Source organism: Streptomyces sp. WAC04114 (assembly GCF_019733245.1).
Classification (GTDB): domain Bacteria; phylum Actinomycetota; class Actinomycetes; order Streptomycetales; family Streptomycetaceae; genus Streptomyces; species Streptomyces massasporeus_A.
The window spans coordinates 1-57,477 of sequence record NZ_JAIGQA010000015.1 but is presented as its reverse complement, the minus strand read 5'-3'; the positions used below and the strand labels follow the sequence as shown (position 1 = coordinate 57,477).

The 57,477-nt window shown below is 71.9% G+C and carries 48 protein-coding genes (1 of these 48 only partly in view); 23 read left to right on the top strand and 25 right to left on the bottom strand.

Features of this window, described 5'->3' with window-relative positions:
- A protein-coding gene (locus K4G64_RS07140; RefSeq protein ID WP_221755176.1) for a GH92 family glycosyl hydrolase crosses the window boundary here: on the top strand, positions 1–3,064 show its 3' portion. The gene continues 734 nt to the left of window position 1, outside the view; only the last 3,064 of its 3,798 coding nucleotides appear in the window; its start codon lies beyond the left edge, outside the window; the stop codon is at positions 3,062–3,064.
- 20 nt (positions 3,065–3,084) lie between these two features.
- Positions 3,085–3,546: a hypothetical protein gene (locus K4G64_RS07135; protein ID WP_260460112.1), complete on the top strand. Its 462-nt coding sequence runs from the start codon at positions 3,085–3,087 to the stop codon at positions 3,544–3,546.
- 93 nt (positions 3,547–3,639) lie between these two features.
- On the opposite strand, the gene K4G64_RS07130 is transcribed toward K4G64_RS07135, so the two are convergent.
- Both K4G64_RS07130 and K4G64_RS07125 read right to left on the bottom strand, forming a co-directional pair.
- On the bottom strand, positions 3,640–4,050 hold the full coding sequence (locus K4G64_RS07130; protein ID WP_221755175.1) for an MmpS family transport accessory protein: 411 nt from the start codon (positions 4,048–4,050) through the stop codon (positions 3,640–3,642).
- A gap of 113 nt (positions 4,051–4,163) precedes the next feature.
- Entirely contained in the window at positions 4,164–4,568 is a 405-nt protein-coding gene (locus K4G64_RS07125; protein ID WP_260460111.1) for a hypothetical protein, read from the bottom strand.
- Between the two features lie 231 nt (positions 4,569–4,799).
- Between K4G64_RS07125 and K4G64_RS07120 the strand changes: the two genes are divergently transcribed.
- From K4G64_RS07120 to K4G64_RS07095, 6 genes are all read left to right on the top strand, one after another.
- Positions 4,800–5,858 (top strand): lytic polysaccharide monooxygenase, encoded by a 1,059-nt coding sequence (locus K4G64_RS07120; protein WP_221755174.1) that lies wholly within the window; start codon positions 4,800–4,802, stop codon positions 5,856–5,858.
- A 353-nt stretch (positions 5,859–6,211) separates the two neighbouring features.
- Positions 6,212–9,298 carry a SpoIIE family protein phosphatase gene (locus tag K4G64_RS07115; RefSeq protein WP_374206379.1) on the top strand — a complete coding sequence of 1,029 codons (3,087 nt, stop codon included), beginning with the start codon at positions 6,212–6,214 and terminating at the stop codon, positions 9,296–9,298.
- A complete protein-coding gene (locus K4G64_RS07110) occupies positions 9,298–10,380 on the top strand; it encodes a substrate-binding domain-containing protein (protein ID WP_221755173.1) in 1,083 nt (360 codons plus the stop codon). The genes K4G64_RS07115 and K4G64_RS07110 overlap by 1 nt, the downstream gene beginning before the upstream one ends.
- Before the next feature lie 14 nt (positions 10,381–10,394).
- Positions 10,395–11,174, top strand: a complete 780-nt coding sequence (locus K4G64_RS07105) for an ATP-binding cassette domain-containing protein (protein WP_221755172.1) — start codon at positions 10,395–10,397, stop codon at positions 11,172–11,174.
- Positions 11,165–12,469 (top strand): sugar ABC transporter permease, encoded by a 1,305-nt coding sequence (locus K4G64_RS07100; RefSeq protein WP_374206378.1) that lies wholly within the window; start codon positions 11,165–11,167, stop codon positions 12,467–12,469. Before K4G64_RS07105 ends, K4G64_RS07100 begins: the two co-directional genes overlap by 10 nt.
- A gap of 122 nt (positions 12,470–12,591) precedes the next feature.
- Complete coding sequence (locus K4G64_RS07095; RefSeq protein ID WP_221755170.1) at positions 12,592–13,947, top strand: sugar ABC transporter substrate-binding protein; 1,356 nt, start codon at positions 12,592–12,594, stop codon at positions 13,945–13,947.
- A 111-nt stretch (positions 13,948–14,058) separates the two neighbouring features.
- Here K4G64_RS07095 and acnA read toward each other — a convergent pair whose 3' ends face one another.
- Entirely contained in the window at positions 14,059–16,776 is a 2,718-nt protein-coding gene (acnA, locus tag K4G64_RS07090; protein ID WP_308122264.1) for an aconitate hydratase AcnA, read from the bottom strand.
- A 276-nt stretch (positions 16,777–17,052) separates the two neighbouring features.
- Here acnA and K4G64_RS07085 point away from each other — a divergent pair, with 276 nt between their 5' ends.
- Positions 17,053–17,253 (top strand): DUF4236 domain-containing protein, encoded by a 201-nt coding sequence (locus K4G64_RS07085; protein ID WP_221755168.1) that lies wholly within the window; start codon positions 17,053–17,055, stop codon positions 17,251–17,253.
- A gap of 84 nt (positions 17,254–17,337) precedes the next feature.
- Positions 17,338–18,867, top strand: a complete 1,530-nt coding sequence (locus K4G64_RS07080) for a UDP-N-acetylglucosamine 1-carboxyvinyltransferase (protein ID WP_221755167.1) — start codon at positions 17,338–17,340, stop codon at positions 18,865–18,867.
- A 236-nt stretch (positions 18,868–19,103) separates the two neighbouring features.
- On the opposite strand, the gene K4G64_RS07075 is transcribed toward K4G64_RS07080, so the two are convergent.
- The 3 genes from K4G64_RS07075 to K4G64_RS07065 form a co-directional block, all read right to left on the bottom strand.
- The gene (locus K4G64_RS07075; RefSeq protein WP_221755166.1) at positions 19,104–19,820 is read right to left on the bottom strand and encodes a TIGR03943 family protein; all 717 of its coding nucleotides are present in this window, start codon (positions 19,818–19,820) and stop codon (positions 19,104–19,106) included.
- A complete protein-coding gene (locus tag K4G64_RS07070; RefSeq protein ID WP_221755165.1) occupies positions 19,817–20,830 on the bottom strand; it encodes a permease in 1,014 nt (337 codons plus the stop codon). Before K4G64_RS07070 ends, K4G64_RS07075 begins: the two co-directional genes overlap by 4 nt.
- A 160-nt stretch (positions 20,831–20,990) precedes the next feature.
- Complete coding sequence (locus K4G64_RS07065; protein ID WP_221755164.1) at positions 20,991–21,623, bottom strand: hypothetical protein; 633 nt, start codon at positions 21,621–21,623, stop codon at positions 20,991–20,993.
- A 374-nt stretch (positions 21,624–21,997) separates the two neighbouring features.
- Between K4G64_RS07065 and K4G64_RS07060 the strand changes: the two genes are divergently transcribed.
- The 5 genes from K4G64_RS07060 (at position 21,998) to K4G64_RS07040 (ending at position 27,293) form a co-directional block, all read left to right on the top strand.
- On the top strand, positions 21,998–23,464 hold the full coding sequence (locus K4G64_RS07060; protein ID WP_221755163.1) for an alanine racemase: 1,467 nt from the start codon (positions 21,998–22,000) through the stop codon (positions 23,462–23,464).
- The gene (locus K4G64_RS07055; protein ID WP_221755162.1) at positions 23,461–24,780 is read left to right on the top strand and encodes a pyridoxal-phosphate dependent enzyme; all 1,320 of its coding nucleotides are present in this window, start codon (positions 23,461–23,463) and stop codon (positions 24,778–24,780) included. Before K4G64_RS07060 ends, K4G64_RS07055 begins: the two co-directional genes overlap by 4 nt.
- A gap of 5 nt (positions 24,781–24,785) precedes the next feature.
- The gene (locus tag K4G64_RS07050; RefSeq protein WP_221755161.1) at positions 24,786–25,982 is read left to right on the top strand and encodes an aminotransferase class V-fold PLP-dependent enzyme; all 1,197 of its coding nucleotides are present in this window, start codon (positions 24,786–24,788) and stop codon (positions 25,980–25,982) included.
- A 101-nt stretch (positions 25,983–26,083) separates the two neighbouring features.
- The gene (locus tag K4G64_RS07045; protein WP_221755160.1) at positions 26,084–26,848 is read left to right on the top strand and encodes a trans-aconitate 2-methyltransferase; all 765 of its coding nucleotides are present in this window, start codon (positions 26,084–26,086) and stop codon (positions 26,846–26,848) included.
- Positions 26,849–26,993: 145 nt separating this feature from the next.
- The gene (locus K4G64_RS07040; protein WP_221755159.1) at positions 26,994–27,293 is read left to right on the top strand and encodes a hypothetical protein; all 300 of its coding nucleotides are present in this window, start codon (positions 26,994–26,996) and stop codon (positions 27,291–27,293) included.
- A 32-nt stretch (positions 27,294–27,325) separates the two neighbouring features.
- Here the strand turns inward: K4G64_RS07040 and K4G64_RS07035 are convergent, their stop codons facing one another.
- The 6 genes from K4G64_RS07035 to K4G64_RS07010 form a co-directional block, all read right to left on the bottom strand.
- The gene (locus K4G64_RS07035; protein WP_221755158.1) at positions 27,326–27,979 is read right to left on the bottom strand and encodes an ABC transporter ATP-binding protein; all 654 of its coding nucleotides are present in this window, start codon (positions 27,977–27,979) and stop codon (positions 27,326–27,328) included.
- Entirely contained in the window at positions 27,972–28,895 is a 924-nt protein-coding gene (locus K4G64_RS07030) for an ABC transporter ATP-binding protein (RefSeq protein ID WP_221755184.1), read from the bottom strand. Before K4G64_RS07030 ends, K4G64_RS07035 begins: the two co-directional genes overlap by 8 nt.
- A gap of 62 nt (positions 28,896–28,957) precedes the next feature.
- Positions 28,958–29,857 (bottom strand): ABC transporter permease, encoded by a 900-nt coding sequence (locus K4G64_RS07025; RefSeq protein ID WP_221755157.1) that lies wholly within the window; start codon positions 29,855–29,857, stop codon positions 28,958–28,960.
- Positions 29,847–30,815 (bottom strand): ABC transporter permease, encoded by a 969-nt coding sequence (locus K4G64_RS07020; protein ID WP_221755156.1) that lies wholly within the window; start codon positions 30,813–30,815, stop codon positions 29,847–29,849. Before K4G64_RS07020 ends, K4G64_RS07025 begins: the two co-directional genes overlap by 11 nt.
- A 20-nt stretch (positions 30,816–30,835) precedes the next feature.
- Positions 30,836–32,425: an ABC transporter substrate-binding protein gene (locus tag K4G64_RS07015; RefSeq protein WP_221755155.1), complete on the bottom strand. Its 1,590-nt coding sequence runs from the start codon at positions 32,423–32,425 to the stop codon at positions 30,836–30,838.
- 127 nt (positions 32,426–32,552) lie between these two features.
- On the bottom strand, positions 32,553–32,993 hold the full coding sequence (locus K4G64_RS07010) for a DUF6299 family protein (protein WP_221755154.1): 441 nt from the start codon (positions 32,991–32,993) through the stop codon (positions 32,553–32,555).
- A 244-nt stretch (positions 32,994–33,237) separates the two neighbouring features.
- Between K4G64_RS07010 and K4G64_RS07005 the strand changes: the two genes are divergently transcribed.
- On the top strand, positions 33,238–33,432 hold the full coding sequence (locus K4G64_RS07005) for a DUF5999 family protein (protein WP_221755153.1): 195 nt from the start codon (positions 33,238–33,240) through the stop codon (positions 33,430–33,432).
- A 37-nt stretch (positions 33,433–33,469) separates the two neighbouring features.
- On the opposite strand, the gene K4G64_RS07000 is transcribed toward K4G64_RS07005, so the two are convergent.
- Positions 33,470–33,868 carry a RidA family protein gene (locus K4G64_RS07000; RefSeq protein ID WP_221755152.1) on the bottom strand — a complete coding sequence of 133 codons (399 nt, stop codon included), beginning with the start codon at positions 33,866–33,868 and terminating at the stop codon, positions 33,470–33,472.
- Positions 33,865–35,076, bottom strand: a complete 1,212-nt coding sequence (locus tag K4G64_RS06995; RefSeq protein WP_221755151.1) for an acyl-CoA dehydrogenase family protein — start codon at positions 35,074–35,076, stop codon at positions 33,865–33,867. Before K4G64_RS06995 ends, K4G64_RS07000 begins: the two co-directional genes overlap by 4 nt.
- A 127-nt stretch (positions 35,077–35,203) precedes the next feature.
- Between K4G64_RS06995 and K4G64_RS06990 the strand changes: the two genes are divergently transcribed.
- From K4G64_RS06990 to K4G64_RS06965, 6 genes are all read left to right on the top strand, one after another.
- Positions 35,204–36,814, top strand: coding sequence for an AMP-binding protein (locus K4G64_RS06990; protein WP_221755150.1), 1,611 nt, complete (start codon positions 35,204–35,206; stop codon positions 36,812–36,814).
- Positions 36,815–36,829: 15 nt separating this feature from the next.
- On the top strand, positions 36,830–37,642 hold the full coding sequence (locus K4G64_RS06985) for a PaaX family transcriptional regulator C-terminal domain-containing protein (RefSeq protein ID WP_221755149.1): 813 nt from the start codon (positions 36,830–36,832) through the stop codon (positions 37,640–37,642).
- A 183-nt stretch (positions 37,643–37,825) separates the two neighbouring features.
- Positions 37,826–38,596 (top strand): ribonuclease BN, encoded by a 771-nt coding sequence (locus K4G64_RS06980; RefSeq protein WP_221755148.1) that lies wholly within the window; start codon positions 37,826–37,828, stop codon positions 38,594–38,596.
- Between the two features lie 146 nt (positions 38,597–38,742).
- Positions 38,743–39,567, top strand: a complete 825-nt coding sequence (modA, locus tag K4G64_RS06975; RefSeq protein ID WP_221755147.1) for a molybdate ABC transporter substrate-binding protein — start codon at positions 38,743–38,745, stop codon at positions 39,565–39,567.
- Positions 39,564–40,415 carry an ABC transporter permease gene (locus K4G64_RS06970; protein ID WP_221755146.1) on the top strand — a complete coding sequence of 284 codons (852 nt, stop codon included), beginning with the start codon at positions 39,564–39,566 and terminating at the stop codon, positions 40,413–40,415. Before modA ends, K4G64_RS06970 begins: the two co-directional genes overlap by 4 nt.
- Complete coding sequence (locus K4G64_RS06965) at positions 40,412–41,485, top strand: ABC transporter ATP-binding protein (protein WP_221755145.1); 1,074 nt, start codon at positions 40,412–40,414, stop codon at positions 41,483–41,485. Before K4G64_RS06970 ends, K4G64_RS06965 begins: the two co-directional genes overlap by 4 nt.
- A gap of 21 nt (positions 41,486–41,506) precedes the next feature.
- Here K4G64_RS06965 and K4G64_RS06960 read toward each other — a convergent pair whose 3' ends face one another.
- The 4 genes from K4G64_RS06960 to K4G64_RS06945 all read right to left on the bottom strand — a co-directional run bounded on the left by K4G64_RS06960 (position 41,507) and on the right by K4G64_RS06945 (position 46,937).
- Positions 41,507–42,721: an NAD(P)/FAD-dependent oxidoreductase gene (locus K4G64_RS06960; protein ID WP_221755144.1), complete on the bottom strand. Its 1,215-nt coding sequence runs from the start codon at positions 42,719–42,721 to the stop codon at positions 41,507–41,509.
- 115 nt (positions 42,722–42,836) lie between these two features.
- The gene (gene sigJ / locus K4G64_RS06955; protein ID WP_221755143.1) at positions 42,837–43,787 is read right to left on the bottom strand and encodes an RNA polymerase sigma factor SigJ; all 951 of its coding nucleotides are present in this window, start codon (positions 43,785–43,787) and stop codon (positions 42,837–42,839) included.
- Positions 43,788–43,797: 10 nt separating this feature from the next.
- On the bottom strand, positions 43,798–46,113 hold the full coding sequence (locus tag K4G64_RS06950) for a bifunctional salicylyl-CoA 5-hydroxylase/oxidoreductase (protein WP_221755142.1): 2,316 nt from the start codon (positions 46,111–46,113) through the stop codon (positions 43,798–43,800).
- Positions 46,110–46,937, bottom strand: a complete 828-nt coding sequence (locus tag K4G64_RS06945) for an enoyl-CoA hydratase family protein (protein ID WP_221755141.1) — start codon at positions 46,935–46,937, stop codon at positions 46,110–46,112. Before K4G64_RS06945 ends, K4G64_RS06950 begins: the two co-directional genes overlap by 4 nt.
- A gap of 308 nt (positions 46,938–47,245) precedes the next feature.
- Here K4G64_RS06945 and K4G64_RS06940 point away from each other — a divergent pair, with 308 nt between their 5' ends.
- Positions 47,246–47,713, top strand: coding sequence for an ATP-binding protein (locus K4G64_RS06940; protein ID WP_221755140.1), 468 nt, complete (start codon positions 47,246–47,248; stop codon positions 47,711–47,713).
- On the opposite strand, the gene K4G64_RS06935 is transcribed toward K4G64_RS06940, so the two are convergent.
- The 7 genes from K4G64_RS06935 to K4G64_RS06905 form a co-directional block, all read right to left on the bottom strand.
- Entirely contained in the window at positions 47,670–49,106 is a 1,437-nt protein-coding gene (locus tag K4G64_RS06935) for an amino acid permease (RefSeq protein ID WP_221755139.1), read from the bottom strand. The two genes, K4G64_RS06940 and K4G64_RS06935, sit on opposite strands and share 44 nt — an antisense overlap.
- Before the next feature lie 126 nt (positions 49,107–49,232).
- Complete coding sequence (gene argF, locus K4G64_RS06930; protein WP_221755138.1) at positions 49,233–50,240, bottom strand: ornithine carbamoyltransferase; 1,008 nt, start codon at positions 50,238–50,240, stop codon at positions 49,233–49,235.
- A 59-nt stretch (positions 50,241–50,299) separates the two neighbouring features.
- Positions 50,300–51,523 (bottom strand): arginine deiminase, encoded by a 1,224-nt coding sequence (locus tag K4G64_RS06925; RefSeq protein ID WP_221755137.1) that lies wholly within the window; start codon positions 51,521–51,523, stop codon positions 50,300–50,302.
- Between the two features lie 99 nt (positions 51,524–51,622).
- Positions 51,623–52,168 carry a hypothetical protein gene (locus K4G64_RS06920; protein WP_221755136.1) on the bottom strand — a complete coding sequence of 182 codons (546 nt, stop codon included), beginning with the start codon at positions 52,166–52,168 and terminating at the stop codon, positions 51,623–51,625.
- Positions 52,169–52,172: 4 nt separating this feature from the next.
- On the bottom strand, positions 52,173–54,716 hold the full coding sequence (locus K4G64_RS06915) for a polynucleotide kinase-phosphatase (protein WP_221755135.1): 2,544 nt from the start codon (positions 54,714–54,716) through the stop codon (positions 52,173–52,175).
- Positions 54,713–56,176, bottom strand: a complete 1,464-nt coding sequence (locus tag K4G64_RS06910) for a 3' terminal RNA ribose 2'-O-methyltransferase Hen1 (RefSeq protein ID WP_221755134.1) — start codon at positions 56,174–56,176, stop codon at positions 54,713–54,715. The genes K4G64_RS06915 and K4G64_RS06910 overlap by 4 nt, the downstream gene beginning before the upstream one ends.
- Before the next feature lie 156 nt (positions 56,177–56,332).
- Positions 56,333–57,256 carry an LLM class F420-dependent oxidoreductase gene (locus K4G64_RS06905; RefSeq protein WP_221755133.1) on the bottom strand — a complete coding sequence of 308 codons (924 nt, stop codon included), beginning with the start codon at positions 57,254–57,256 and terminating at the stop codon, positions 56,333–56,335.
- Positions 57,257–57,477: the final 221 nt, after the last annotated feature.

Genomic DNA, 57,477 nt, shown 5'->3' with positions numbered 1-57,477 from the left:
GGCGGGCGCCGGGTTCACCGGAAAGCGCGCCCTGCGTTACGCCGGCCGGCACACCACCGAGGGCCGGGCGTACTCGTACAACAAGGTCTTCGACGTGAACGTGGCCGTCGGCCGGAACACGCGGCTGGCCTACCGCATCTTCCCGTCCATGGCGGACGGTGACCTCGACTACGACGCGACGAACGTCTCCGTCGACCTCGCCTTCACCGACGGCACCCACCTGAGCGACCTGCGCGCCACCGACCAGCACGGCTTCCCGCTGACCCCGCAGGGGCAGGGCGCGGCGAAGATCCTCTACGTCAACCAGTGGAACAACGTGCAGGCGCGGATCGGGTCGGTCGCGGCCGGGAAGACCGTGGACCGGATCCTGGTGGCCTACGACTCCCCCAAGGGCCCGGCGAAGTTCCGGGGCTGGCTGGACGACGTGAGCATCGGGTCCGTCGCCCCCGAGCGGCCGAAGGCGCATCTGTCGGACTACGCGGTGACGACCCGTGGCACCAACTCCAGCGGCGGCTTCTCCCGGGGCAACAACTTCCCGGCGACGGCGGTGCCGCACGGCTTCAACTTCTGGACGCCGGTGACCAACGCGGGTTCGCTGAGCTGGCTGTACGACTACGCACGTGCGAACAACGCCGACAACCTGCCGACGATCCAGGCGTTCAGCGCGAGCCACGAGCCCAGCCCCTGGATGGGTGACCGGCAGACCTTCCAGGTGATGCCGTCTGTCGCGTCCGGGACCCCGGACCTGGGCCGGGAGGCCCGTGAGCTGGCCTTCCGGCACGAGAACGAGACCGCCCGGCCGTACTACTACGGGGTGCGGTTCGAGAACGGGCTGAAGGCCGAGATGGCCCCGACGGACCACGCGGCGGCGCTTCGCTTCACCTACCCCGGCGACGACGCGAGTGTCCTCTTCGACAACGTGACCGACCAGGCGGGGCTGACGCTGGACAAGGAGAACGGGGTCGTCACCGGCTACTCGGACGTGAAGTCCGGGCTGTCGACGGGCGCGACCCGGCTGTTCGTCTACGGCGAGTTCGACAAGCCGGTGAGCGAGGGTTCGTCGTCCGGTGTGAAGGGCTATCTGCGCTTCAAGGCCGACGACCGGACCGTCACCCTGCGCCTGGCGACCTCGCTGATCAGCCTCGATCAGGCCAAGGACAACCTCCGCCAGGAGATCCCGGAGGGCAGGTCGTTCGAGGCGGTCAAGAAGAGTGCCCAGCGGCAGTGGGACCGGCTGCTCGGCAAGGTCGAGGTCGAGGACGCGACCCCCGACCAGCTGACGACGCTGTACTCCAGCCTCTATCGGCTGTACCTGTACCCGAACTCCGGTTTCGAGAAGGTCGACGGGAAGCACCAGTACGCCTCGCCCTTCTCCCCCATGCCGAACCCGGACACACCGACGCACACCGGCGCGAAGATCGTCGACGGCAAGGTGTACGTGAACAACGGGTTCTGGGACACCTACCGGACCACCTGGCCGGCGTACTCGTTCCTCACTCCGTCCCGGGCGGGTGAGCTGGTCGACGGGTTCGTGCAGCAGTACAAGGACGGCGGCTGGACCTCGCGCTGGTCCTCCCCCGGCTACGCGGACCTCATGACGGGCACCTCGTCTGACGTGGCGTTCGCGGACGCGTACGTCAAGGGCGTCGACTTCGACGCGAAGGCGGCCTACGAGGCGGCGGTGAAGAACGCCACGGTCGTACCGCCGAACTCGGGCGTCGGCCGCAAGGGCATGGCGACCTCCCCGTTCCTCGGCTACACGAGCACCGAGACCCACGAGGGCCTCTCCTGGGCGCTGGAGGGCTACCTCAACGACTACGGCATCTCCCGCATGGGCCGAAAGCTCTACGAGGAGACCGGCGAGCGGCGCTACAAGGAGGAGTCGGAGTACCTCCTGAACCGTGCCCAGGACTATGTGAACCTCTTCGACACGAAGGCCGGGTTCTTCCAGGGCCGGAACGCCAAGGGCGACTGGCGGGTGGAGTCCTCGCAGTACGACCCGCGCGTGTGGGGCCACGACTACACCGAGACCAACGGGTACGGCTACGCCTTCACCGCCCCGCAGGACAGCCGGGGTCTGGCGAACCTGTACGGCGGGCGCAAGGGCCTCGCCGACAAGCTCGACGACTACTTCTCCACCCCGGAGACCGCCTCCCCTGAGTTCGTCGGCTCCTACGGCGGTGTCATCCACGAGATGACCGAGGCGCGCGATGTCCGGATGGGCATGTACGGGCACTCCAACCAGGTCGCCCACCACGCGATCTACATGTACGACGCGGCCGGGCAGCCCTGGAAGGCGCAGAAGAACGTCCGCGAGGTGCTGTCCCGGCTCTACACGGGCAGCGAGATCGGGCAGGGCTACCACGGTGACGAGGACAACGGCGAGCAGTCGGCCTGGTTCCTGTTCTCCTCGCTCGGCTTCTACCCGCTGGTGATGGGCAGCGGCGAGTACGCCATCGGCTCACCCCTGTTCACCAAGGCGACCATTCATCTGGAGAACGGGCGCGAGCTGGTGGTGAAGGCGCCCAGGAACAGCGCGAAGAACGTCTACGTACAGGGGCTGAAGGTCAACGGCCGGACCTGGACGAAGACCTCGCTGCCCCACTCCCTGATCGCCAAGGGCGGTGTCCTGGAGTTCGACATGGGCTCGCGGCCGTCGTCCTGGGGCACGGGCGAGCACGCCGCGCCCCTGTCGATCACCCGGGACGACGAGGTGCCCACGCCGCGCGCGGACGTGCTGAAGGGCGACGGCGCCCTGTTCGACGACACGTCGGCGACGGACGCCGCGGTGACCTCCGTGGACCTGCCGGTCCAGAAGGGCGCCGAGGCGGCCCAGTACACGCTGACCTCGTCGGCGGACCGGGCGAAGGCACCGGCCGGATGGACGCTCCAGGGCTCCTCCGACGGCACCACCTGGCGGACGCTGGACCGGCGCTCCGGAGAGTCCTTCGCCTGGGAGAGGCAGACCCGCGCGTTCTCGGTGAAGTCACCGGGTACGTACGAGAAGTACCGCCTGGTCCTCGACGGCGAGGCAACCCTGGCGGAGGTCGAACTGCTCTCCTGAGCAGCCGAGTTGGGTGTCCGATGCCGCTTCCCGTGCCCGTCCTGCCCGAGGGTGTCGACCCGGCCTGGCTGCCGCCCGCCGCCTTCCGGGCGGTCGGCAGCCGGCGGACCCTGATCCGGGGATCGGGTCCGCTGGTGGAGACGGTGCACGGGGAGGTGGCCGAGGCCTGCCGGCGGTTCGGGGGCCGGGTCGTACGGGACGCCGTGCCGGACGGCACGTACGACCTGGTCCTCGGTCTCGGCGGCGACGGCCTCGGCGGCGAGGGCCTCGCCGTGGCGCGCGAGGACGGCACGACGACCGTTACCGCCTCTGGTGGGCGCGGGCTGCTGTACGGGCTGTTCCATGTCGTCCGTCGCGGGGAGGCGGCCTTCACCGGCGCGTGGGCACGGGAGATCCACCGCCCCGCCCTCGCCCTCGCCCTCGCCCTGCGCATGCTCGACCAACTGGACGAGCCGTGTGACGCCGGCCGTGGTTCGGGGTAGTGGCCCGGGGCTTGTCGGCCGCCGGGCGAGGCGCCCCGGGCCGCTACGCACTCGGGGCCGCGAGCCGCCCGAGACCGTGAGACGCCCGGGCGATCACTCCGTGATCGGGGACTCCGCGGTGCAGCCGCCGGCGGTCACCAGACCCTCGGCACTCTGCTCCTCGATCACCTTGCCCTTGTAGACGATCTTGCAGGTGACCTGGGACCCCTCGGGGTCCGTGGCGACCGGGATGACCGCCGCGGGCATGATGCCGCGCAGCGTGACCGTCTTCTTCCAGGGCAGTTCGGGCTTCGACACCGACTCGATCTTCGGCTCCATGGCCTTGCCACCGCCGCCGTGGAAGTCGATCGAGTCGATGTTCTTCCCCGTGACCTCGTAGGTGACCTCGTACGTCTCGTTCACCGCCTTGTCGACCTGGTCGACCGCCTCGGAGCAGGAGCTGAGGCCGAGCGCGAGACCGCCGACTGCGACGGAACAGACGGCTGCACGAAGCGTGCGGTTCACGTGGATCCCCCCGGATCATGATGGTCGGATCCGCAGCCAACCGCAAAGGGGAGGTAAAGTCAACTCGCCTTGTCCGGCGGCCTCATGGGCCGGAGGCGGGCGATGGCACCTGCCTACTCCGGCGCCTCTTCCCACATGAGGCATTCGGTGTAGTCGAAGTTCCACTTCAAGCAGAGCTGCATCCTGATCACCGACTTCCGGTCCTTGAATTCGGTGATGATCGTGTCGCCTTCCACCCGGGAGACACCGACCTTCTTGTCGAAGTCGATCGGAATCCGGTTCTCCAGCGCGAGACTGGACAGCGCGTATTTGCCCTGCGCTTCCGGGTATCGGAGGAAGACCTCCTTGATGGCGTTGTGAAACTCGACATCCTCGGTCGGCATGCACGCCATGACCGCCTCCTGCTTTCCGCTTGACGAGCCGTCCACGTACCCGAAGTCTGCGAGCACCTTGACGCACGCGCGCGCTGCCGCCGCCCGAACGGGCGCCGCACCACTCGGCAGGCGGGCCACCGTCACCGGTCGCCGCTTCCCCGGCCCCCGCCCTTTCGCCCGAGCCGTTTACATCTGCGTCGCCGGGCGCTAACTTCCGCAACAGGCGGGATGGGAGCGCTCCCATCATGGTGGACCGGAACCCGCCCCGGAGCCGCTCCCATCCCGCGCAGCCAGACACACACATCCGCAGGCACGACACCCCCACGAACGGATGACGCTGTCATGATCCTGACAAGAGCGCCGGAAGGATCCACGATGCCCCGATCAGCGGTTCCCACCCGGGCCAGAGCCCTCTTCCTCGTGCTGCTCTCCCTCCTCGTCACCGTCCCGGCCCTCGGCCTGGTCATGACGGCCGGCGGGGAGGCGGAAGCGCACGGCACCCCCATGAAGCCCGGCAGCCGCACCTTCCTGTGCTGGCAGGACGGGCTGACCGACACCGGTGAGATCAAGCCGGTCAACCCCGCGTGCCGTGGGGCGCAGCAGGTCAGCGGCACCACGCCGTTCTACAACTGGTTCTCGGTGCTCCGCTCGGACGGCGCCGGCCGCACCCGGGGCTTCGTGCCGGACGGCGAGCTGTGCAGCGGCGGCAACACCAACTTCACCGGGTTCAACACGCCCAGCAAGGACTGGCCGCTGACCCATCTCACCTCGGGGGCGACGGTCGACTTCTCGTACAACGCCTGGGCGGCGCACCCGGGTTGGTTCCACGTCTACATCACCAGGGACGGCTTCGACCCGACCAAGACGCTCACCTGGAACGACATGGAGGCCCAGCCCTTCCTCTCGGTCGACCACCCGCCGCTGAACGGCTCCCCCGGGACGGTCGAGGCCAACTACTCCTGGACCGGCAGGCTCCCGGTGGCCAAGTCGGGCCGGCACATCATCTACATGGTCTGGCAGCGCTCCGACAGCCAGGAGACCTTCTACTCCTGCTCCGACGTCGTCTTCGACGGCGGCAACGGCGAGGTGACCGGCATCAGGGAGCCCGGCAACCCGTCCGAGCCGGTGCCCGGTACCTGCACGGCCACCCGCAGGACGACCGGCACCTGGAACGGCGGCTACCAGTCCGAGGTGACCGTCACCAACACCGGCACCGTCCCGATGCTCGGCTGGATGGTCGACTGGACGCTCCCGGCCGGCCAGAAGGTCGAGAGTCTGTGGAGCGGCAGCGCGACCTACAACGGCCAGGCGGTGATGGTCCACAACGCCGACTGGAACGGCTCCCTGGCCCCGGGCAAGAGCACGACGTTCGGCTACGTCGTCTCCGGTTCGGGGGCTGAAAGCACGAGCAGCCCGCCCTGCCGGGTGGGCTGAACCGCCGTACGGGGCGGGCCCGGTGATCCGAAGTGGGTGATCACCGGGCCCGTCGCGCCGTACGGCCGTATCGACCGTGGGGTGCCGGCCGCTTCCCCCTCCGAGATCTTGAGCCCGAACCTCCCGACCGGACGGCTCCGCACCTCCCGGTGCCGGTCCGGACGCCCCATATGTCGCTGTTATCCAGGTGTGCGATTCTGTTGTGTGGGTGCCCTGCCGCTCACGAGCGGCGTGGATCCGCCATGGGAGGCGCGACCCCGCGCCACCGGTCCCGTGCCCGCGTCGTCGTCGCCTGAGTTCCGGGGACTCCCACCTGCCGGTGGCTGCGGCATGGACGGGAGGTGGATGCGGACATGCCCCATCACGGCGATGCCCGGGCCGCGGTCCCCGGTCTTCGGGCGCCGGGGAACGGGGGCACCGGTCCGCCTCGTCCCGCGCCCGAGACGGCCGCGCGAGCGCGGCTGCTGGCGTTCGCCGGGGTGGCGCTGGCGGCGGTGTACGTGCGCAGTGAGGACGGCAAAGAACTCTGCCTGGTGGAGTCGGCCGGGGCCGAGTCGGAGCAGCGGTACCAGTTGCCGGGGCGGGTGGCTGTCCCGGATTCCGGGGGAGCTGCGGGCGCGGGGACGAGCACGATCGCTTCCCCCGGGTCGGAATCACCTGCCGCTCCGTACGGCGCTCCCACCTCGGTGCCGCCGGGCCCGACCGGCTCGGCGGGCGGTTGTCCGGCCGTCGTCGAGGCGTATCTGCGGGGGCGGGCCGTCTGGCTCACGGGTGTGGTGCTGCCCGGACGGGAGGAGGCCGAGGCCACAGCCGCCCCGCTCGGGGCGCTGCCGCTGGGGGCCGCGGGCGGGTGGCTCGGCTGTCTCGTCGTGGTGGGAGAGGCCGGCGAAGGGTTCGGCGCCGAGCAGCGGGAGTTCCTGGAGCGGTACGCGGATGCCGTCGCCGAGCGGCTGCGCGGCGAGGCCGACCGGTCGGCGCCCTCAGCGCTGCTGGATTCGGCCCTGCGCGCCATGGGAGTCGGGTCCTTCGCCCTGTCGCCCGGCACCGGGCTGGTCGAGACGGATCCGGCCCTGCTCGAACTCGTCGGCATCCCCGAGGGCGGTTTCGACGGCAAGACCGACACCCTGCTCACCTGCAGCGTCCCGGAGGACGTCCCCGCGCTGATGTCGGTCATCGAGCCGTCCGCGCAGACCCCGGGCCGCCGTGAGCTGGAGTTCCGGATCCGCCGGCCGACCGGTGAACTGTGCTGGCTGCGGCTGAACTGCCGCGTGCTGAAGGGACCCGACGGCGCCCCGGAGCGAGTGCTGGGCGTGATGAGCGCCGCGCCGGTGCTGCGTCGCAGCGCCAGCGACGTCTCCCGGATCCAGTGGCTGACGGCCGCGCTCGACGACGCCACGACCGTGCGGGACGTCAGCCGTGTGGTGGTCGCCGCGCTGCGCGAGCCGCTGGGTGCCGACCGGGTGGCGCTCGCCGAACTGCTGGAGGACCGTCTTGCGGTCACCGTGCTCGATCCGCCGAGTGCCGGTGCCTGGCCGGAGCTGTGGCGGCGCGAGTGGCGCTCGGAGTGGCCCGACGCGCCGGTCTCCGCCCTGCCCACGCTCCAGGCGGCGCTGCGGGACGGGCGGATGAGCCTGTGGCCGACGGGTTCCGTGCTGGAACCCGGGCTCGCCGGGATCGGCCCCGGCGGCCTCGCGGTGCTGCCGCTGCCGGCCAAGAGCGGGGTGGCGGGGGTGTGCCTGGTCGGCTGGGACACCCCGCACGAGTTCGCCCCCGAGGAGCGGGCCCTGCTGACCGCGACCGCGGGACTCGTGGGTCAGGCCCTGAAGCGCGCGCACGCCTACGACGCCGAGCAGGAACTCGCGACGATGCTCCAGCGCAGCCTGCTGCCGCGCCGGCTCCCCCGGCTGCCCGGGGGCATCGCGGTGGCCCGCTATCTGCCGGCCCGGCGCGGGCTCCAGGTGGGCGGCGACTGGTACGACGTGATCGCGCTGTCGGAGAGCAAGGTGGCCCTGGTCATCGGTGATGTGCAGGGGCACAGCGCCGGGGCCGCGACGATCATGGGCCAGATGCGCACGGCGGTCAGGGCCTACGCCGTCGAGGGGCATCCGCCGGACGTGGTCGTCGCGCACGCCAACCGGCTGCTCGTCGGCATGGAGACGGACCTGTTCGCCACCTGCTGCTACGTCGAGCTGGACATGGAGGAGGGCAACGCGCTGTTCGTCCGCGCCGGGCACCTGGCCCCGCTGGTGCGGCATCCCGACGGCAGCACCGCGGAGATCGCCGTCGAGGGCGGACTCCCTCTGGGCGTCCTGGCGGACGCGGAGTTCCCGCTGACGGCCCTGGCGCTCGCCCCCGGCTCGGTGCTCGCGCTGGTGACCGACGGTCTGGTCGAGTCGGCGGATCTTCAGGTGGACGAGGGCATGCGGCTCGTCCGCCAGGCGCTCGCCGCGGCCGATCCCGCCGACCCCGGGCGGATGGCCGACGCCCTGCTCGGCGAGGACGGGCGCCGTGAGGACGACGTGGCGGTGCTGCTGCTGCGCTACGACGGGATGCGGGTTCGGCCGGTGCGGGCGGGCTGGGTGGTGTGGCGGCTGCCGGACGCGGTGATGCACGCCCGCAGGTTCAGTGCGCGCACGCTGCGTTCGTGGGGCATCGCGGCCGAGGCCGACACGGTGCTGCTGGTGGTGTCGGAGCTGGTCACCAACGCGCTGGTGCACACGCAGGGCGCGGTCCGGGTGGAGCTGACCCTGGCGGCGGACCGGCTGCGGGTGACCGTGAACGACTCCTCGCCCCGGGCGCCGGCCAAGCCCGTGGTCGTGGACTGGGAGTCGACGGGCGGCCGCGGGCTCTTCCTGGTCGAGGCGATGTCGGCGGCCTGGGGCTCGGTGCCGGTGGGCGGCGGCAAGCAGGTGTGGAGCGAGATCGTCGTCACCCGTCCGGAACGGGAGCCGGAGGTCGGCGAGGAGCCCGACGACGAACCGGAGGAGGAGCCGGAGGAGGAGCGGAAGCCGGGCCGTGTCTGGGGCTGGGGCCTCGGCCGGAGCCGGGACCGCCGCAGGGCCCGCGACCAGGGCCGGCACCGTGACGACGACGGGGCGGCGGACCGCGACGACGACCGTGCCACGAACCAGACCGGCGAGCCGGCGGCGGACCGCGCCGACGACCGCCCCACGAATCGCACCGCCGAAGCAGCGGCGGACCGCGCCGACGACCGCGCCACGAATCGCGACCGCGACCGCGAGCGAGCGCCGGGCCGTAACGGCGAGCGGGACGCAGGCCACCCGGACGAGCAGGACGCAGGCCACCCGGACGAGCGGGACGCAGGCCGCCGGGGCGAGCGGGCCGTGGGGCTCGACCGGGCCATGGAACACATCGGCAACGGCGTCGCGGACCCTCCCTCGCCCCCACACCGGAACCGGCCCCGCGAGGGAGGTCCCTGATGCGTGGCCTCAGCCTGCGCGGCGTCGCCGGACTGCTGGCGGTGCTGCTGGCCGTGTCCCTCGCCGGGTGTACCGAGAGCGGAGGGGAGGGCGAGGGCGGGCTGACCGTCGGGCTGCTGCTGCCGAGCCGGGCCGTGCCCCGCTGGGAGAAGTCCGACAAGCCGCTGATCGAGAAGCGGGTGAAGGAGCTGTGTCCCGAGTGCACGGTCGTGTACGCCAACGCCGAGAACGACGCGGCGAGCCAGCGGCAGCAGATGAACTCCATGATCACCCGGGGTGTCTCGGTCCTGATACTGGACGTCGTCGACCCCAAGGCCCTGCGCTCCTCGGTCCGCGCGGCACAGCGCGAGGGCATCCCGGTCGTCGCCTACGACCGGCTCGCCGAGGGGCCGATCTCGGGTTTCGTCAGTTTCGACGGCGCGCAGGTCGGCAGGCTCCAGGGCCAGGCGCTCCTGGAGGGCATGGCTGCCCGGGCCGACGGCGGCGGCGTGGTCATGATGAACGGCGACCCCTCCAGCCCGAACGCCGCCTGGTACGAGGGCGGAGCCCGGTCCGTCCTGCAGGACGAGGTGCGGATCCTGAAGTCGTACAACACCCTGGGGTGGCGCACGGAGAACGCGCACGACCAGATGACCGCCGCGATCAGCGACCTCGGCCCGAGCCGGATCGACGGGGTGCTCGCGGCCAACGACTCGATCGCGGCCGGTGTCATCTCGGCCCTGAAGAGCGCCCGTGTCTCGCCGCTGCCCCCGGTCACCGGGCAGGACGCCGACCTCGACGCCGTGCAGCGCATCGTCGAGGGCGAGCAGTACATGACCGTCTACAAGCCGTTCCGGCTGGAGACCGAGGCGGCTGCCGCGATGGCCGTCGCCCTGGCACGCGGCAACGACATCGACGCCCTGGTCACGACGAAGGTGGACAGCCCCACGACGGAGGACGTCCCGGCGATCCTGCTCACCCCGACCGCCGTGACGCGCGAGACGATCGGCCGGACGCTCGTGCGGGACGGCGTCTACACGATCGACCAGATCTGCACCCCGGAGCTCCGCCCGGCCTGCGACCGGGCCGGGCTCACCCGATGAGCGAGGTGGTCCCCGTGGCCCATCCCCCCGTACTGGCGTTGCGCGGCATCACCAAGCGCTTCGGCGGCGTCCAGGCGCTCGTGGACGTCGACCTCCAGGTCCGGGCCGGGGAGGTCGTGGCCCTGGCGGGTGACAACGGAGCCGGCAAGTCCACGCTGGTCAAGGTGATCTCCGGGGTCGGCCCCGCCGACCGGGGCATCATCGAGTGGGAGGGGCGCCTGGTGCAGATCAAGCGCCCGCACGACGCCCACGCCCTGGGCATCGCGACCGTGTACCAGGACCTCGCCATGTGCGACAACCTGGACGTGGTCGGCAATCTCTTTCTCGGCCGTGAGATCGACCGGGTGGGCATCCTCGACGAGGTCGAGATGGAGCGCCGCGCCCGCGACCTGATGCGGGCCCTGTCGATCCGCATCCCCGATGTGCGGATGCCGGTCGCCGCGCTGTCGGCCGGGCAGCGGCAGGCCGTGGCGATCTCCCGCTCGCTGATGGGCTCGCCCAAGGTGCTGCTGCTCGACGAGCCGACCGCCGCCCTGGGCGTGGAGCAGACCAGCCATCTGCTCGACCTGATCGAGTGGGTGCGCGACCGGGGGATGGCGATCATCCTCATCAGTCACAACATGGGCGACATCAAGGCCGTCGCGGACCGGGTGGCCGTGCTGCGGCTGGGCCGCAACAACGGTCTGTTCGACGTGAGCACCGTGACCCAGGAGCAGATCATCTCCTCGGTCACCGGGGCGGCGGACAACGCCGTGGCCCACCGCTCGAAGGGCGACGAGGAGGCGTGGCCGTGAGCCGCGGCGGGCCGCACGGGGACGGCGGGCCGGCCGGTCCGGGCAGTGCCGGGCCGGTCACCACGGGCCGCGAGAGACGCACCGCCCGCGGCCGGCTGGACAGTGTGCGGGAGTACGTCCGGGACCTGCGTGGCGGGGTGCGCGACGGCGAGCGGGGGCCGCTGCTGGTCATCGCCGGTCTGATCGTGATCTGGATCGTCTTCCAGGCGCTGGACGACAAGTTCCTCTCGCCGCGCAACCTGTCCAACCTCAGCGTGGACATCGTCGGGACCGGGCTGGTCGCCGTCGGCATCGTGTTCGTGCTGCTGATCCGGGAGATCGATCTGTCGGTCGGCTCGGTCAGCGGCCTGGCGGGGGCGGCGTTCGCCGTGCTCAACGTGAACCACGGGGTGCCGGAGTGGCTGGCGGTGATCGTGGCGGTGGCCGCGGGCACGGCGGTGGGCGCCTTCCACGGGTTCTTCCACGCCTGGTTCGGCGTGCCCGCGTTCGTGGTGACGCTGGCCGGGCTGCTGATCTGGAACGGCCTGACGCTCTACCTGCTGGGGGCGAGCGGCACGATCAACATCGACGAGGAGGGCCTGGTCGCCTCCCTGACCAGCCGGCACTTCGGCAATGACCTGGCGGCGTACGCGGTCGCGGCGCTCGGCACGGGCGGGTACTTCCTGGCCGCCCGCCGCCGGCAAAGCCGCCACCGGGCGACCGGGATGCCCTACCGGCCCGGGGGCGAGATCTGGTTGCGCACCGGTCTGCTCGCGGTGGTCGCCTTCGCCGGGGCCCACACCCTCAACCGGTTCCAGGGGCTGCCGCTCGCGCTGCTGATCTTCCTGGTGGTCCTGGTCGTCTCGGACTACGTGCTGCGCCGCACCCGCTACGGGCGGCGGGTGTACGCGCTCGGCGGCGGGGTCGAGGCGGCACGGCGGGCCGGCATCGGGGTGGAGCGGGTCCGGATCGCGATGTTCATGGTGTCGGGGACGCTGGCCGCGTTCGGCGGGCTGTTCGTGGCGTCGGGGCTGACCTCGGCGAGCCCCACGACGGCGCGGGCCGCCGGTTCGGGGATGCTGCTGATCAACGCGATCGCGGCGGCCGTGATCGGCGGGACGAGTCTGTTCGGCGGGCGGGGCTCGCCCTGGTCGGTGCTGCTCGGTGTGGTGGTCATCCAGTCGATCGCCTCGGGCATGGGACTGCTGGGGGTGCAGGACGCCGTGCAGTTCATGATCACCGGTGGGGTGCTGCTGGCCGCCGTGGCGGCCGACGCGCTGTCCCGGCGCGCTCAGGCCAGACGCGGACGCCCTTGAGCGCGGACGCGGCCGGTCGCCGGCGGCCGCTCCTGGGCGCAGGCATGCCGAGAATTCACTCATTATCCTGTTTCTTACGGAATATCTAATAGATGGCAAAGGTGGGTAGGGGCCGAGGTGTCATGAAACGCAGTCGCCTCATCCAGGCGGCCGTGGCCTTCACGGCCGCCGCCTGTCTGGTCCTCGCCGGGTGCGGCGACACCGATCCGACCGGCGGCGAGGAGCAGGCCGATCTCCGTGTGCTCGCGACGGACGTGCCGCAGATCCAGACCTTGAAGAAGCTCACCAAGAAGCACTTCACGGCGGAGACCGGCATCACCGTCGACTACACGCTGCTGCCGGAGAACCAGGCGCGGGAGAAGATGAACCGCGAGTTCGCCACGCAGGCCGGCACCTACGACGTGGCCAGCGTCAGCGCGTACGAGGTGCCGATCTACGCGGACAACGGCTGGCTCGCCCCGCTGGACTCCTATGTGAAGGCCGACGAGGACTTCGACCAGGCCGACGTCTTCCCGAATCTGGAGTCCTCGCTGACCGGGGAGGACGGCAAGCTCTACGCCGAACCCTTCTACGGCGAGGGCTCCTTCCTGATGTACCGCAAGGACCTGTTCCACAAGAACGGGCTCACCATGCCGCCGGACCCGACCTGGAAGCAGGTCGCCGCCCTCGCCGCCCAAATCGACGGCTCCGAGGGCGCGAGCGGCATCTGCCTGCGCGGCCTGCCCGGCTGGGGCCAGAACCTCGCCCCGATCAACACGGTCGTCAACACCTTCGGCGGTACCTGGTACGACATGGACTGGAACGCCCGCCTGACCGCACCGGAGTTCAGGAAGGCCGTCGGCTTCTACGTCGACCTGCTGCGCACCCACGGTCAGCCCGGCGCCGAGCGGATGGGCGTGCTGGAGATCCTGGACCGCTTCGTCGAGGGCAAGTGCGCCATGATGTACGACGCCACGTCGCTGGCCTCGTCGATCGAGGCCTACAGTTCCCCGGTCAAGGGCAAGGTGGGCTACGTCTCCGCCCCGCACGAGCGGACCGACAAGGCTGGCTGGCTGTGGACCTGGGCCTGGGGCATCCAGCAGGCGTCCGAGCACAAGGACGCCGCCTGGGAGTTCATCTCCTGGGCCTCCTCCAAGGAGTTCCAGGAGCTGGTCGGCCAGGAGGTGGGCTGGATCTCGGCGCCCGCCGGGAACCGCATGTCGCTCTACGAGAAGCCCGAGTACCGGCAGGCGGCGGGTGCCTGGTACCGGCAGGAGTTCACGGCGGCGACGGACTCCGCCGACCCCAAGGACCCGGGCGTCGCCCCTCGCCCCTACGACGGCATCGGCTTCCTGGGCATCCCCGAGTTCGCCGTACTGGGTACGGCGGTCTCCGAGCAGATCGCCGCGGCCATCGCCGGGCAGCAGTCGGTGGACGCGGCCCTGGACAAGTCCCAGGACCTGGCCCAGGCCGCGGCGGCGAAGTACCGGGGCGGGTGACCGGCGGCTCGGCACCACCGCATCCGGAGAGTGCGCGAACGGCGCGGGCCGCGCCCCCGGTCACCCGGGAACGCGGCCCTCGAACTGCCGTGAACCGCCCTGCCGGTCCGCTTACTTGCGGATCAGGCTGCGCAGCACGTACTGCATGATGCCGCCGTTGCGGTAGTAGTCCGCTTCGCCGGGGGTGTCGATGCGGACGACCGCGTCGAACTCGACGCCGGTGTCGGTGGTGACCTTCACCGTGCGGGGGGTGGTGCCGTTGTTGAGCTCCTCGACGCCGGTGAAGTCGAAGGTCTCCTCACCGGTGAGGCCGAGGGACGCGGCCGACTGGCCCTCCGGGAACTGGAGCGGGAGCACGCCCATGCCGATGAGGTTCGAGCGGTGGATGCGCTCGTAGGACTCGGCGATGACGGCCTTGACGCCGAGGAGCGCGGTGCCCTTGGCGGCCCAGTCGCGGGACGAGCCCGAGCCGTACTCCTTGCCGGCCAGGACGACCAGCGGGATGCCGGCGGCCTGGTAGTTCTGCGAGGCGTCGTAGATGAACGACACCGGCGCGTCGGCCTGGGTGAAGTCGCGGGTGTAGCCGCCCTCGGTGCCCGGCGCGATCTGGTTGCGCAGGCGGATGTTGGCGAACGTGCCGCGGATCATGACCTCGTGGTTGCCTCGGCGCGAGCCGTAGGAGTTGAAGTCACGACGCTCCACACCGTGCTCGGTGAGGTACTTGCCGGCCGGGGTGTCGGCCTTGATGGCACCGGCCGGGGAGATGTGGTCGGTGGTGACCGAGTCGCCCAGCTTGGCCAGCACACGGGCGCCGGAGATGTTCTCGACCGGGGCCGGCTCGTGGGCCATGCCCTCGAAGTACGGGGGCTTGCGGACGTAGGTGGACTCGGCGTCCCACTCGAAGGTGTTGCCGGTCGGGATCGGCAGCGCCTGCCACTGGGCGTCGCCCGCGAAGACGTCCGCGTAGGACTTGGAGAACATGTCCTCGCCGATGGCGTTGGCGACGACGTCGTTCACCTCGGCCTCGGAGGGCCAGATGTCCTTCAGGAAGACCGGGTTGCCGTCCTGGTCGGCGCCCAGGGCGTCCCGGGTGATGTCGACCCTCATGGAGCCGGCGAGCGCGTAGGCCACGACCAGCGGCGGGGACGCCAGGTAGTTCATCTTGACGTCGGGGTTGATACGGCCCTCGAAGTTCCGGTTGCCGGAGAGGACCGAGGTGACCGCGAGGTCGTGGTCGTTGACGGCCTTGGAGACCTCCTCCGGCAGCGGGCCGGAGTTGCCGATGCAGGTGGTGCAGCCGTAGCCGACGAGGTTGAAGCCGACCTTGTCGAGGTAGGGGGTCAGGCCCGCCTTCTCGAAGTAGTCGGTGACGACCTTGGAGCCCGGGGCGAGGGTGGTCTTGACCCACGGCTTGCGGGTCAGGCCCTTCTCCACCGCCTTCTTGGCCACCAGGGCGGCGGCGACCATGACGTACGGGTTGGAGGTGTTGGTGCAGGAGGTGATGGCCGCGACCGTCACCGCACCGTGGTCGATCTCGTACGACGTGCCGTCGGGGGCGGTCACGGTGACCGGGTTGGACGGGGCGCCGTTCGGGGCGACGGCCGGGGCGTCGGAGGCCGGGAAGGACTCCTGGCCGGCCTCGTCCACGGTGTCGACGTAGTTGAGGACGTCCTGCTTGAACTGCTCGGCGGCGTTCGCGAGGACGATGCGGTCCTGCGGGCGCTTCGGGCCGGCGATGGACGGGACGACCGTCGCCAGGTCGAGCTCGAGCTTCTCGGAGAAGTCGGGCTCGGCGGCCGGGTCGAGCCAGAGGCCCTGCTCCTTGGCGTACGCCTCGACCAGGGCGAGCTGCTGCTCGCTGCGGCCGGTGAGACGCATGTAGTTGATGGTCTCGTCGTCGATCGGGAAGATCGCGGCGGTGGAGCCGAACTCCGGCGACATGTTGCCGATGGTGGCGCGGTTGGCCAGCGAGGTGGCGGCGACGCCCTCGCCGTAGAACTCGACGAACTTGCCGACGACGCCGTGCTTGCGCAGCATCTCGGTGATCGTGAGGACGAGGTCGGTGGCGGTGGTGCCGGCCTGCAGCTCACCGGTCAGCTTGAAGCCGACGACGCGCGGGATGAGCATGGAGACCGGCTGGCCGAGCATGGCGGCCTCGGCCTCGATGCCGCCGACGCCCCAGCCGAGCACGCCGAGGCCGTTGACCATGGTGGTGTGCGAGTCGGTGCCGACCAGGGTGTCCGGGTAGGCCTTGCCGTCGCGGACCATCACGACACGGGCCAGGTGCTCGATGTTCACCTGGTGGACGATGCCGGTGCCGGGCGGGACGACCTTGAACTCGTCGAACGCGGTCTGGCCCCAGCGCAGGAACTGGTAGCGCTCCTTGTTGCGGCCGTACTCCAGGTCGACGTTCTGCTTGAAGGCGTCGTTCGTGCCGAACTTGTCGGCGATGACGGAGTGGTCGATGACCAGCTCGGCCGGCGCCAGCGGGTTGATCTTCGCCGGGTCGCCGCCCAGCTCCTTGACGGCCTCACGCATGGTCGCGAGGTCCACGACACAGGGAACGCCGGTGAAGTCCTGCATGATCACGCGGGCCGGCGTGAACTGGATCTCCTGGCTGGGCTGGGCCTGCGAGTCCCATCCACCGAGGGCACGGATGTGGTCGGCGGTGATGTTCGCGCCGTCCTCCGTGCGGAGCAGGTTCTCCAGCAGGACCTTGAGGCTGTAGGGCAGGCGAGCCGAGCCCTCCACCTTGTCCAGCCGGAAGATCTCGTACGACTCGTCGCCCACCTGCAGCGTGCTGCGGGCGTCGAAGCTGTTCGCCGACACGACAGTCTCCTTCATTGATGTGCGCGTACCACCACGATCCTGCCGCCACGGCATCTTGGCCGATCCGCTAAGGTAAGGCTAAGTTAGGTAACCCTTACCGGGGTGGCGGCTGGAGTGCTCTCTCGGCAGATATCTCGATGTCGAGATAACTCTAGTACACGAGCGCCGGATGGTCATGCCCCGGCGCCCCCCATGCGGTCATGTGCGCCCCTTTCCCGGGTATCCGAACCGGGTACCCACGCACGACATCCACGCAAGACGGAGGGGAGACAGGGCATGCCGCTCACGTTCCGCAAGAGTTTCCGGATCCTTCCGGGGGTGCGCCTGAACATCAACAAGCGCTCCTGGTCCATCACCACCGGCGGCGGAAAGAACGGCCCGCGCTACACCCGCAGCAGCACGGGACGTCGTACGACATCGATGGATCTGCCCGGACCTTTCGGATGGCGGCGCACCACGAAGGCGAGTCGACGCTGAGACTGCCGGGCGAGCTTGACGTCCCGTCACCCGTTCGGACCCCCCGGTCGGGTGACATCTCATATCTGAGATAGCCTCAAGCGCATGGCAGACGACTACCTCGTACGCATCGGCAAGCTCATCCGTGACGCTCGGCAGCACCGGGGCTGGACTCAGTCGCAGCTGGCGGAGGCGCTCGGCACCAGCCAGAGCGCCGTCAACCGGATCGAGCGCGGCAACCAGAACATCAGCCTTGAGATGATCGCGCGCATCGGGGAGGCCCTCGACAGCGAGATCGTGTCCCTCGGCTACGCCGGTCCGATGCATCTGCGCGTGGTCGGCGGGCGCCAGCTGTCCGGTGCCATCGACGTGAAGACGAGCAAGAACGCGTGCGTGGCGCTGCTGTGCGCCTCACTGCTCAACGAGGGGCGCACGGTGCTGCGCCGCGTCGCCCGCATCGAGGAGGTGTACCGCCTCCTCGAGGTGCTGGGCTCCATCGGCGTGCGCAGCCGGTGGATCAACGACGGTGTCGACCTGGAGATCGTGCCGTCGGCCGAGCTGGACCTGGCGGCGATCGACGCGGACGCGGCCCGCCGCACCCGCTCGATCATCATGTTCCTCGGCCCGCTGCTGCACCGCATGGACTCGTTCAAGCTGCCGTACGCCGGCGGCTGCGACCTCGGCACGCGCACCATCGAGCCGCACATGATCGCGCTGCGCCGGTTCGGCCTGGACATCGCCGCCACCGAGGGCCAGTACCACGCCCAGGTGGACCGCGCGGTCAGCCCCGACCGCCCGATCGTCCTGACCGAGCGCGGCGACACGGTGACCGAGAACGCGCTGCTCGCGGCCGCCCGGCACGACGGCATCACCGTCATCCGCAACGCCTCGTCCAACTACATGGTCCAGGACCTCTGCTTCTTCCTGGAGGCGCTCGGCGTCAAGGTCGACGGCATCGGCACGACCACGCTCACCGTGCACGGCGTCCCGACCATCGACGTCGACGTGGACTACTCCCCCTCCGAGGACCCGGTCGAGGCGATGAGCCTGCTCGCGGCGGCCGTGGTCACCGAGTCGGAACTGACGGTGCGCCGGGTGCCGATCGAGTTCCTGGAGATCGAGCTCGCGGTCCTGGAGGAGATGGGCCTGGACCACGACCGCACGCCCGAGTACTTCGCCGACAACGGCCGCACCCGGCTGGTGGACCTCACCGTCCGGCCCTCCAAGCTGGAGGCGCCGATCGACAAGATCCACCCCATGCCGTTCCCCGGCCTGAACATCGACAACGTCCCGTTCTTCGCGGCCATCGCGGCGGTCGCGCAGGGCAAGACCCTCATCCACGACTGGGTCTACGACAACCGCGCCATCTACCTGACCGACCTGAACCGCCTCGGCGGCCGCCTCCAGCTCCTGGACCCCCACCGCGTCCTGGTCGAGGGCCCGACCCGCTGGCGCGCCGCCGAGATGATGTGCCCGCCGGCGCTGCGCCCCGCGGTGGTCGTCCTGCTGGCGATGATGGCGGCCGAGGGCACGTCGGTGCTGCGCAACGTGTACGTCATCAACCGGGGTTACGAGGAGCTGGCGGAGCGGCTGAACTCGGTGGGGGCGCAGATCGAGACTTTCCGGGACATCTGAGAACTCTCAGGAAACTGACGCGAAACCACTCCTGACCTATACGAACGCGGGGCTGGAGGGGGCCTTCGGGTATCCCTCCCCGCCGCACCGACCGTGTGGATCGCCGAAGGACTGCGGATCTATCCGGCCGAGGACGCGGTCGAGCTGCCGTGGATCTCGTCGACCGGACAGTCCATCGGCGTGTCTTGTTCACGGAGGCTGAGAGCCCCGCCGCTCCTGCTGACCGCCGGCCGGGGTCAGCCGAGCGGGAGCGCGTCCATGTAGCTGTTCGAGGGGCGCTGCACCTTCTTCACCTCGCTGACGTCGAGGGCGACCTCGGCGGAGTTCGTGCCCAAGGTGCCGCCGGGGTGCCAGGTGCCCGTCACCGTCACCCAGGTGTCCGCCTTCGGCGCCACTGCTCCGTGCACCCGCACCTTCACCGACTGGGCGTCCGCCGCGCAGCAGTTGAGCATCAGGCGGGTCAGGTACCAGCTGTCTCCTTCGTCGGCGGGCGTCACGAAGCCCGTCATCCGCACGGTGCGCTCCTTGATGGCCATGGTGCGGTCCTGCCGCACGCGCCGGGTGAAGTCGCCCAGGGTGATCGGGACGGGTGAGGCCGCGGGCAGCGGTTCGAAGTCCTCGTCCCCCGCCTCCCTCGGTTCGGCGACCCGGGGCGCCTCGCGGGCCGCGGTGTAGGAGCCGAGAGCGGGTGGGGCGTAACAGAGGAGGCTCAGGGCGGGGAGGAAGAGGAGCCACGCGACGTGGGGAGGGGGGTGCCCTTCGTCGCGGCGCGCCGTGCGGTACGCGCTCCATGCCTCCGCCAGCCCCAGTGCCAGCAGCACGGCCCCCGAGACGATGAGCAGCGGACGCATGCCCGGCTTCACGTACCGCAGGAACACGTCGGTGAAGAGCGACGCTTGCAGCAGGCCGAGACCGCTGAGGACGAGCAGGACCACCTGTACGGGCCGCTTCACAGCAGCACTCCTCCGATCAGCACACTGCACGTGATCGCCACCACCGTCGTGGCGGCGGAGAAGCGGACGGCGAAGGCCCGCCCGAACGTGCCCGTCTGCAGGGCGATGAGCTTCACGTCGACCATCGGTCCGACCACCATGAACGTCAGTTGTGCCACCGGCGAGAACCCGGACAGGGAGGCCGCCACGAACGCGTCCGCCTCCGAGCAGACCGCGAGCAGGATGGCCAGCGCGGCGAGGAAGAGCACCGACCACCAGGCCGAGTCGGCGAACGCACCGAGGACCGAGGGTGGCACGGCGACGTTGAAGGTGGCCGCGGCCAGCGCCCCCACCACCAGGAAGCCGCCGGCGTGGAGGAAGTCGTGCTGGAAGCCGCTGCGGAACTCGGTCCAGCGGCTGTGGCCCGGCTGGTGTCCGGTGTGCCGGCCCGCCGGCCGCAGCCACTCCTCCTTGCCGAGCCAGAGCCACAGCCAGCCCATCGCGGCGGCCGCCAGTAGCGAGGCGAGCAGCCGCGCCGCCACCATCTCGGGGCGGCCGGGGAAGGCGATGGCCGTGGCGGTCAGGACGATCGGGTTGACGGCCGGGGCGGACAGCAGGAAGGCGAACGCGGCGGCGGGCGCGACGCCGCGCCCGATCAGGCTGCTCGCGACCGGCACGGACGCGCACTCACAGCCGGGGAGCACCACCCCCGCGGCACCGGCGACCGGCACCGCCAACGCGGGGCGCTTCGGCAGCAGCCGGGTGAACACGGATGCCGGGACGAACGCGTTGATCGCCCCGGACAGCGCGGTGCCCAGCAGCAGGAACGGCACCGCCTGCACCGTCACGGAGAGCGCGACCGTACGCCATGCCTGTACCGCGGGCGCCTCCCCCCAACGCCCGACGAGGTAGAGCACCAGGCCGGGCAGTACGGCGGCGCCCAGCAGGAGCGGCCAGTGCCGCGACCAGGCGTGGGCACCCGGCTCAGCGGCCACGGGCGCTTCCGGGGAGCGTTCCTGTGTGTCCTGCATCACGCTCCGACCCGCACGGTTTCTTCATAAGGCCGGATCAACATACCGGGTGGGTCGTCCGCCTTCTGATGCGGCTGACGGAGACCGGCACCGGTCCGCCGCCGTGGACCAGCAGGCCGCGGGTACGACGCCCCCACCGGGCCGCCCGGGGGCTGAGCGGTCAGTACAGCTTGTTCACCGCCGTGACGGTCGTGGCCTTGAAGTCGGCCACCCGGGCGTGCTGGAAGGTGCCCATCTGGCCCCACCGGACGATGGTGACGGTCGCTCCGTCGCGGCCGACCGAGAAGAGGCCGATGTCGGAGGAGCCCCAGGCGGAGGCAGTGTGGATGCCGTAGACGTCGGCGCCCTCCTCGACGTTGAGCCGGCCGTAGTACTTCTGTGTCGCGGTGATGTCGGGGTCCTGCCGCATCAGCTTCTTCGCGCAGCCGGCCAGGTCCTTGCGCAGCAGCGCCGCGAAGTCCTTCGCCCACTGTTCGCTGCGCCCCTCGACCGTGAGCTGCTGGGCGTTGGTGTCGAACTCCGTCCAGTACTCCCGGTGCGAGGTGATGGACGGCAGCGCGTCGCCCACGCACATCGGCAGCGGGTCGGGCTGACCGGCCGTGACCGCTCCGGCGTACCAGGGCGAGGACGGGTGCGGCGGCAGCTCGGCCGGCTCCAGGAATCGGGGCGTGTCGGGGGCCGGTGCGGTGGCGGCGGTGGCCGGGACGGCGGCCGCGGCCACACCGGCGACGGCCGCCAGCGCGGCCACGGTGGTGCGGATGGCTCGGGTGCGGATCTGCATGGTCTCTCCCATTGGTCTTCCTCTGTTCCGTCTCGATCGGTTTCCCCGGTCGAATTTCCCCGGTCGCATGCGCGGGCCTTGCCCTTGCCCCCCGTACGACCCGCCACCACCCGCGACCGTTGCCCTGTACGCCCGCTACGGATCCGTCCCGAATGTCACGGGCGTGCGACCGTGAGCGAACGGCTTCCGGACGAACTGAGCTGCGTGCGCCGGGCGCGCGCCGCACCTCGGGGTCGTGGTCCGCTTCACACCGACGCCCGGACAGGTCCGGGTGCCGTACAGGGCGTAAAGCGACCGAAGAATGGATAGGGGGTATACGGCGAAACGCGGGGAGTGTCCGACGTGCCCGGATGCCGGGCGCAGCGGCTTCAGGAGGGGGAGCGCGCATGGACGGCCGGCCCTTGTACCTCGAACCGCGGCTGGAGCCACGGCTGAGGTCGCTCGTGGCGGCGCACGGCACGCTGCACTCGATCGTCGACGCACTCGGTTCACCCCTGCACATCGTGGTGCCGGACCAGATCGCCGAGAACCTGGAGCGGTTCCGGTCGGTGTACCGGGCGCACCACCTTTCGGGGCAGGTCTTCTACGCCCACAAGGCCAACCGCTCCAGTGCACTGCTGCGGCGGCTCGCGGCGACGGACGCGGGCGTGGACGTCGCGTCGCTGGGCGAGTTGCAGCACGCGCTGGGTGCCGGTTTCGGCGCCGACCGGATCACGGCCACCGGGCCGAAGAACCCCGAGTTCCTGTGGCTGGCGGCGCGTACGGGTGTCACGGTCGGGGTCGACGGTGTCGCCGAGCTGGACGGGCTCGCCGCCCTGGTGCGGGGGCACGGACTCGCCCCGGTACGGGTGCTGCTGCGGCTGTCGGGCTTCGAGGCGTCGGGCGTGAAGGTGCTGAGCCGGCGCAGCCGTTTCGGTACGCCGGTACGGGAGTTGAAGCTGCTGCTGGAGGCGGTCGAGCGGCACGGTAACGCGGTCGATCCGACGGGGGTGGCCTTCCATCTGGACACGACGAGCGTCGCGGAGAAGGCGACGGCCCTCGAAGGGTGCCTGGCGGCTCTGGAGTTGTGCCGGAGCCGGGGTCTGCGGCCCCGGGCCGTGGACGTCGGCGGCGGGTTCGGCATCAGCTACCTCGCCGAGCGGGAGCAGTGGGAGGCGTACACGAGCGGGCTCACCGCGGCCGTTCTCGGCCGGCGTCCGCCCCTGACGTGGGGCGGGCACGGCTACGGGCTGCGCAACGAGTCCGGCACCCTGCGCGGCGCGCTGGGCCTCTACCCCGCCCACCGCTCCACCGCCGGAGCCGCCTACCTGGACGAGCTGCTGGCCCAGCCGGCCGCCTCGCTGGGTGGACGCCCGCTGGCCGCGCTGCTGCTGGAGCACCTGTGCGACCTGCACACCGAGCCCGGCCGGGCCCTGCTGGACCAGTGCGGACTCACCCTGGCGCGGGTCCTGGAGGTCCGCGGCCCGGAACCCGGCGGGGAACTGCTCGTACGGCTGGCCGCGAAGGCGGACGACATCGCCCTGGAGGACCACGGAGTGCTGATGGACCCGGTGGTCGTCCCCAGAAGCGGAGCCGGGCCGGGTGGGGGGGCCGTCGCCGTGCACCTCTTCGGCAGCCTCTGCCTGGAGACCGACCTCATCACCCGGCGCACGGTGTTCCTGCCGCGCCGCCCGGAACCCGGTGACCTGCTCGCCTTCGCCAACACCGCGGGCTACGCCATGGACTTCCACGCCACGCGCGCCCAGCAGCAGCCCGCCGCCCGCAAGGTCGCCGCCTGGCAGGACGGCGACGCGTGGCGCTGGTGCCTCGACGACCAGTTCTGGCCGATCACGCCCTCGGGGGGAGCCCAGTGAGGTACGACAGCATCACCGAGGCGATAGGCAACACCCCACTGGTGCGGATCGACCCGGCCGTGCACGGCCTGCGGAACATCGACCTGTACGCCAAGCTGGAGATGCTCAACCCGTTCGGCTCGGTCAAGGACCGGGCGGCCTGGAGCATGGCGCGGCCCCTGCTGGACGAGGCGGTCGAACACGGCAGCCAGGTCGTGGAGTTGTCCAGCGGCAACACCGCCAAGGCCCTCGCGGTCATCGCGGGCATGCACGGCCTGGGCTTCAAGAGCGTGACCAACCGGATGCGGGTCCCGGAGATCAAGGACCTCCTGCTGCTGCTCGGCGCGGAGATCGAGGAGCTGCCGGGGCAGAGCGAGTGCCTGGACCCGACCGCCACGGACGATCCGCTGACCCTGTTCCACCGGACGCTGTCGGCCTCCGGCAGTGCCTATCTGCACACCGACCAGTACTTCAACCCGCGCAACACCGAGGCCCATCTCACCGGCACCGGGCCGGAGATCGTCAAGGACCTGGACGGACGGGTCCCGGACTGGTTCGTGGCCTGCGTGGGCACCGCCGGATCCTCCACGGGCGTAGCCCGCGCCCTGCGCGAGGAGGACCCGTCCGTGCGGGTGCTCGGGCTGGTCGGGGCCAAGTCCGACTTCATCCCCGGGATCCGCACCATCGACGAGGTGCAGGAGGTCGGCCTGTTCGATCCGGAGACGTACGACGCGATGGAGTCGGTGAGCGCCGACGAGGCGATCGAGGGCATGCTCACCCTGAACCGCCGCTGCGGCATCCTCGGCGGCCCCACCGGAGGGGCCGCCTATTTCGGCGCGGTCCGCCATCTGCGTTCTCTGGACGAGGAGTTGACCGAGCGCCGGACGGCGGTGTTCATCGTCTGCGACCGCGTGGAGAGCTATCTCAGCTACGTCCGGCAGCGGCGCCCCGATCTGCTGGGCCGGCCGATCCGGAAGAACTCGCCGGCCGACCTGTCGGACGCCGAGATCGGCGCGGCGCCGTCGATCGGCGTGGCCGACGCCCGGCGCTGGATCGACACCGACCGGCCGCTCGTGGTCGACCTGCGCAGCCCGTTCGCCTACGCGGCGCTGCACATCGACGGGTCGGTCAACATCGTCGACGAGCTGTTCGCCGAACTCCTGCGGGGCGGGCTGCCGTTCAGCCGACGCCAGCCGGTGCTGCTGGCCTGCCCGGTCGGTGAGCAGTCCGCGCGGTACGCGGCGCTGCTGACCCGGATGGGCCACCCGGACGTGCGCAGCCTGGCCGGCGGCGTCATCGCCTGGCGGGACGCGGGCGCCCCCCTGGTGCGGGACTGACCGGCATGAGCGCACCGATCACCCGCGAGGATCTGCACCCGTGGCAGCAGGCGCTGCGCGAGGAGTTCCCCATCGTCACCGGGCACCCCGAGCTGGCCTACCTGGACAGCGCGGCCACGGCGCAGAAGCCGCGGGCCGTGCTGGACGCGGTGCAGACGTATCTGACCACGTCCAACGCCAACGCCGCACGCGGCACCTACACCTGGGCCAACCGGACGACGGAGCTGGTGGAGCGGACCCGCGAACGCGTCGCCCGGTTCCTCGGAGACCCTCAACCCGAGTGCTCCGCAGTCCACTTCACGAGCGGCACCACCGAGGGGCTGCGGACCGTCGCCCGCGACTGGCTGCCGGGGTTCCTGCGCGACGGCGACGAGATCGTCGTGCCGGACGCCGACCACCAGGCCAACATCACACCGTGGCTGGAGGCCAGGGAGTCGCTCGCGCGCGAGGGCGTGCACGTCCGGGTGGTGTCGATGCCGTACCAGAGCGGCTCCGGGGACTACGACCACCGGGCGCTGGCCGAACGGGCGGGCCCGCGCACGCGGTTCGTCGCCACCACCCATGTGCACCACGTGTACGGCGGCGACATGAACGTGCGGCGTATCCGCGAGGCCGTCGGCCCCGACGCGGTGATCTGTCTGGACGCCGCGCAGAGCGTGGGTCATCTGCCGGTGACGGTGGGCGAGTTGGACGTGGACTTCGTGGTGTTCTCCGGGCACAAGGCACTGGCCCTGCCCGGGTCCGGGGCGGTGTGGGCCCGGCAGGCGCGCGGGCCCGCCTTCGTACCCGGCGGCTGGAGCGGCACCCCGAACACCGTGGGCATCGCCTCGCTCGAAGCGGCCCTGGACTGGCTGGACGCGGCCGGTGTCGACCGGATCGAGCGCTGGACGGCCGATCTGGCGACCCGGCTCACCGAGGGGCTGCGCCGGCTGGACGCCTACGAGATCCTCGGCTGCCCGCTCAGCCTGGCCGCCGGCACGGACGTCCAGCGCCGCCAGGGCATCGTGACCCTGCGGCACCGTTCCATCGACTCGGGCGACCTCGGGTTCATCCTGTTCAGCCACGGTTTCATGGTCCGTTCCGACCATCACTGCCAGGGCGACGCGGGCGAGAAGACCGGTTCGGTGCGGGTGAGTCTGCATGTGTACAACACGGGCGAGGAGATCGACCGGCTGCTGTCCGTTCTCGCCTCGCTCGCCTGACTCCCCCCTTCCGCACGGCCGTCATGCGTAATGAGAACCGTTTCCACCTGTAGGCTCGGGCCGCAGGAGTCAGGTGCGAGACGGCGAGGTGGCACGACCGGATGGGGCTGAGTCTGGCGACGGCGGAGCGATGGGTGGAGCGCTGGGAGCTCCAGCAGCAGCGGTACGCCGTCGACCGCGAGGAGCGGTTCACGGTGATCGCCGACGTCGTCGAGCACGTCACGGCGGGGCGCGCGGCCCCGCCCCTCGTCGTGGACCTGGGCTGCGGGCCCGGCTCCCTCGCTGCCCGGCTCGTCCGGCGGTTGCCGGACGCCGAGATCGTGGCCGTGGACCGGGACCCCGTCCTGCTGGAACTGGGCCGCACCCACCACCCGGACGCGGCCCGCTACGTCGACGCCGAGATCGGCGCGCCCGGCTGGACGTGGGCGCTGGAACTGGACCGGCCCCTGGACGCGGCGGTCTCCACGACGGCCCTGCACTACCTCGACCACGACACCCTGCTCGCCACCTACCGGCAGCTGGCCGAGCTGATGCGCCCCGGGGGCGTCCTCGTCAACGGCGACCACCTCCCCCAGGGCGAGAATGGCCCGGCCGGGATCGCGGCCCACGTCGGGCGGTGCCGGGCCGACCGGCAGCGCGTCTTCGCCCACGAGGACTGGAGCTCCTGGTGGGCCGCCGTCGGCGACGACCCTGAGCTGGCCGACCTTCTCGCGGAGCGCCGACGGCGTGACGCCCTCCTCGGCACCGGCCGCCCCGCCGGACTTCCCCTCTCGGCCCATCTGGAGCTGCTCCGGCGGGCGGGCTTCGGCACGGCCGGACCGGTGTGGCAGTACGGAGACAGCTGTGTGGTCGTGGCGGTGCGCTGACCTGGGCGTGGCCCGGGCGGCCTGCGCCGGATGGCAGGCAAGGGCGGAGATTTCTACCATGCATGCAGATGTCGTCTTATGGTGATGTCGAATGCCGCCCCAGGCGGAAGCGCCCCGAGCGGCACCCCCCATGCGAGGAGCCCCCATGACCACCGCCGAGCACAGCACCCATGAGAACCACGCGCACGCCCACGGCGACGACTGCGGCCACCTCGCCTTCGCCCACGGTGACCACACCGACTACGCCCACGACGGCCACATCCACCGGATGCACGACGGCCACGCCGACGAGTGCGCGGACGGCCACCACACGGTGCACCGGAACCACGACCACGAGCACGGCGACGACTGCGGCCACCTGGCCGTGCGGCACGGCGACCACACGGACTACGTGCACGACGGCCACCGTCACGCCGCCCACGAGGGCCACTGGGACGACCACTGACGCAGCTCGTCGCGGCCGCCGTCCGGGACGTCTCAGGCCAGGGCGTCCCAGTGGACGGTGCGGTCGCACCAGCGCTCCAGCAGGGTGCGGTCGTGGCCGACGGCCAGCAGGGCGGCCCCGGTCGCGGCCCGGTAGCCCTCGACGGCCGCGACCAGGGCCGCCGCGGTGGAGGCGTCGAGCATCGCGGTCATCTCGTCGCACACCAGCAGGCGTGGGCGCAGCACCAGGGCCCGGGCGAGGCAGGCGCGCTGCAGCTGGCCGTCGCTGACCTCGTGCGGCCGCCTGGTGAGCAGGTCGGGGGTGAGGCCGACGACGGGGGCCAACTCGGCGACCCGGTGGGCGGCTTCCCTGCCGCGGCCGGTGGCCCACAGCGGCTCGGCGATCAGGTCGGTGAGCGGCAGCCGGGGGTCCGCGGAGAGCCTGGCCTGCTGGAAGACGACCCCGAAGGCGGTGCGCAGGGCGCGTGGGGCGCGGTGCCGCCAGTGCCGTACGGGCTCGCCGTCGAGGAGCAGGGTGCCGGAGTCGGGACGGTGCAGCAGGGCCGCGACCCGCGCGAGGGTGGACTTGCCGCAGCCGCTCGGGCCCAGCAGACCGACGGACTCGCCCGCGGAGACGGTGAGGGAGACGTCCCGGACCACCGGCGCGTTCCTGGTGTATCCGGCGGTGATGGAGCGCAGTTCAAGCACGGATGTCCTCCGGCACGTGCGGATGGTGGCAGGCGACCGGGCCGGCGGGCGGCGGGGCCGCGCAGGTGTCGGTGGCCCGGCCGCAGCGGGCGGCGAAGGCGCAGCCGGCCGGGAGGTCGCCCAGTTCGGGCGGCATGCCCGGGACGGGGGCGAAGGCGCGGTCGGGCAGGGCCTGGAGCAGGGCGCGGCTGTAGGGGTGGCGGGGGCCGGGGGCGCCGAAGAAGGCGGTGACGTCGGCGAGTTCGACGATCCGTCCCGCGTACATGACCGCGACCCGGTCCGCGATGCGCTCGGCGGCCGACAGGTCGTGGGTGATCATCAGCAGGGCCCGTCCGCCGCCCTGGCCGCCCGGGTCGTCGACGTGCCGCCGCAGTTCGTCGACCGTACGGTCCACGAGGTCGCGGTCGAGTCCGGTGGTCGGTTCGTCGGCGAGCAGCAGCGGCGCGTCGCCGACCAGGGCGAGGGCGGTGGCTGCCCGCTGGGCGAGGCCGCCGGACAGCTGGTGGGGGTGGCGGTCGAGGTGGTCGGCGGGGAACGCGGCCCGTTCGGCGGCGGCCTCGGCGGCGGCACGCAGAGCGGCGCGGCCCCGGGTCGCGGTCAACGCGGCGACCGTCTCCTCCAGTTGTGAGCGGACGGTGCGGACCGGGGTGAGGTGGGCGGCCGGGCTCTGCGGTACGAGGCCGATGAGCCGCCCTCGTACGGTGCGGGCGAGGGTCCGCTCGTCGGCCGTGAGCAGGTCCAGGTCGCCGAGCAGGGCCGAGCCGGCGGTCCGGGCGTTGCCGGGGAGCAGACCGAGCAGGGCGGAGGCCAGCACGGACTTGCCGCAGCCGCTCTCGCCGATCAGGGCCAGGCACTCGCCGGGCGCCACGTCGAAGCGCGCGTCGGTGACGGCGGCGACGCGGCGCCCGCCGGGCATGAGGAACCGCACGGACAGGCCGCGCACGGACAGCACGGGGGTCGTGCATCGCGTACCGGCGCTCACAGCATCAGCTCCGATCGGTGACGTGGGTTGATCCGCTCCCGCCACGCCCCGGCGAGTCCGGCGATGGCGAGGGTGGGGACGATGAGGAAGAGACCGGGAAAGAGGGTGGGCCACCACTGGCCGGCGAGGAGGGAGCCGCGGGCGCCCTGGATCAGGGTGCCGAGGCTCGCCGTGTGGGTGGGCAGCCCGAGGCCGAGGAAGGACAGGGCCGACTCGTGCCACATGGCGTGCGGCACCATCAGCACGGCGGCGAGCGCGGCCTGTGGCAGGACGGCGGGCAGGAGGTGCCGTACGGCCACCCGCCACCGGGACGCCCCGCCGGAGACGGCCGCGTCGATGTACGGCCGGGATCGCAGCGACAGCACCTCGGCGCGCACGATCCGGGCCGTGGACAGCCAGTGGGTCAGCGCGACCGAGATCACCACCGGCCACACCCCGGGGCGGAACAGGGCGACGATGAAGATGCCGAGCAGCAGGTGCGGCACGGACGAGAACGTGTCGACCACCCGCATCAGGGCCCGGTCGGCCCAGCCGCCCAGCGCCCCGGCCGCCGCGCCCACGGCCGTGCCGACCACGGTCGCGGTCAGCGCCGCCGCCACTCCGACGAGCAGCGAGACGCGCAGGCCGTAGACGCAGCGCAGCAGCAGGTCGCGGCCGACGTCGTCGGTGCCGAACGGGTGCGTCCAGGAGGGTGGTTGCAGCTTGGCGGCCAGGTCGACGGCCTGCTGGTCGAGCTGGGCCAGCGGCGGCACGAGCAGCACCGCGAGGACGGTCGCGGCCACCAGCGCGGCGGAGGTGCGCACGCGCAGGGCACGGGTGGAGCGGCGTTTCGGGCCGTGTGCGCGCCACTCGGGCTCGGCCGGGGCGCCGGGGGGCGCCGGTGCGTCACATGTCACTGAGCTTCACCCTCGGGTCGAACAATCCGTAGAGCAGGTCGGCGAGCAGGTTCCCGGCGAGCACGGCGGCGGTGGCCAGGGTCGTCAGGGCGGCGAGCAGCGGGAAGTCGACGGCGGTGGCCGCCTCGACGGTGGCGGCGGCGATGCCCGGCCAGCTGAAGACGCTCTCCACCAGCAGGGCGCCGGTGATGAGTTCGGGGACGCGGGAGCCGATGAGCGTGAGCACCGGCAGCAGCCCGGAGCGCAGGGCGTGGCCGAGCAGGACGGTGCGTTCGCTCAGCCCCCGGGCCCGGGCGCCGCGCACGGGGTCCTCCGCCAGGGCGTCGCCCACGCCCTGGCGGACGTACAGGGTGAACCACGGCAGTTGGGACACGGCGAGGACACCGGCGGGCAGGACGAGATGGCTGGTGACCTGGCCGGGCGTGACCTGTGCGCTGCCGGTGTCGGTCAGGCCGCCCGCCGGCAGGACGCCCCACCGGAGGGCGAACAGCCAGATGGCGAGCAGTGCGATCCAGAAGACCGGGGCCGCCTCCAGGGTGTAGGCGAGGGAGGTGACGGTCCGGTCGACGAGCGAGCCGGGGCGGCGGGCGGCGAGCACGCCGAGCAGGGTGCCCACCAGGACGGCGGCGGCGAAGGCGACGGCGCACAGCAGCGCGGACCACACGAGCCGTTCGCCGATGACCTGGGCGACCGGCTGCCGCATGACGCTGGAGTGGCCGAGGTCGCCGGTGAGCGCGGAGGTCAGCCAGTGCCACCAGCGGGCGGCGAAGGGCCGGTCCACGCCGAGGTTCTCGCGCAGCCGGTCCAGGGTCTGCTGGTCGGCGCCGAGCGCGGCGGTGCCGGCGTAGGCCTTGACGGGGTCGAACGGGGAGGCGGCGGCGATGGCGAACACGCCGAAGGTGACGACGAGCAGGACGGGGACGGCGAACAGGGCCCGCCGTCCCGCCAGTCGTGCCATCGCTCCCCAGGGGAGTCGGGTCACTTCTTCGGCTGCCAGTCCTCGATGTTCCACCAGGGGCCGCTGGCGAAGCCGTGTTCGTGCGGCTCCAGTTGGGTGTCCAGGCCGTCCCAGCGGTCGGCCAGGACGTAGAGGTGGTCGATGTGGGTGAGGAAGGTGTAGCCGGGGTCCTGCACCAGGGCGCGCTGCAGTGTGCCGTAGGCGGATGTGCGCTCGGCCGGGTCCTGGCTGCGGCGGCCCTTGTCCAGGGCGCGGTCCACGGCCGGGTTGTCGTAGCGGGCCATGTTGTTGAAGCCGTCGCCGGCGAGGGAGGAGTGCAGCAGGGTGTAGAGGCCGAAGTCGGGGTCGCCGGTGCTGCCGAAGCCCGCGAGGACGGCGGTGTCCTTCATGCGCGGCTCGATGACCTCCCAGGTGGCGCTCTCCACCTTCACGTCGATGCCGGCCTTCTTGGCGTCGGAGGCGTACGCGAGGGCGTGGTCCTGGCGGACCTTGTCGCCGGAGGGGTAGAGCAGGCTGAAGGCGGCCCGCTGTCCGTCCCGGCTGCGGATGCCGTCCTTGCCGGGCTTCCAGCCGGCCTCGTCCAGGATCTTCCCGGCCTTGCCGAGGTCCTGGGCGCGCTCGATGTCGTCGCTGAAGGCGGGGTCGTCGACGGGCAGCGGCCCGTAGGCGGGGCGGCCCGCGCCGTCGAGGATCTTGGCGGTCATGGCCTCGCGGTCCACGGCCGCGTCGAGGGCCCGCCGGATCGCGCGGTCGCCCGTGACCTTGTGCGCGGTGGGGAGCGTGACGGCCCGGAAGTCGTAGGAGCGGGCCTGGTAGGTGCGTTTGGCGTCGTCGCCCTTGAACGTGGCGGCGAGGTTGGGCGGGAGGACCGCGCCGTCGAGGTCGCCGGAGCGCAGGCGGGTGGCGCGTACGTCGTCGTCGGTGATGACCGCCATGGTGAAGGCCTTCACCGCGGGCTTGCCGCCCCAGTAGCGGGGGTTGGCCTTGAAGGAGAGCTTCTCTCCCTTGCTCCAGCCGGTGAGGAGGTACGGGCCGGTGCCGACCGGCTCGGTGTTGAAGGAGCCGGTGTTGGGGTTCTGCTTCCCCGTGATGTGCTGGGGGACGATGGGCAGGACCGTGCGGGCGGCGAAGGGGGCGTAGGGGTACTTCAGCGTGAAGACGACCTTGTCGTCGCCGCTCGCCTCGATCTCCTCGATCGCGTCCAGCTCGCTCTTGAAGGTGTTGTTGGTCTTGGCGTCCAGGACGGTCCGGTAGGTGTGGACGACGTCGGCGGGTGTCAGCGGTTCGCCGTCGCTGAACTCGACCCCGTCGCGCAGGGTGTAGGTGTAGGTGCGGCCGCCGTCGGTGATCTTCGGCAGTGCGGACGCCAGTGCGGGCTTCAGCTTCAGGTCGGCGTCGCGGGCGAGGAGCCCGTCGAAGATCTTGGAGTTGCCGTCCTTGCCGTAGCCGAGCAGCGGGCTGAGGGTGTCCGGCTCGGAGGCCACCCCGAGCACCACCGACTCCGCGGACTTGCCGTCATCCGAGGCGCCGCCGCTGGGGGCCGAGCAGGCGGTGACCGCCGTGGCCAGCGCCGCCGTGACGGCGGCCCCTCGTATCCGACGGGTCGACATGTGACCTCACACCCTTGTTGCTCTAGTCAGGTTGTTGCACAGCTAGGTTATTGCAAAGACATCGCAATTAAATAGGATCGGCGGGCGACCCGAACCCGGGGCGCCCACCGCTTCCTTCAGGTGGTGCTCAGGCCTGGGTCAGGGTGACGTTCTGCCCCTGGACCGTGTGGAAGCTGTGCAGCGGCAGGTCACTGAAGGTACGCAGCTCCATCAGGGTGGCCTCGACGCGGGCCGCCCCGGCTACCAGCGCGCCGGGCGTGACCTGGCCGGTGTTCACCCAGCGGTGATCCGCGCCGTCGCACACGGCCCGGGTACCGCCGACGCCGTATCGGGTCGTGGACACGCCCTGGCTGACGGAGGAGCTGACGAAGACCGGGCCGCTGGAGCTCACGCAGCGGTAGGTGCCGGAGAGGGTGACGGTGCCGTCGACGGTGATCCGGCCGACCGCGTCGACCGTCACGGTGCCGGTCGGGGCGGGGGCGGACGCGGTGGCGGGCGCCGCGCCGGCGCCGGTGAGCAGGAGCAGCGCGGCACCGGCCGCCGCGCCGAGAAGGGGACGTAGACGCATGGGGGAAACCCCCCGAAAGGGGTGGAATGCGGCTTCCACTCGTACCGGCCCTCCGGGCCGGCGCCCGTGACCCTCACCCCTTCGGTGGCGAGTCCGCCCCGGCCGTCGTGGAACCGTCCTGGGAATGTCCTGGGCGTGTCACGCTTCCCGCCGGGCCGTTCCGATGAGTTCGGCACGGGAGGATGGTCTGTCTGTACGAGTCGCCCGAACCCTTCGGACGGCCCTACCGACGTGGAGGTGCGCCATGTGTGTCCACCAGCCCCAGTGCCCCGCGACCGACTCCCCCGCCGCGCACGTCGTGGCCGCCCGCCCCGAGCAGGGCTGGAGCCTGCTGTGCGACGGGACGGTCGTCTTCGACGACACCGGCGAACTGCTGCCGGACGGACGCGTGGTGCAGCCGCGCCGGGTGACCGCCGAGGGCCTGGCCGTCGCGGCCTGACCCGAGGACGTCCCTGCACTGCGGCACGACGGCCTCGCTACGGCAGAACCGCGAAGCCGTCCAGTTCCACCATGGCCTCCGCGTCCCACAGCCGGCCGACCCCGACGACCGCCATGGCGGGGTAGTCGCGACCGGCCAACGCGCGCCAGGTGCGGCCCAGTTCGGGCGCGTGGGTGCGGTACGCCTCGACATCCGTGGCATAGACGGTGACGCGGGCCAGGTCGGAGGGTGTGCCACCGGCCGCCGCGAGGGCGGCCAGCAGGTTGGCCAGAGCCCGCTCGAACTGCTCGGGCAGGGTGCGCCCGACCACCTTGCCGTCGGCGTCCAGGGCGGTCTGCCCCGCGAGGAACACCACCCGTGACCCGGACGCCACCACGGCGTGGGAGAAGCCGGTCGGCGGGGACAGCTCGGACGGGTTGACGCGCTCGGTGCTCACCGGGCCTCCTGACGGGCGTACAACTCCTTGGCGATGATGCCGCGCTGCACCTCGCTGGCCCCCTCGTAGATGCGCGGGGCGCGCACCTCGCGGTAGAGGTGTTCGAGCAGGTGGCCGCGTTGCAGCGCTCGGGCGCCGTGCAGCTGGACGGCCGTGTCGACGACGTACTGCGCGGTCTCGGTGGCGAGCAGTTTCGCCATGGCGGAGCGCCGGGGCACGTCCGGGTCGGCCGCGTCGTACGCCGAGGCCGCCGCGTGCACCATCAGCCGGGCCGCCTCGGTGCGCAGGGCCATCTCGGCGACCTGGTGCGAGACGGCCTGAAGGTCCCGCAGTTTACCCCCGAAGGCGTCGCGTCCGGCGGTGTGAGCGAGGGTCGCGTCGAGGGCCGCCTGCGCCATGCCGACCGCGAACGCGCCGACGCTGGGCCGGAACAGGTTGAGCGTCCCCATGGCGACCCGGAAGCCGCGGTCCGCCTCGCCGAGCACGTCGTCGGCCGTCACCGGCACGGCGTCGAAGTCGAGGGCGCCGATGGGGTGCGGCGAGAGCATGTCCAGTCCGCGGCCGGTCAGTCCAGGCCGGTCGGCGGGGACGAGGAAGGCGGTGACGCCTCGCGCCCCGGCGCCCGGTGTGGTGCGGGCGAAGACAGTGTAGAAGTCGGCCTCGGGGGCGTTGGAGATCCAGCACTTCTCTCCGGTGAGCCGCCAGCGGGCGGGGCCGTCGGGGGCGGCGGTGAGTGATGTGTCGACGGTGGGCGCCGGAGCGTCCGATGACCGACCGGCCTGCGACGCGTCCGTCTCCGCCTCCGCCTCCGCCCGGAGCTCCAGTGCCGCCGCGTCCGATCCCGCCCCCGGCTCGCTCAGCGCGAAGGCCGCGATCGCCGTGCCGGCGGTGACCAGGGGGAGCCAGCGGGCGCGTTGCGCCTCGGTTCCGTACGCGTGCACCGGATGGGCGCCGAGGCCCTGGAGGGCCAGGGCCGTCTCCGCCTCCGTGCAGGCGTAGGCCAGGGACTCGCGCATCAGGCACAGGTCCAGCGCGCCCGAGGTGAACAGACGGCCGAGCAGGCCGAGGCTGCCGAGCTCGGCGACCAGGGCGCGGTTCACATGCCCCGGTTCGCCCTTGTCGGCCAGCGGGTGGAGCCGTTCCGCCGCCAGGGTGCGCAGCTCCGCGCACCAGGCGAGTTGTGCCGGTTCGAGTGAGAATGCGGTCATCGCCGGTCCCTTCTCCGCCACCCTGCGTTCCGGCTGGGCCACTCCGAGGCTATCGCGGACCGTTGACTGTCGTCATCAACACGATACGCTCCAGGTGCGAGCCCACCACGCCAAGGGGGCGAACCGTATGACCGCACGGCGCACGGCCCACGTCGACACCTTCGCCCGGGACCATCTGCCACCCCCGGACCAATGGCCCGAGCTCCGCTTCGATCTGCCGGAGCTGCACTACCCCGAACGGCTCAACTGCGCCGCCGACCTGCTGACCGGCCCACCCGGCGAACGCCTGGCCTTCCTCACCGCCACCGGCGAGCCGTGGACGTACGGCGATCTGCGTGCCCGCGTGGACCGCCTCGCCCATGTGCTCACCGGCGAACTCGGCGTCGTCCCGGGCAACCGGGTGCTGCTGCGCGGCCCCACCACCCCCTGGCTCGCGGCGTGCTGGCTGGCGGTGCTGAAGGCGGGGGCGGTGGCGGTCACGGTGCTCGCCCAGCAGCGCCCGCACGAGCTGAGCACGATGTGCGAGATCGCGCGGGTGGAGCACGCCCTGTGCGACATCCGGGCCGTCGACGACCTCGCCAAGGCCGAGATCCCGGGCCTGCGGATCACGGCCTACGGCGGTGACGCCCCGGACGACCTCCTCAACCGCCCGGCACCCACGACCCCGTATCAGGCGGTCGCGACGGCTGCCGACGACGTGGCACTGATCGCCTTCACCTCCGGCACCACCGGCCGCCCGAAGGCCTGCATGCACCTGCACCGGGACGTGCTGGCGATCGCCGACACGTTCTCCCGGCACGTCCTGAAGCCCTGCCCGGACGACGTCTTCACCGGCAGTCCCCCGCTGGGCTTCACCTTCGGCCTCGGCGGTCTGGTGGTCTTCCCGCTGCGGGCGGGTGCGAGTGCACTGCTGCTCGAACAGGCCGGGCCGCGGCAGCTGCTGCCCGCCATCGCCCGGCACCGGGTCTCCGTACTGTTCACCGCCCCGACGGCGTACCGCGCGATGCTCGACGAGCTCGACGGGCACGACGTCTCCTCGCTGCGCCGCTGCGTCTCGGCCGGCGAGAACCTGCCCGCGGCCACCTGGCAGGCCTGGCACGAGCGCACGGGCCTGCGCCTCATCAACGGCATCGGCGCCACCGAGCTGCTGCACATCTTCATCTCCGCTGCGGACGACCGGATCCGGCCCGGAACCACGGGCGTTCCGGTGCCGGGCTGGCAGGCGCGCGTGCAGGACGCGGACGGCGAGCCCGTGCCCGACGGGCAGCCGGGTCTGCTCGCCGTACGCGGACCGGTCGGCTGCCGCTACCTGGCCGACCCGCGCCAGCGGGACTACGTGCGCGGCGGCTGGAACGTCACCGGCGACACCTACGTCCGCGACCCCGACGGCTACTTCCGCTACGTCGCCCGCGCCGACGACATGATCATCTCGGCCGGGTACAACATCGCCGGACCCGAGGTGGAGGACGCCCTGCTGCGGCACCCGGACGTGGTGGAGGCGGCGGTCGTGGGACGGCCCGACGAGGCCCGCGGGCAGGTCGTGCTGGCCTTCGCCGTCCTCAAGGAGGGCGCGGAGCGGGACGCCGAGGCGCTGCGCGCCTTCGTGAAGAGCGAACTGGCGCCGTACAAGTGCCCGCGCGAGATCGTCTTCCTGGACGCGCTGCCGCGCACGGCCACCGGCAAGCTCCAGCGATTCAGGCTGCGTGCACCGGGGGTACCGGAAGGCGACCGGGAATGATCCGTACGACCTAAGATGATCAACGTGTCCGACCACCATGCACCACGGTCTCTCATCGTCACGCTCTACGGCGCGTACGGCCGCTTCATGCCGGGCCCCGTGCCGGTAGCCGAACTGATCCGGCTACTGGCCGCGGCCGGCGTGGACGCTCCGTCCGTACGCTCCTCGGTGTCACGGCTCAAGAGACGCGGCCTGCTCGTGCCGGCCCGCACCGCACAGGGCGCGGCCGGTTACGAACTGTCCCCGGACGCCCGTCAGTTGCTCGACGACGGCGACCGCCGCATCTACGCCTGCGCTCCGCCCGAGGACGAGGGCTGGGTGCTCGCGGTGTTCTCCGTGCCGGAGTCCGAGCGGCAGAAGCGGCACGTGCTGCGCTCCCGGCTGGCCGGGCTCGGTTTCGGCACGGCCGCTCCGGGCGTGTGGATCGCGCCCGCGCGGCTGTACGAGGAGACCCGGCACACGCTCCAGCGGCTGCGGCTCGACGCGTACGTCGACTTCTTCCGCGGTGACCACCTCGGCTTCGCCCCGACCGCGGAGGCCGTAGCCCGGTGGTGGGACCTGGCGGCCATCGCCAAGGAGCACGAGGAGTTCCTCGACCGCCACGCGCGAGTGCTGCGCGACTGGGAGAAACGCGAGGACACCCCGCCGGAGGAGGCCTACCGGGACTACCTCCTCGCCCTGGACTCCTGGCGCCACCTGCCCTACACCGACCCGGGCCTGCCGTCCGAGCTGCTTCCCGCGGACTGGCCGGGGGTGCGCTCCTCGGCGGTGTTCCGGGGGCTGCACGAGCGGCTGCGGGACGCGGGGGCGGCGTTCGTCGGCCTCTGACCCACCCGGACGACCGGGATGCCGCCCGGTTTGCGGCGTTTGCTCCGCCATGGAACGGTCAACGATGTCCGCGACTGGACGGAGCGCGTACCGGGAGGCGGACCGAGGGATGACCGTCACCACACCACCGAGGACGACAGGCTCCCGCGCGGACCGGCTCCCGTGAGGCGGTGGGGGCGCTCGGTGCACGGCGGGTGGCACCGGGCCGGTGCGCACACCCTCGTCCGGCAGGGCCGCGAGGTGGAGTTGCTGCACCGGGCCACGGGGTTCGCCACCCTCGCCCTGGTCACCCTGGCGCCACTGCTCATCGTGGTCGCCGCCGCCGACCCGCTGGAACGGGGCGGGTTCGCCCTGTGGCTCGCCGACGGCATGGGGCTGTCCGGGCGCTCCGCGCGGCTGCTCACGGACATCATCAGCCCGCCGCGCAAGGTCATCGGCACCACGAGCGTGCTCGGCGGGGTCGCCCTCGCGGTCTTCGGTGTCGCGTTCGGCGGGAGCGTGCAGAACGGCTACGAGCGGATCTGGGGCCTGCCCTCGGGCCCGTGGCACCGCGTCTGGCGGCAGGCGGTGTGGATGATCGCGATGACCGCGTACCTGTACCAGGAGGTGCAGACGCGCAGCATCGTCTCGGGGCCGGAGCGGATCGCGCTGAGCGCGGCGTCCGGTGTGCTGTTCTTCTGGTGGGGGCAGCGCTTCCTGCTGGGCGGGCAGGTCCGCTGGACCGATCTGCTCCCCGGGGCGCTGGCCACCATGGCCGGCCTGGTCGGCCTGCGCATGTTCTCCTACTTCGTCTTCACCCCGCTCATCGTCACCAACGCCATCAGCTACGGAGCGATGGGCGTCGTCCTCGTCGTGGAGTCCTGGCTCATCGGCGTGGGCTACGTCGTCTACGGCGGCGCGCTCGTCGGCCGCTGGGTGCTCGAGCACCACGTGCACCGGGAGCACGCCGAGTAGACCCGGCTCCGGCCGGCACTGTCGTGCGAACGCACATGCCACCCGGAGGGATCTCTGTCCCCGCTCATGCGAATCCACAGGGGCCTTTTCCCTCGCATCTGCGGCATTATCATCGGCGCATACTGAACCGAGGGAGTAGATCCGTGATGACCCGTACCGCGCGCCGGGCCCGCTGTCCGCTCCAGCCGGCCGCGGGAGCAGCAGCCGCCGCCCTGCTGGCCCTGAGCGCCTGTTCGTCCGGCTCGTCCGGCTCGGACTCCTCGGCGAAGCCGGACTCCTCCGGGGCGGGCAAGCTCTCCGGCGAGGTGACCGTGTTCGCCGCGGCCTCGCTGAAGGAGAGCTTCACGACGCTGGGCAAGCAGTTCGAGAAGGAGCACCCCGGCACGAAGGTCACCTTCAGCTTCGGCGGCAGTGACTCGCTGGCCGCGAGCATCACCGGCGGCGCCCCGGCCGACGTCTTCGCCTCGGCCAGCCCCAGGACGATGAAGATCGTCACGGACGCCGGGGACGCCTCGGGCACCCCCGCCACGTTCGTCCGCAACGAGCTGGAGATCGCCACCCTGCCCGGCAACCCCGGGAAGATCTCCTCGCTCGAGGACCTCACCGAGGCGGGGCAGAAGGTCGTGCTCTGCGACCAGGAGGTGCCGTGCGGCGCCGCCGCGCAGAAGGCCCTGGACGCGAGCAGGCTGAAGCTCACACCCGTCTCCTACGAGCAGGACGTGAAGGCCGCCCTCACCAAGGTCGAGCTGAAGGAGGCCGACGCCGCCGTCGTCTACAAGACGGACGTGCGCGCCGCGGGTGACAAGGTGGAGGGCGTGGAGTTCCCCGAGTCCGCCGACGCCGTCAACGACTACCCGATCGCCCTGCTCAAGGACGCGCGCAACGCCGAGGCCGCCAAGGCGTTCATCGCGCTGGTGCGGTCCGCCGAGGGCCAGAAGGTCCTGAGCGGGGCCGGGTTCCTCAAGCCGTGACGCTCCCGACCGACAAGTCTCGTGCCGCGGCCGACACCCTCCGGGGCGGTCCGCGGCGCCGGCGCGTCCGGACGGGCGTGCCGCTGCCCCTGCTGATCCCCGCGCTGCTCGGCCTGGCCTTCCTGATCGTGCCGCTGATCGCCCTGCTCGTACGGACCCCGTGGCACAGCCTGCCCACGCAGCTGACCAGCCCGGACGTGTGGCAGGCGCTCAAGCTCTCGCTGATCTGCGCGACCCTCGCCACCGGCGTGAGCCTGGTCATCGGCGTGCCGCTGGCCTGGCTGCTGGCCCGCGTCGACTTCCCCGGCCGCGGCCTCGTGCGCGCCCTCGTCACCCTGCCCCTCGTCCTGCCTCCGGTCGTCGGCGGTGTGGCGCTGCTGATGGCGCTCGGCCGCAACGGCATCGTCGGGCAGTGGCTCGACGCGTGGTTCGGGATCACGCTGCCCTTCACCACCGCCGGGGTCGTGATCGCGGAGGCGTTCGTGGCGATGCCGTTCCTCGTGATCAGCGTCGAGGGCACCCTGCGGGCCGCCGATCCGCGCTACGAGGAGGCGGCCGCCACTCTGGGCGCGTCCCGCTTCACCGCGTTCCGCCGGGTCACGCTGCCGCTGATCGCGCCGGGCATCGCGGCCGGCGCGGTCCTCGCCTGGGCGCGGGCGCTCGGGGAGTTCGGCGCGACGATCACCTTCGCCGGCAACTTCCCCGGCCGCACCCAGACCATGCCCCTGGCCGTCTACCTGGCCCTGCAGAGCGACCCGGAGGCCGCGATCGCCCTCAGCCTGGTGCTGCTGGCGGTGTCGATCGCGGTGCTCGCCGGGTTGCGCGACCGATGGATGAGCGCCGGATGACCCGGACCCACGCCGCCACCGGCGTCTCCGTCGACGGGCTCGAAGCCCGCCTCGTCGTGGACCGGGGCGGCTTCCAACTCGATGTGGCGCTGACCGTCGCGCCCGGCGAGGTCGTCGCCCTGCTCGGACCGAACGGTGCCGGCAAGACCACCGCGCTGCGCGCCCTGGCCGGCCTGACCCCGCTCTCCGGCGGCCATCTGCGGCTGGACGGCACCGAGCTGGACCGTACGCCGCCCGAGACCCGTCCCGTCGGTGTCGTCTTCCAGGACTACCTGCTCTTCCCGCACCTCACGGCCCTCGACAACGTCGCCTTCGGCCCCCGCTGCCAGGGCGCGACCAAGGCCGAGGCCCGGGCGCAGGCCGCCGAGTGGCTCGACCGCCTCGGCCTCGCGGCGCACGCCGGTGCCAAGCCCCGCAGGCTCTCCGGCGGGCAGGCCCAGCGCGTCGCCCTGGCCCGTGCCCTGGCGACCCGTCCCCGGCTGCTGCTGCTCGACGAGCCGCTGGCGGCCCTGGACGCCCGGACCCGGCTGGAGGTCCGTGCGCAGCTCCGGCGTCATCTGGCCGACTTCGAGGCGGTCGCCGTGCTCGTCACCCACGATCCGCTCGACGCCATGGTGCTGGCCGACCGGCTGGTGGTCGTGGAGCACGGCCGGGTGGTCCAGGAGGGCACCCCCGCCGACATCGCCCGCCATCCCCGTACGGACTACATCGCGCAGCTGGTCGGCCTGAACCTCTACCGGGGCGAGTCCGACGGCCACACCGTGCGGCTCGCCGACGGCCCGCACCTGACCACCACGGAGGTGCTGTCCGGCGCGGTCTTCGTGGCGTTCCCGCCGAGCGCGGTCACCCTGCACAGGGAGCGGCCCACCCGCTCCAGCGCCCGCAATCTGTGGCATTGCGAGGTGGCGGGGCTGGAGACCCACGGCGACCAGATCCGCGCCGACCTCACCGGTGAACTCCCGCTCGTCGCCGACCTCACGACGGTCGCCGCGGCCGAACTCGGTCTCCACCCGGGGGCGGAGGTCTGGGCGACGGTGAAGGCCACCCAGACCCACGCCTACCCGGTCTGAGACGGTCGGCGCCCCCACGGGTCAGGCCGCCGTCCTGACCGGCGAGCCCTCCGGGACGACGGCGGTATCCCGCACGACGCGGCGGCGGCGCACCGGCAGGAGCGTCGGGTGGGCGACGCCCCAGGCCGCGCCCTTGCAGATGATCTCCTTGTAGAGCGCGGCGAGCCGGCCGGTCAGGGCCGCGGACTTCGCCCGGTCGTCGGCGGTGACGTACTGGATCAGGCCGTCCTTGCGCCCGAGCGAGATGCACTGGTTGAAGTAGCGCACCGGCACGTTCGGGACCTTCCCGCCGGTCAGCCGGGCCGCGATGGCGTCGGCGGCCTGCCAGGCGGTGGGGACGCCCGAGGCGCACGACATCCGCAAAGGCTTGTCCCCGGGGCCCATCGCCAGGGCGGCGTCGCCGACGGCGTACACGTCCGGATGGGACACCGAGCGCATGGTCCGGTCGACCACGATCTGGCCGGTGCCGCTCGTGTCCAGGGTGGTGGCCCGGGCTACGGGGTGGACGGCGAAGCCCGTGGTCCACACGGTGACCGCGGCCGGGAGGGTCGTGCCGTCGGCGGTGGTGACGCGGTCGGCGTCGACGGCGGTGACGGCGGTGTGCTCATGGACCGTGATGCCCAGCCGGTCGAAGGTCTTCCGCAGGTGCCCGCCGCCCTTGGGCGAGAGCCAGTCGCCGAATCCGCCACGGACGGCCAGGGCGACATCGAGGTCCGGGCGGGCCTCGGCGATCTCGGTCGCCGCCTCCACCCCGGTGAGGCCGCCACCGACCACGACCACGGACTCCCCGGCGGCCAGGCCGGCCAGGCGCTCGCGCAGCCGGAGCGCTCCGGGGCGGCCGGCGATGTCGTGGGCGTGCTCGGCGGTGCCGGGCACGCCCTGGTCGTTCCAGCCGCTGCCGAGGGCGTAGACGAGGGTGTCGTACGGCAGGACCTCGTCCCGCTCCTCCCCCGCGCCCTCCGGGGCGGCGACGGTGACGGTCTTGCGGTCGGCGTCGAGGCCGGTGACCTTCCCCTGCTTCAGCAAGACGCCGGTTCCCTCGAACATCTCGTCGAAGGGCCGGGGCTCGAGGTCCTGGCCGGCTGCGAGCTGGTGCATCCGGACGCGTTCGACGAAATCGGGCTCGGCGTTGACGAGGGTGATGGCGACGTCTTCGCGGTGCAATCGCTTGGCGAGGCGCCCGGCGGCGGTTGCTCCGGTGTAGCCGGCTCCGAGGACGACGATGCGGTGCTGCATGGCGTAGCTCCTGTCATGACGGCTGTCTTCAGCGGGATTCGCCACTTGAACCGGGCGGCCCGCCGATTCCTGACAGGAGGGTGATGTGATGCGCGTCACACCACGGGCGGCCGGGTCAGAAGACCCTGAGCAGGGGCTCTCCGTGGTCGCCGGCGGCCCACAGCCGGGTCGCGCGTTCGAGCTTGTCGGGGTTGACCTGGTTGCGGAACGCCATGATGCCGTCGTCGGCGACCTCCAGGCACATGACGCCGATGACCCGGCCGTCGAGGACCACCACGAGGGCGGGGTCGCCGTTGGCGGTCCAGGCGTAGACGTCGGGCGAGCCGCCGACCAGGGCGCGCTTGGCCGCACTGGGCTTGAACAGGCCCCGCATGAACTTGGCGACCGCGAGGGCACCCTCGAAGGCCCTGGCGCGCGCCGGGACCTTCCCGCCGCCGTCGCCGACCGCGACGGCGTCCCCGGTGAGCAGCCGCACGAGCGGCTCGGTCTTCCCGGTGGCGGCGGCCGCGAGGAACTCGTCGATGATCCGGCGCGCGGCGGCCTCGTCGATCTCGGTGCGGGTACGGGCCCTGCCGTCCGCGACGTGCTTCTTCGCGCGGTGGAAGATCTGCTGGCTGGAGGCCTCGGTGATGTCGAGGATCTCGGCGATCTCCCGGTGCGGATAGTCGAAGGCCTCCCGCAGCACGTACACGGCCCGTTCGTTCGGGGACAGGCGTTCCAGCAGGACGAGCACCGCGTACGAGACCGATTCCCGCTGCTCGGCGGTGTCGGCGGGCCCCAGCATCCGGTCCCCGGCGAGCAGCGGCTCGGGCAGCCACTGCCCGACGTAGGTCTCACGCCGCGCACGGGCCGAGGTGAGCTGGTTGAGGCACAGGTGGGTGAGCACCTTCGTCAGCCATGCCTCGGGCACGTCGATGCGCTCGATGTCGGCGCCCTGCCAGCGCAGGAACGTCTCCTGCACGGCGTCCTCGGCCTCGCTCGCCGACCCGAGCAGCCGATAGGCCACCGCCTCCAGGCGCGGCCTGAAGGCTTCGAACCGGTCCACGTCGTCCAGGGTCAGGGCCATGCCACGGATCCTAATCGCCGCCGGCGGCGCCGCCTCCCAGACTCAGTCGCGGTTTCGGGGCGTCCGTACGGCCCGTCCGGGGGCGGCGGCTGCCCGCGCGGTACGGATCCGGCCAGGGCGCGCCCGGGCCGGTGTAGTCCTGCTCGGCCGCCGCGTGCAGGGTCCAGTGGGGGTCGTAGAGGTGGGGGCGGGCCAGGGCGCAGAGGTCGGCGCGGCCCGCGAGGATCAGGGAGTTGACGTCGTCCCAGGAGGAGATCGCGCCGACCGCGATCACCGGGATGCCGGTGGCGTGGCGGATCCGGTCCGCGAACGGCGTCTGGTACGACCGCCCGAACTCCGGCCGCTCGTCCGCGACGACCTGGCCCGTCGACACGTCGATCGCGTCGGCGCCGCGCGCGGCGAAGGCCCGCGCGATCTCGACGGCGTCCTCGGCGGTCGTGCCGCCCTCGGCCCAGTCGGTGGCGGAGACACGGACGGTCATGGGCCGCTCCCCCGGCCACACGTTCCGTACGGCGTCGAAGACCTCCAGCGGGAAGCGCAGCCGCTTCTCCAGGGAGCCGCCGTAGGCGTCGGTGCGCCGGTTGGTCAGCGGGGAGAGGAACCCGGACAACAGGTAGCCGTGCGCGCAGTGCAGTTCGAGCAGGTCGAAACCGGCCCGGGCAGCGCGCACCGCGGACGCCGTGAACTGCTCCCGGATGTCGGTGAGTTGAGCGCGGGACAGCTCACGCGGCGTCTGGCTGAATTCCTTGTACGGCAGCGCCGAGGGGGCGACGAGCGGCCAGTTGCCCTCTTCCAGCGGCTCGTCCATGCCCTCCCACATCAGCCGCGTGGAACCCTTGCGGCCGCTGTGGCCGAGCTGCACGCCGATCGCGGTGCCCGGGGCCCGGCCGTGCACGAAGTTGGTGATCCGCTTCCACGCCTCGGCCTGCCGGCCCGTGTAGAGGCCGGCGCAGCCGGGCGTGATGCGGCCCTCCTCGCTGACGCACACCATCTCGGTCATCACCAGCCCGGCCCCGCCCAGCGCCCGCGCGCCCAGGTGGACGAGGTGGAAGTCGCCGGGGACGCCGTCGACGGCCGAGTACATGTCCATGGGCGAGACGACGACCCGGTTGCGCAGAGTCAGGCCGCGCAGCCGGAACGGCGTGAACATCGGGGGCGTGCCGGGCGGGCAGCCGAACTCGCGCTCGACCGTCCGGGTGAAACGGGCGTCGCGCAGCCGCAGGTTGTCGTGCGTGACGCGGCGGCTGCGGGTGAGCAGGTTGAAGGCGAACTGGCGGGGCGGCTGGTCCAGGTAGAGGGCGATGTTCTCGAACCACTCCAGGCTGGCCCGGGCCGCGCGCTGGGTGGAGGCGACGACGGGGCGCCGCTCCTCCTCGTAGGCGCTCAGGGCCTCGGGCAGCGAGTCCCGCTCCTCCAGACAGGCGGCCAGGGCGAGAGCGTCCTCGACGGCGAGCTTGGTGCCGGAGCCGATGGAGAAGTGGGCGGTGTGGGCGGCGTCCCCGAGGAGCACGATGTTGCCGTGCGACCAGCGCTCGTTGACGACCGTCCGGAACGTCGTCCACGTGGAGTTGTTCGACTTCAGGGGGCGGCCGCGCAGCGCCTCCGCGAAGATCTTGCCGCAGCGCTCGATCGACTCCTCGTCGCCCAGCTCGTCGAAGCCGGCCGCGTGCCAGACCTCTTCGCGCATCTCGATGATCACGGTCGAGGCGTCGGGGGCGTAGGGGTAGCCGTGGAGCTGCATCACGCCGTGTTCGGTCTCGGCGATCTCGAAGCGGAAGGAGTCGAAGGGGAAGTCGGCGGCGAGCCAGATGTAGCGGCAGCGGTGGGTCGTCACCCGGGGGCGGAAGACGTCCGCGTGGGTTTCGCGGGTGGTGCTGTGGATGCCGTCGGCGGCGATGACCAGGTCGTGGGTGTGCGGGAGGTCGTGCGGGGCCTCGGTGCGGAAGCGGAGGTCGACGCCGAGTTCGCGGCAGCGGGTGTGGAGGATCTCGAGCAGCCGCTTGCGGCCGAGGGCCGCGAATCCGTGTCCGCCGGAGGTGTGGCGGTGGGTGCGGTGGACGATGTCTATGTCGTCCCAGCGGGTGAAGTGCTGCTGGAGGGCCTGGTAGACCCGGGGGTCGGCGTGTTCGATGCCGCCGAGTGTCTCGTCGGAGAGGACCACGCCGAAGCCGAAGGTGTCGTCGGGGGCGTTGCGCTCCCAGACGGTGATCTGCCGCTGCGGGTCGAGGCGTTTGAGGAGGGCGGCGGCGTAGAGCCCTCCCGGACCGCCGCCGATGATCGCGACGCGGAGGGGGTGGCCGGTGTCGCCCGGAGGGACCGCGGTCACCGTCCGCTCCACTTCGGGGGGCGCTTCTCCGTGAACGCCGCGTGGAACTCGGCGTAGTCCTCGCCGTTCATCAACAGCGCCTGGGTCGAGGCGTCGAGTTCCACCGAGGCCGCCAGGGGCATGTCCAGTTCGGACGTGAGCAGGGCCTTGGTCTGGGCGTAGGCCAGGGCCGGGCCCTCTGCCAGGCGGTGGGCCAGCTGGTGTGCGGCCTCGTCGGCGGCGCCTTCCTCCGTCAGTTCGCTGATCAGGCCGATGCGCTCCGCCTCGATGGCCCGGACCGGGTCGCCCAGCATGAGCAGGCGGGTCGCGTGGCCCAGGCCGACGACCCGGGGCAGCAGGTAGGCCGCGCCCATGTCACCGCCGGAGAGGCCAACGCGGGTGAAGAGGAAGGCGAAGCGGGCGGTGGGGTCGGCGACGCGGAAGTCCGCGGCCAGGGCGAGGACCGCTCCGGCTCCCGCGGCCACGCCGTGCAGCGCCGCGATCACGGGGAACGGGCACTCGCGGATCGCGCGGACCACCTGGCCGGTCATCCGGTTGAAGTCCAGGAGCTGGGCGGTGTCCATGGCGAGGGTGGCACCGATGATCTCGTCGACGTCGCCGCCGGAGCAGAAGCCGCGGCCTTCCCCGGCCAGCACCATGGCCCGTACGGACCGCTCCCGGGACAGCTCGGCGAGCAGGTCGCGCAGGTCGGCGTAGGCGCCGAAGGTGAGCGCGTTGAGCTTCTCGGGGCGGGCCAGGGTGACGGTGGCGACGCCGTCGGCGATGTCGACGCGCAGATGCTCCCAGCCTGGGGTACGGGCGGCGGAGCCGGTGAAGGGACTCATGATGTGCGGCCTCCTCGGGCGGGCACTGCCTCACAGAGCTCTACCCTTCGAAGCTATCACTCATCCGTGACTGTCGTCATGAGTGCGCGATAGGCCGTCCGGGTAGGACTCCGATGTGGGCCCGGCGTGACCTGGGCCGGTCACATCCGTCACAGATCGTCCACACCGGCGTAACGGCGGGAGCAGCTGTGCGCGGCGGCGCGTTCACCTGGGTAAGCCGTCCGGCAAGGAGGCAAGGGCGCCTCCGACGGTGCCCCCGGGATGCCTCGGAAGAGCGGCGCCGTACCATTCATCAGGTTGAAAGCAGGATGTCCTGCTCCATGAACGGACCCGCCGTGTACGAACTCTCCTCAGCTCCCGCCTCCTGGCGCATCGCGCTGCCGCACACCGCAGCGGCGGTGCCCGTGGCCCGTGCCCTGGTCCGTACGGCGCTGGCCGAGTTGCGGCACGGGGCGGACTGCGACACCGCGGAGCTGCTGACGGCGGAGCTGGTGGCGAACGCCGTGGAGCACACCACGGGCGAGACGCCGATAGAGCTGGTCGTGGAGCTGATGCCGTCGGGATGTCAGGTCGAGGTCCACGACACCGACCCGGCCCCGCCCGGCGACCTCACCCGCCCGGCCGGCGGGCCGCCCGACCCCTGGCAGGAGCACGGGCGCGGGCTGCTGCTGATCCGCGCCCTGAGCTCCTCCTGCGGGCACCGCCCGACCGAGTCCGGCAAGGCGGTCTGGTTCAGACTGCCTGTGGTTCCCGCTCAGCGGCGTTCGCCGGCGTGACCGCGGCGAGCCGGGAGTTCCGGCGCCCGTAGAGCAGGTACAGGGCGACCCCCACCAGCAGGAATCCCGCGAACTGGATCCAGGTCGTCGCACCCGTCTCGTACATCAGGTACAGGCAGAAGCCGACGCCGAGCAGCGGGGTGACGGGGTAGAGCGGCACCCGGAAGGTGCGGGCGAGGTCCGGCTCGCGGCGGCGCAGGGCGATGACCGCGATGTTGACGACGGCCATGGTGGCGAGCGTGCCGATGGTGCACAGGTTGACCACGGCGTCCAGCGGGGCGAAGGCCGCGGGGAGCGCGAAGACGCCGGCCACGATCAGCGTGCCGGCGACCGGCGTGGAGGTCTTCGGCGACACCTTCTCGAAGACGCGCGGGATCAGCCCGTCGCGGGACATGGACATCAGGATCCGCGTCTGGCCGTACATCACTGCGAGCACGACCGAGGCGATGGCGACGACCGCGCCGAAGGCGATCACACCGCCGCCGACGGCGGAGCCGGTGACCTGGTTGACGACGTAGGACAGGGCCGCCGGACGGCCGCCGACCGCGTCGCCGCCGATGGCGCCGATCGCGGCGAGCGCCACCGCGCAGTAGAGCAGCGTGACCAGGCCGATGCAGACGAGGATCGCCACGGGGATGTCCCGGCGCGGGTTCTTGGCCTCTTCACCGGCGGTGGTGATCGCGTCGAAGCCGATGTACGAGAAGAAGGCGGCGGTGGTGCCCGCGCCGATGCCGGCGAGGCCCGTCGGCGAGAACGGGGTGAGGTTGCCGTCCTCGAACGCGGTGAAGCCGATCGCGACGAAGGCCACCAGGACGGCGAGCTTCAGCACGGCCATCGCGGCGGTGGCCCGGGCGCTCTCGCGCACGCCGCGCACCAGCAGGACGGCGGCCATGGCGATGACGATCACGGCCGGGAGGTTGACGACCCCGCCGTCGCCCGGCCCGGCCGACAGGGCCGTGGGCAGGTGCAGTCCGACGACACTGTCGAGGAGCTCGTTGACGTACTGGCTCCAGCCGACCGCCACCGCGGACACCGACACGCCGTACTCCAGCAGCAGGCACCAGCCGACGAGGAAGGCCGTGCCCTCGCCGAGACCGGCGTAGGCGAAGGAGTACGAGGATCCGGAGACCGGGATCGCGCCGCCCAGCTCGGCGAAGGCGAACGCGGTGAAGACGCAGGTGATCGCGGCGAGGAGGAAGGAGACGACGACGGCCGGGCCGGCCTGGGCGACCGAGTCGGACAGTCCGACGAAGATGCCGGTGCCGACGATCGCGCCGATGCCGAAGCAGACCAGCTGGAAGAGACCCATCGTGCGCTTCAGACCGTGACCCTCACGGTCGGCGCCCGACTCCGCCACGAGAAGGGCGGGGGGCTTGATACGGGGAGCGGGCATGCGGGTGGTGCTCGTTTCTGGTGGTGCGGGAGCGACGGGTGCGTCGCGCGGCGGCCGCGGAGGAGGGGTGGTGCCGGGCCGCCGGACAGCATAAGGCCTGATCAGGCGAGGGTTGGCCAGGCCTGTTCAGGCGAGGGTTGCCACCATGACCGCCTTGATGGTGTGCATCCGGTTCTCCGCCTCGTCGAAGACGACCGAGTAGGCCGACTCGAAGACCTCGTCGGAGACCTCCAGGTAGTCCAGGCCGTAGGCCGCGTGGATCTCCTGGCCGACCTTGGTGCCGAGGTCGTGGAAGGCGGGCAGGCAGTGCAGGAACTTCACGTCCGGGTTGCCCGTGGCGCGCAGGACGTCCATGGTCACCGCGTAGGGGGCGAGGGCCGTGATGCGCTCGGCCCAGACATCCTTCGGCTCACCCATCGAGACCCAGACGTCCGTGGCGACGAAGTCGGCGCCGCGGACGCCCTCGTCCACGGTCTCGGTGAGCGTGATGCGGGCACCGCTGGTCGCGGCGAGTGCCCGGGCCCGGTCGACGATCTCCTCGGCGGGCCAGTACTCCTTCGGCGCGACGATCCGTACGTCCATGCCGAGCAGGGCGCCGGTGACCAGGTAGGAGTTGCCCATGTTGAAGCGGGCGTCCCCCAGGTAGGCGAAGGCGATGCCGGTCAGCGGCTTGGCGCAGTGCTCGGTCATGGTCAGCACGTCGGCGAGCATCTGGGTGGGGTGCCACTCGTCGGTGAGCCCGTTGTAGACGGGCACCCCGGCGTGCGCCGCCAGCTCCTCCACCTTCTGCTGGCTGTCGCCCCGGTACTCGATCGCGTCGTACATCCGGCCCAGCACCCGCGCGGTGTCCTTGACCGACTCCTTGTGCCCTATCTGGGAGCCGGAGGGGTCGAGGTACGTGGTCGAGGCGCCCTGATTGACGGCCGCCACCTCGAACGCGCAGCGGGTGCGGGTGGAGGTCTTCTCGAAGATCAGCGCGATGTTCCGGCCCTGGAGGTACCGGGGCTCGATCCCGCCCTGCTTGGCGGCCTTCAGGTCGGCGGCCAGCTCGACCAGACCGCGGAACTCCTCCGCGGTGAGGTCCAGCTCCTTGAGGAGATGGCGGCCGGCGAGGGCGGTCGGGACAGTCGCCATGAGGGCACTCCAGGGATACGGGGACGGGACGCTGGAATACTATACGAGCTTCAGCATGCCTATACGGGATCGCGTTCGACGGGGCAGCTCATGCACCGCGGGCCGCCCCTGCCCCGGCCCAGTTCGCTGCCCGGGATCTCTATCACCTCGATGCCTTGTTTGCGCAGGTGGGTGTTGGTGGTGGAGTTCCGTTCGTAGGCGACCACGACGCCGGGTTCGACGGCGAGGACGTTACAGCCGTCGTCCCACTGCTCGCGCTCGGCCGCGTGCACGTCCTGGGTGGCGGTCAGGACACGGATCTGGTTCAGGCCGAGGGCGGCGGCGATCGCGCGGTGCATGTGCTCCGGCGGATGGTCGGTGACCTTCAGCTCCTTCTCGCCCACGCCGGGCTCGATGGTGTACGAGCGGAGCATGCCTAGGCCCGCGTACTGGGTGAAGGTGTCGCCGTCGACCATCGTCATCACGGTGTCGAGGTGCATGAAGGCACGCCGCTTGGGCATGTCGAGGGCCACGATCGTCTCGGCGGACCCGGCGGCGAACAGCTTGTGCGCGAGCATCTCCACGGCCTGCGGCGTGGTGCGCTCGCTCATGCCGATGAGCACCGCCCCGTTGCCGATGACCAGCACGTCCCCGCCCTCGATCGTGGACGGGTAGTCGCTCTGCCCCTTGGACCACTCGTGGAACGTCTCGTCGCGGAACAGCGGGTGGTGCCGGTAGATCGCCTCGAAGTGCACGGTCTCGCGCTGCCGGGCGGGCCAGCGCATGGCGTTGATGGACACGCCGTCGTAGATCCAGGCAGAGGTGTCGCGGGTGAAGAGGTGGTTGGGCAGCGGGCCCAGCAGGAAGTCGTCCAGTTCCATCACGTGGAAGCGCACGGAGGTCGGCTCCGGGTGCACGTCGAGGAACTCGCGTTTCGTCATGCCACCGATCAGGACCTCGGCCAGCTCCGGCGCGGGCATGTTCTCGAAGGCGGCTCTGAGCGGGTCGGTGGCCAGCGGGCCGTACTCCTTCTCGTCGAAGACCCGCTCCAGGACGAGGGATCTGGCCACCGGGACCTCGAGCGTCTCGGCCAGCAGGTCACCGAAGAGGTGGACCTCGACGCCGCGGTCGCGCAGCACGTCGGCGAATCCGTCGTGCTCGGCGCGGGCCCTGCGCACCCACAGCACGTCGTCGAAGAGCAGCGAGGTCTTGTTGCTCGGGGTGAGCCTTTTGAGCTCGAGATCGGGCCGGTGCAGGATGACGCGGCGCAGCCGCCCGGCCTCGGAGTGGACGTGGTATGCCATGCCTCCATCCTGACCATCGGAGGGCGTATTGACGCGCTCCTCGACCGTTTCCGTGACGGCCAGTTCTCGTCGCGCAGACGACAAGCGGGGCGGACCGGCTCACACCGGGGTGACGGCTCCAGCGACTCCTCCGGCCGGGCGAGCATCCGGCGGGCGGCCCGGCCCGGTTCGGCGATCGTGCGGGCGACGACCCAGCCCGCGAGGGCCTGCGGCTCCGCCGGGGCGTCGGCCAGGACGTCGGCGTACCGCCGTGAGCGCTGCGGCCGCGTCCCCGGCGGCGAGGTGCTCGTCGGCGGTGCGCGGGACGGCGGGCCGGGTGGCGAAGGCGTGGGTGGGCACGTCCGGCCAGACGGTGCGGTCGCGGCGGAAGCGGAGGTCGGACGGGTCGGCGGCGGGGGTGGGCACGACGTTGCGCAGCCGCCACTCGGTGCGGTGCAGGGCGGCGGCGGTGCGGGCGCGGGCCGGTGCGGCCGGCGGGACGTCATCCCGCAGCCGGCCGTCCAGGGTGCGGGCGAGCCCCGGCACCAGGGCGTGGCCCTCGACGGTCAGACGGCCGCTGGTCAGCAGGGTGCGCACGGCCAGGCGGCTCCGCAGGCGGCGCAGGGCGAAGAAGCGCAGGTGGGCGACAGGAGAACCGTCGCCCACCCGATCACAGCCGCGGGTCCACCGGCTCCGACTCCAGCGCCAGCACCCCGAACACCGCCTCGTGCACCCGCCACAGCGGCTCGCCCTCGGCCAGTCGGTCCAGGGCCTCCAGGCCCAGCGCGTACTCGCGGATCGCCAGGGAGCGCTTGTGGTTGAGGAACCGTGAGCGCAGGCGGGCGAGGTTCTCCGGACGGGTGTACTCCGGACCGTAGATGATGCGGAGGTACTCGCGACCGCGGCACTTGATACCGGGCTGCACCAGGCGGCCCTGGCCGTCGCGGACGACCGCGCCGACCGGCTTGACGACCATGCCCTCGCCGCCGCGGCCGGTCATCTCCAGCCACCAGTCGACGCCGGCGCGCACCGACTCCGGGTCGGCGGTGTCGACGTAGAGGCGCCGGGTGGTCTGGAGCAGGCCGCTGCCGTCGTGCTCGACGAGCCGGTCGAGCAGGGCGAGCTGCTCGTCGTGCGGCAGGCCGGCGAGGCTGCGCCCCTGGACCGCGAGAATCTGGAACGGGGCCAGGCGCACGCCCTCCAGGCCGTCCGTGGTCCAGCAGTAGCGGCGGTACGCCTCGGTGAACGCGGCCGCGTCGGTGGCGCGTTCGCCGGTGCGGGTCAGCAGGCCCGCCACATCGACGCCGCGCGCCGCCGCGCCCCGCAGGGCGCTCAGGGCCTCCGGGAGCACCGCGCCGGACGCCGCGCCCACGGCGGCGTACTGCGACCGCAGCAGTCCGGACGCCTTCAGCGACCAGGGCATCAACTCGGCGTCCAGCAGCAGCCAGTCCGTCTCCAGCTCGTCCCAGAGGCCGGCCTCGCCGGCCGCCGTCCGCAGCCGGTCGAGGATCTCCTCGGTGAGGGCCTCGTCGTCGAGGAAGGGGCGGCCGGTGCGGGTGTAGAGGGACCCGGTCGGACCTCCCTCGACGCCGAAGCGCTTGCGGGCGGCCTCCGCGTCGCGGCACACCAAAGCCACCGCCCGCGAGCCCATGTGCTTCTCCTCGCACACGACCCGGGCGACACCGTCGTCCCTGTACTGGGCGAAGGCCTCCTCGGGGTGCTCCAGGTAGCCCTCGACGTGGCTCGTGGCCGTCGGGGCCATGGTCGGCGGGAGGTACGGCAGCAGCCGCGGGTCCACCGCGAAGCGGCTCATGACCTCCAGGGCCGCCGCCGCGTTCTCCTCGCGGATCGAGACGCGGCCCTGGTGCCGGGTCTCGACGACCCGGCGGCCCCGCACGTCCGCCAGGTCCAGCGGACGGCCGTCCTGCCCGCCGGGCGCCTCACTGCGCAGCGGCTTCGTCGGCTCGTACCAGACCTGCTCGGCCGGGACGTCGGCCAGCTCGCGCTCCGGCCAGCGCAGCGCGGTGAGCTTGCCGCCGAAGACCGCGCCGGTGTCCAGGCAGATGGTGTTGTTGAGCCAGGTCGCCTCGGGAACCGGGGTGTGGCCGTAGACGACCGCGGCCCGGCCCCGGTAGTCCTCCGCCCACGGGTAGCGCACGGGCAGGCCGAACTCGTCGGTCTCCCCGGTGGTGTCGCCGTACAGGGCGTGACTGCGGACCCGGCCCGAGGTGCGGCCGTGGTACTTCTCGGGCAGGCCGGCGTGGCAGACGACCAGCCGGCCGCCGTCGAGGACGTAGTGGCTGACCAGGCCGTCGAGGAACTCCCTTACCTCGGCGACGAACTCCTCGCTCTCGCCCGCCATCTGCTCGATGGTCTCGGCGAGGCCGTGGGTGTGCTGGACCTTGCGGCCGCGCAGGTACCGGCCGTACTTGTTCTCGTGGTTGCCGGGCACGCACAGGGCGTTGCCGGACTTCACCATCGCCATGACGCGGCGCAGCACGCCGGGGCTGTCCGGGCCGCGGTCGACCAGGTCGCCGACGAAGACGGCCGTACGGCCCTCCGGGTGGACCCCGTCGACGTAGCCCAGCTTGTCGAGCAGGGCCTCCAGTTCGGCGGCGCAGCCGTGGATGTCGCCGATGATGTCGAACGGGCCGGTGAGGTGGGTCAGGTCGTTGAAGCGCTTCTCGGTGACGACCGTGGCGTGCTCGACCTCCTCGACGCCGCGCAGGATGTGCACCTTGCGGAAGCCCTCGCGCTCCAGGTGCCTGAGGGAGCGGCGCAGTTCGCGGGTGTGGCGGTGGATGACCCGGCGGGGCATGTCGGCGCGGTCGGTGCGGGCCGCGTTGCGTTCGGCGCACACCTCCTCGGGCACGTCGAGCACGATCGCGATCGGCAGCACGTCGTGACGCTTGGCCAGGTCGATCAGCTGGCGGCGGGCGTCGGACTGCACGCTGGTCGCGTCCACGACCGTGCGGCGGCCGGCGGCCAGGCGCTTGCCCGCGATGTAGTGCAGGACGTCGAAGGCGTCCTTGGTGGCGCCCTGGTCGTTCTCGTCGTCCGAGACGAGGCCGCGGCAGAAGTCGGACGAGATGACCTCGGTGGGCTTGAAGTGCCTGCGGGCGAAGGTGGACTTGCCGGAGCCGGACGCCCCGATCAGCACCACCAGGGACAGGTCGGTGACGGGCAGCACGCGCCCCTGCTTCTCGTCGGTCATGCCGCCTTCGCCTCCTTCGGGGTGGTCATCGTGAACACGGCCATCTGCGTGGGCGGACCCACCTCGGGGTCGTCGGGGCCCACGGCGATGAACTCGACCGCGTAGCCGTGCCGTTCGGCCACCGCCTCGGCCCAGGCGCGGAACTCCGCCCGGGTCCACTCGAAGCGGTGGTCGCCGTGCCGGACGTGGCCGGCCGGGAGGGACTCCCAGCGCACGTTGTACTCGACGTTCGGAGTGGTCACGAGGACCGTCCTGGGACGCGCCGAGCCGAACACCGCGTACTCCAGGGCGGGCAGCCGGGGCAGGTCGAGGTGCTCGATCACCTCGCTGAGCACGGCGGCGTCGTAGCCCTTGAGCCGGACGTCGGTGTAGGCGAGCGAGCCCTGGAAGAGCTGGACGCGGGAGGCCTGCCGCTCGCCCATGCGGTCCAGCTTCAGCCGCCGGGAGGCGATGGTGAGGGCGCGCATGGACACGTCCACGCCGACGATCTCGGTGAAGGCCGGGTCCTTGAGCAGGGTCTGCACCAACTGGCCCTGTCCGCAGCCGAGATCGAGGACCCGGGCGGCTCCGGACTGCCTCAGCGCCGTGACGATCGCCTCGCGGCGCCGCACGGCCAGCGGGGTCGGCTTCTCCTCGGCCTCGGTCTCCGCCTCGACGGCGTTGTCGATCTCCTCGACCTCGCTGTCGTCGGTCTCGGCGAGCCGCACCAGCTCCAGGCGCTCGGTGGCCTGCCGGGTCAGCGCCCAGCGGCGCGAGAGGTAGCGACTGGTGATCAGCCGCTGCTCCGGGTGGCCGGGCAGCCAGCCCTCACCGACGCGCAGCAGCTTGTCGACCTCGTCGGGGGCGACCCAGTAGTGCTTGGCGTCGTCGAGGACGGGGAGCAGGACGTAGAGGTGGCGCAGGGCCTCGGCGAGGGTGAGCGTGTCCGATTCCAGGACGAGGCGCACGTACCGCGAGTGGCCCCACGCGGGGAACGCGACGTCCAGCGGCACGGGTTCCGCCGTGACGGTCCAGCCGAGCGGCTCGAAGAGCTTCCGTACGAGGTCCGGGCCGCCGCGGGCGGGCAGTGCGGGCACCTCGACGCGCAACGGCCTGGCCTGGGCGGGCAGTTCCGGCCGGGCGTTGCAGACGCCCTTCATCGCGCTGGAGAAGACGCTGCTGAGTGCCACGGCGAGCAGCGAGGAGGCCGCGTAGGGGCGGTCGTTGACGTACTGCGCGAGTGCCGCGTCCGGGGCGCCGCCGCGGCCCTTGCCCTTGCCGCGCCTGACCAGTGCCACCGCGTCGACCTCCAGCAGCAGCGCCGCCGTGCAGCGCCCGGCTTCGGCCTCGGGGTAGAGGACGTGGGCCGTGCCGTAGGAGGTGGAGAACGCCTGCGCCTTGTCGGGATGCTTGTGCAGCAGGTAGCCGAGGTCGGTGGCGGGGCGTTCGGGAGTGCCGGTGGTGGTGATCGTCAGGAACATGCGGAGGGCCTCTCCGGCTGGGTGGATGTTTTCCGTGCCGTACGCGCGAGAGCCCCCAGGACCGATGATCCCGGGGGCTCGGCAGAACGACGCCCTCAGCTTCGCACACCTGTGCCCACCAGCGCCTTCGTTTATCGAGGGCGGTTCGGCGGGCCCCTACGACAGCTGCGACTGCACCTGCGCGGAGATCAGCTCCAGGTGGTCGAGGTCGGCCAGGTCGAGGATCTGGAGGTAGATGCGGCTCGAACCGGCCTCGGCGTAGCGGCCGATCTTGTCGACGACCTCGGAGGGGGAGCCGGCCAGGCCGTTGAGCTTCAGCTCGTCCACCTCGCGGCCGATCGCGGCGGCCCGGCGGGCGACCTCCGCCTCGTCCCGGCCAACGCAGGCGACGAGGGCGTTGGAGTAGGTCAGGGCGTCGCCGCCGCGGCCGGCCTCCTCGGCGGCGGCGCGCACCCGGCCGAATTGGCGCGCGCTGTCCTCGACGGAGGCGAAGGGCATGTTGAACTCGTCGGCGTACTTGGCCGCCAGCCGCGGGGTGCGGGACGGGCCGTGGCCGCCGACGAGCACGGGGATCTTCCGCTGCGCCGGCTTGGGCAGGGCGGGAGAGTCCGTGAGGTCGTAGTAGGTGCCGTGGAAGTCGAAGGTCTTGCCGGGTTCCGTCGCCCACAGACCGGTGACGATCTCCAGCTGCTCCTCGAGGCGGGCGAACTTCTCCTTGGGGAAGGGGATGCCGTAGGCCTTGTGCTCCTCCTCGAACCAGCCCGCGCCGAGGCCGAGTTCGACCCGGCCGCCGGACATCTGGTCGACCTGGGCGACCTGGATGGCGAGCACGCCGGGCAGCCGGAAGGTGCCGGCCGTCATCAGGGTGCCGAGCCGGATGCGCTTGGTCTCGCGGGCGAGTCCGGCCAGGGTGATCCAGGCGTCGGTGGGGCCGGGCAGGCCGTCCACGCTTCCCATGCGGAGGTAGTGGTCGGAGCGGAAAAAGGCGTCGAAGCCGAGGTCCTCGGTGGCCTTGGCGACGGCGAGCAGAGTGTCGTAGGTGGCCCCCTGCTGGGGCTCGGTGAAGATGCGAAGATCCATGCCCTCCATCCTGCACCGCCCCGGCGGACGATCACGAGATCGGTCCCCCGTCCACGCCGGTCCCCGGTCGGGTGAAATTAATGCAATACCGCAGCCGCCGCCCGACCCGGCCAGTGACCGGCCCCGATGGTGATCGTTGGCTCGGGCGGAGCCGGAGCCCCCGGCTTCCGCGCCGGGGGGGGGTGGACCGCCGGGGCGTCACCCGCGTCGGCCTCCCCGGG

Coding starts and splice junctions, on each gene's coding strand:
- K4G64_RS06925 (WP_221755137.1), bottom strand. CDS start 51,523: ATGGCATACCACGTCCACTCCGAGGCCGGGCGGCTGCGCCGCGTCATC.
- K4G64_RS06985 (WP_221755149.1), top strand. CDS start 36,830: ATGATCAACGTGTCCGACCACCATGCACCACGGTCTCTCATCGTCACG.
- K4G64_RS07120 (WP_221755174.1), top strand. CDS start 4,800: ATGCCCCGATCAGCGGTTCCCACCCGGGCCAGAGCCCTCTTCCTCGTG.
- K4G64_RS07005 (WP_221755153.1), top strand. CDS start 33,238: ATGTGTGTCCACCAGCCCCAGTGCCCCGCGACCGACTCCCCCGCCGCG.
- K4G64_RS07050 (WP_221755161.1), top strand. CDS start 24,786: ATGAGCGCACCGATCACCCGCGAGGATCTGCACCCGTGGCAGCAGGCG.
- K4G64_RS07095 (WP_221755170.1), top strand. CDS start 12,592: ATGAAACGCAGTCGCCTCATCCAGGCGGCCGTGGCCTTCACGGCCGCC.
- K4G64_RS06910 (WP_221755134.1), bottom strand. CDS start 56,176: ATGTTCCTGACGATCACCACCACCGGCACTCCCGAACGCCCCGCCACC.
- K4G64_RS07110 (WP_221755173.1), top strand. CDS start 9,298: ATGCGTGGCCTCAGCCTGCGCGGCGTCGCCGGACTGCTGGCGGTGCTG.
- K4G64_RS06915 (WP_221755135.1), bottom strand. CDS start 54,716: ATGACCGACGAGAAGCAGGGGCGCGTGCTGCCCGTCACCGACCTGTCC.
- K4G64_RS07085 (WP_221755168.1), top strand. CDS start 17,053: ATGCCGCTCACGTTCCGCAAGAGTTTCCGGATCCTTCCGGGGGTGCGC.
- modA (WP_221755147.1), top strand. CDS start 38,743: ATGACCCGTACCGCGCGCCGGGCCCGCTGTCCGCTCCAGCCGGCCGCG.
- K4G64_RS07020 (WP_221755156.1), bottom strand. CDS start 30,815: ATGGCACGACTGGCGGGACGGCGGGCCCTGTTCGCCGTCCCCGTCCTG.
- K4G64_RS06905 (WP_221755133.1), bottom strand. CDS start 57,256: ATGGATCTTCGCATCTTCACCGAGCCCCAGCAGGGGGCCACCTACGAC.
- K4G64_RS06990 (WP_221755150.1), top strand. CDS start 35,204: ATGACCGCACGGCGCACGGCCCACGTCGACACCTTCGCCCGGGACCAT.
- K4G64_RS07010 (WP_221755154.1), bottom strand. CDS start 32,993: ATGCGTCTACGTCCCCTTCTCGGCGCGGCGGCCGGTGCCGCGCTGCTC.
- K4G64_RS06935 (WP_221755139.1), bottom strand. CDS start 49,106: ATGCCCGCTCCCCGTATCAAGCCCCCCGCCCTTCTCGTGGCGGAGTCG.
- K4G64_RS07080 (WP_221755167.1), top strand. CDS start 17,338: ATGGCAGACGACTACCTCGTACGCATCGGCAAGCTCATCCGTGACGCT.
- K4G64_RS07030 (WP_221755184.1), bottom strand. CDS start 28,895: ATGCCCGGCGGGCGCCGCGTCGCCGCCGTCACCGACGCGCGCTTCGAC.
- K4G64_RS06945 (WP_221755141.1), bottom strand. CDS start 46,937: ATGAGTCCCTTCACCGGCTCCGCCGCCCGTACCCCAGGCTGGGAGCAT.
- K4G64_RS06960 (WP_221755144.1), bottom strand. CDS start 42,721: ATGCAGCACCGCATCGTCGTCCTCGGAGCCGGCTACACCGGAGCAACC.
- K4G64_RS06965 (WP_221755145.1), top strand. CDS start 40,412: ATGACCCGGACCCACGCCGCCACCGGCGTCTCCGTCGACGGGCTCGAA.
- argF (WP_221755138.1), bottom strand. CDS start 50,240: ATGGCGACTGTCCCGACCGCCCTCGCCGGCCGCCATCTCCTCAAGGAG.
- K4G64_RS07070 (WP_221755165.1), bottom strand. CDS start 20,830: ATGCAGGACACACAGGAACGCTCCCCGGAAGCGCCCGTGGCCGCTGAG.
- K4G64_RS07015 (WP_221755155.1), bottom strand. CDS start 32,425: ATGTCGACCCGTCGGATACGAGGGGCCGCCGTCACGGCGGCGCTGGCC.
- K4G64_RS07060 (WP_221755163.1), top strand. CDS start 21,998: ATGGACGGCCGGCCCTTGTACCTCGAACCGCGGCTGGAGCCACGGCTG.
- K4G64_RS06995 (WP_221755151.1), bottom strand. CDS start 35,076: ATGACCGCATTCTCACTCGAACCGGCACAACTCGCCTGGTGCGCGGAG.
- K4G64_RS07045 (WP_221755160.1), top strand. CDS start 26,084: ATGGGGCTGAGTCTGGCGACGGCGGAGCGATGGGTGGAGCGCTGGGAG.
- K4G64_RS07040 (WP_221755159.1), top strand. CDS start 26,994: ATGACCACCGCCGAGCACAGCACCCATGAGAACCACGCGCACGCCCAC.
- K4G64_RS07135 (WP_260460112.1), top strand. CDS start 3,085: ATGCCGCTTCCCGTGCCCGTCCTGCCCGAGGGTGTCGACCCGGCCTGG.
- sigJ (WP_221755143.1), bottom strand. CDS start 43,787: ATGGCCCTGACCCTGGACGACGTGGACCGGTTCGAAGCCTTCAGGCCG.
- K4G64_RS07065 (WP_221755164.1), bottom strand. CDS start 21,623: ATGGGAGAGACCATGCAGATCCGCACCCGAGCCATCCGCACCACCGTG.
- K4G64_RS07115 (WP_374206379.1), top strand. CDS start 6,212: ATGCCCCATCACGGCGATGCCCGGGCCGCGGTCCCCGGTCTTCGGGCG.
- K4G64_RS06940 (WP_221755140.1), top strand. CDS start 47,246: ATGTCCTGCTCCATGAACGGACCCGCCGTGTACGAACTCTCCTCAGCT.